Origin of the sequence: Streptomyces malaysiense, from assembly GCF_000980885.2 — a bacterium.
Taxonomy (GTDB): Bacteria; Actinomycetota; Actinomycetes; order Streptomycetales; family Streptomycetaceae; genus Streptomyces; species Streptomyces malaysiense.
Window position 1 is genome coordinate 1 of sequence record NZ_LBDA02000042.1, and the last position, 48,482, is coordinate 48,482.

Sequence of the window (48,482 nt, forward strand, 5' to 3'; positions counted from 1 at the left end):
GTGTGGGAGTGGGGGGTGTGGAGGGGGGCGGCGGTACGGCGGGCGGGGGCGGTGCCGGGTCGGCGGCCGGGGGCGGGATCCGTAAGTTCCCGGTGTCGTACGGGGAGCCGGTGTCCGGGAGGGAGCCGGTGCCGGCGGGGGTGTCCGTGACCGGCGGCGGGGCGGTGCCGGTCCTCGGGGAGCTCTTCAGCGGACCGTTCGGCCCGAAACCCGGCGGCAGGTCTGGGAGTTGGTCGAAGATCTCGATCGGCTCGTCGTCCAGGTCCGGCTCCGGCAGGAGTTCGATGACCGGGGCGAGCGACTTGCGGGCCCCCGTGGCCGAGCGGTACCGCGCCTGTGGATCGGGCTGCAGCAGCGTGGCGACGACCTCCCACAGCGGTCCGGGGATGCCCTGGGGCGCGACCGGGGTGCCGTGCTCGGTGAAGTACCGCACGAGTTCCATGGCGTCGGGTTTGGCGCCTTCGAGCAGATAGACGGCGACGAGACCCACCGCGAACAGGTCGGCGGTGAAGTCCGGTTCGGCGCCCGCCAGTTGTTCCGGGGCGAGATAACCGGGGGTGCCCACCACGAGGTTGGTCTCGGTCAGGCGCGGCTCCCCGAAACGCATGGCGATGCCGAAGTCCCCGAGCCGCAGCCGGGGCCTGCCGGTTCCGGTCGCCTCCAGAAGGATGTTGGCGGGTTTGACGTCCCGGTGCACGACGCCCTCCGCGTGCACGGCGGCGAGCCCGGACAGCAGCTGGTCGAGCAGGACGCAGACGAACGCCGGCGGCAGGGGTCCGTAGTCGTTGACGAGGCGGACGAGGGAGCCGCCCGCGACCAGGTCCATGGTGAACAGCACCTGGTCGTCGTCGGCGGCCCAGCTGGCCGGGGCGAGCACATGGGGGTGGTCGATCCGCAGTGCCTGCTCGCGCACGAAGCGCAGGAGGGAGTGGGCGTCGCGCTGCTGGAGCACCTTGGCGGCCACATAGCGCCGCCGCCGGTGGTCCCAGACGCGCCATACGTCGCCCGCGCCGCCGCGCCCGATCGGGTCGGCCAGTTCGTACCGGCCGTTGAACACCTCACCCATGACTGCCGCAGCTCCTCCCCCTCGGGCTCCCGCCCCTGCCGGCTTCCCCTCGCGCCGGGCGGGCGCTCAGTTCTGGTGCGACTGGTAGTGCGCGACCGCGTCGGCGGTGCGGCCGGCACCGTAGACCCGCAGGAACTCGGCGAGTTCGGGCTGGGTCGGGGCGAGCGCGTCCGCGGCCTCGATGATGTCGCTCGCGGCGGCCACCGAGCGCAGCAGCGACTGGATCTCGCGGACGACCCGCTTGACGGTGGGCGCGCCCGAACCGTTCGTGGTGTGCGTGGTGTTGCTCAGCACCGAGCCTCCCTGGGACTTCTTGATCTCGTCCATCCGCTCGGTCGCCTCGGCGGCGCTGACGCTGCCGTCCGCCACCTGCGCCGCCAGCTCCTGGAGCAGCTGTACCCGCTGGACCACCGCGGGATTGCCGATCTTGGCGCGCTGTCCGCTCATCAGCTGCGAGAGCATCGGAGCGGACAGCCCCAGAACCGCCGCGAGACGGGCCTGGTTGAGCCCGAGATCGTCGATCAGCTTACGGAAGAGCGCCCCCAGCGGCTCCCCGTACCAGTTCCGCTGAAGCTCTCTCGCTCTCGTGGTGGCTTCCTGCTGTGCGGCGTCCATTGCGTCTCCCCATCGCTTCCCCTGAAAACCGTGGTTCGCTGTAGCGAACCACGGTTGAGCATCTTACGGAGCGTGGTCATCCGTGGGGACCCCCAATCTTTTTGCGGGATACGGGGGGTGACCCGGTAGTCTGGTCCCCGGCACCGGCCGGGACACCCCCTTCCGGGCGCCACCCCCTTCCCGGGGCCTTAGCTCAGTTGGTAGAGCGCCGTCTTTGCATGGCGGATGTCAGGGGTTCGACTCCCCTAGGCTCCACTCTTCGAGAGGCCCCCTGACCTGCGAAAACGCAGGTCAGGGGGCCTCTCCGTGCGCATGGCGGCGACACCGTGTCAACCCGACGAGTACCCCACCGAGCCGGCGCGCCGGCTCAGGAAACCCGGAGGGACCCCGTGCGCGAGCGCCGGGGATCCCTCAGCCGGTGGGGGGCGGCGAGTAGCCGTAGCCCTGTTGCGGACGGGGCGCCGGGGGGTACTGCCCTGGTGGCCCGTAGGGGCCGTGCGGGCTGCTGTACGGGCCGGGCTGCGCGGGGGTGCCGTACGGGGAGGGGACGGGGGGCTGGTTCTCGCTGCCGCCGGTCCATGGACGCTGCGCCTGCCGGGCGCGCGCGAAGTCCTCGGCGACCATCGCCGACAGGTTGAAGTACGCCTCGCGGGTCTTGGGGCGCATCCTGTCGAGGTCGACCTCCGCACCGGCCGCCAGATGCTCGTCGAACGGCACCACCTGCACCCCGCGGCAGCGGGTGCGGAAGTGGGCCACGATGTCGTCGACCTTGACCGCCTTGCCGGTCTCGCGCACTCCGGAGACGACGGTGACGCTGCGCGCGACCAGCTCGGCGTAGCCGTGCGCGGACAGCCAGTCCATGGTGGTGCTCGCGCTGGAGGCACCGTCCACCGACGGCGTCGAGACGATGATGAGCTGGTCGGCCAGGTCCAGCACGCCGCGCATGGCGCTGTACAGCAGACCCGTTCCGGAGTCGGTGAGGATCACCGGGTACTGGCGGCCCAGCACGTCGATGGCCCGCCGGTAGTCGTCGTCGTTGAACGTGGTGGACACCGCGGGGTCCACGTCGTTGGCGATGATCTCCAGGCCCGAGGGGGCCCGCGAGGTGAACCGCTGGATGTCCAGATAGCTGTTGATGTACGGGATCGCCTGGACCAGGTCGCGGATCGTCGCGCCCGTCTCCCGGCGCACCCGGCGGCCGAGCGTGCCGGCGTCCGGGTTGGCGTCGATCGCCAGGATCTTGTCCTGTCGCTCGCTGGCCAGCGTCGCGCCCAGGGCGGTGGTCGTGGTGGTCTTGCCCACCCCGCCCTTGAGGCTGATCACCCCGATCCGGTAGCACGAGAGGACCGGAGTGCGGATCAGCTCCAGCTTGCGCCGCCGCTCCGCCTCCTCCTTCTTGCCGCCGATCCTGAACCGGGACGACTGGGCGTTGGCACCCGGCTTCCTCTGCTTCGGCTGGTTGCGCAGCAGCCGGTCCGAGGACAGCTCCACCGCGGCGGTGTACCCCAGGGGCATGCCGCCCTGCCCGGGATGCGCGCGCTGGTCCGCGGTGGCGTCGGGCCAACCGCCCGCGGGCGGGACGACCGGGCCGAAGCCCTGCGGCGCCGCGGGCTGCTGGGCCCGGGGGTCGCCGGGGACGCCGTCCGGCTTCGGGCCGTCCGCCGGCGGCACCGGCTGGGCGGGGGGCGCGGGGTGGCCGTGTACGGCCTGCGCGGGCAGTGCCCGCGTCGCTCCCGTGGCGTCGGACCGGCCCTGTTCACTCGGCAGGTGGCCGGAACCGTCCTGGCCGCCCTGGTGCCGGGCCGGTGTATTTGGCGCCGGAGCCCGCGGTACGGCCTCGGGCATCGACTGCACCGGCCCGAACACTCCGGCCGGACCCGCTTCCCCGGCCGGGACGTCCGGCACCGCTTTTTCCGGTTCGGCGCTCTCCGGTTCGGCGCTCTCCGGTTCGGCGCTCTCCGGCTCGGCCGAAGAGCCCGGCGCCCGGTACCCGGGCGGCACCGCGTCCTCGGGCTCCGCGCTCTCCGGCTCGTCGGCGTCCGGTGCGCTCACCGTGTACCAGGATTGCAGCCGCAGGCCGAACCGGAGTTCACGGGTGCTGAACTCACTGGTGTACTCGGACTCCGACTCGTCATCGACGGGACCGGCTCCGCCCGCGCGGCTGTTGTCCCGGTCGTTGCTCAAAACTCCTCCTGGTCCGCTGTCCCCGACGCCGGCGCCGCCTCAGCGGCGGTTGCGCTGCCGAGGGGCCCGGCGCGGTGTGGCGCCCTCGGCGCCGCCCCTGGTCATGGTGTAGACCATGCTGCTGAGCATGCCGCCGACGACGATCACGACGAACCCGACGGTGGTGTTGACGAGGAAGCCGACGAGGATGGCCGCGGCGTACACGACCGGGGTGATGCGGCGCAGGTTCTGGTTCAAGGCGGGGTCCTTCCTGAGGGTGGATTCTGCGAGGGCGTCACGAGGGGGCGGTCTGGACCGGTCAGGGAACCGCGATGCTCCTGCGGTCTCCCTGTTCCGGTGTGCACTGGTTGTCGAGGCGCATGTTGACATCGTGCAGGGGGCGTCCGCTGCCGTGCCAGACCGAGAGAGAGTATGCGCTGAACGGGTAACGGCTCCTGGACTCGGGAACCTCGATCCGGACATGCACCAGATCTTCACCGGAGGCGGCCACCGGAGCTCCGACGGGGACGTCACCGTACGTCCTCAGGAGTTCGAACTGAGCCTTCGGCAGCGCGAGTTCGTGGCGCTCGACCTTCCCGTGGATACCGGCGCGGAACACCGCCGCCGCCGCCAGGTCCAGGTCCCTGACCATGTCGAGTTCGGCACGGTCCGGCAGCGTGCGCCCCTCGGACGTGAGCGCTTCGTACAGGAAGTCCACGGCGGCCCGGGTGTAGCGCGCGGCGCGCTCCTCATCGCCGACGATGCGCCGCAGGATCGCCTGGTAGTGCACTTCCTCGTGGATGACGGGGCGCCCGATGTACCCGTACAGCCGGGCCCGGTCGAAGCTCTCGGGCTCGCGCCAGGACCGGGCGTAGTCGGCCATCAGGAAGGAGAGCAGGGGATCCTCCCCGCCGCCCTCGTGGAGGAACGAGCCGAGCAGCTCCACCAGGTCCACCGTGCGCACCCCGGAGGTCTCCGCGAGCACCCGCAGCGTCGACCGGAGCAGGCACTTGTGGAAGAGCGTCAGCGGGATGCGGAACGCCATCCCGCTCAGCCAGTCCTCGAACGACATCTGGGAGTGCTCGATCACGACGTCGGCGAGCAGGTCCGTGTTGCCGGGGTCGCAGGGCACGTGTCTGGTGCGCAGCCCGTGGACATCGCGGAAGCGGTCGTGGGTGTAGTCGGTGTTGTTGAGCAGCAGCAGGGGGTAGACGACGGGTGCGCCACCCGAGGCGATCGCCTCCTCGATCCCGGCCATGTGGGTGGCGAGGGACTCGCCGGGCAGGCCCCAGATGAGGTCCGTGTACGTCGGGATGTTCTCGGCCCGGAACTGGGTCTGCATGCGGCGGTAGTTGTCGACCCGGATGTTGCGCCGGTTGGCGATCTGGAGCACGTCGGCGTCGAAGGACTGCGCCGACAGGGTGATGGCCCCGGTCAGTCCGGCCCGGTACAGGAGCCCCGCGATCTCCACGACCCGGCCATTGGTGTTCTTCGCCCAGTTCGTCATCACCAGCAGCCGCTTTCCGTGGCGCCGGCACAGTTCCACGATGTGGCGGGCGATGTCCACATCACGCGCGACGATGCCGAAGTTGGCGTCGGCGATGAACAGTTGGGTGCCGTCGGCGGCGACCCGGACGATGCGCTCCAGTTCGTCCCGGATGCGGTCCATGGGGAACTGGCGGACCTTGGAGTTGGTGGCACCGCCCCAGTAGCAGAAGGCGCAGGAGTAGGGGCACCCTCGGTTGGTCTCGTACACCAGCATCCGGGAGCGCGCGATGTCCTCGTCGCTCCAGGTTGTGCCGAGCAGCGGCGAGGGCAACTCGCCGAGGTCCGCGATCCGGGGGGCGTCGGCGGTGGTGACGACCTCGCCGCCGGCGGAGCGGTAGCTGATGCCGGGCACGGCCGCCATCTCGGCGTCGGCGGTGGCCGGGTCCTCGTGGCGCAGGAACACCCGCAGCAGGTCCCGGAAGCGCAGCTCCCCCTCGCCGTGGACGAGGACGTCGACCCAGGGGGCCTCGGTGAACAGCACCTGCTGCTGGTGCGTCACGTCGTTTCCGCCGACCACGATGCGGCAGCGGGGCCAGCGCTCCTTGATCCGGCGGGCCAGTTCGAGCGTGCTGGGCCGGTTCCAGAAGTAGACGGTGAAGGCGACCACCAGAGGATCCCGCAGCGCGCCCAACACCTTGGCACACGTGGCTTCGAAGGCGTTCGCGCCCTGCATGTGCACGTGTTTGGTGAAGGAGCATGCCTCGGCGATCTCCGGGTCGGCCTCGGCGGCGGCCTGAAGGTAGCCCAGCACGGAGCTGTAGCGGACGCCGGGCATCACGGTCAGCTCCACCAGGTGCGCCTGGCGCCGTCCCGCCACGGCAGGGGGCTGCCCGAGTCCGGCCGGCAGGTCGGCTGACGTCATTCCTCGAACCCTTCTCGATCTCAGTTGCGTTGGCCGGTCCGCCGGAACCGCCGGCCGTGACGGACGAGCTCTCCGTCCGTCACGGCCGGCGGGTTCCGCGGTGCCGGATCAGGTGCAGGTGCAGCACGGCGAGCAGCAGCAGCAGTAGCTGTCGCCGCCTGCCACGGCCTCCAGGTCGGCCTCGGACAGCTCACGGTCCTCGATCTGCGGCGAGCTGGGCACCCGCAGTTCGTAGACACCGCTCGCCTTGCCGGCGGCCCAGAGGGCCACCTGGGACTCCAGGTCGGGGTCGCCCCCTATCTCCCGCACGATGCGCACGGTGGCGTTCGCCGGCAGCTCCAGGCCCTGCTCGGCCAGCGCGGTGCGCGGGTTCTGCTCCAGCTTCGTGACGTAGTCGTCGTCCGACCACGCGGCCGTCAGCACCTTGGTGTAAGCGCTGACGAACGCCGACCTCTCTCGGGGTTCCATGGTTCTCCTTGTCGCTCGATGGTTTGCCGGGCGTCGCGGTCGACTCCCGGATGGTCCGGCCCGAAGGGCCGGGAGTCTGGGACACGGGCCACACGGCGGGGCCCGTCAGCGGACTTTCTTGGCCCGCTCCCACTTGAAGGCCACCAGGCTCAGCAGCAGCCCGGCCACGCACCAGGCGCCGAGGATCAGAGCCGTACGCCCGTGTTCCCAGCTGCCGGCCGGCTCGGCCTGCTGGAAGGAGTCGGACAGGAACGCCGAACGCAGGCCCTGGGCCATCCACTTGAGCGGGAAGCAGCTCGCCACCACCTGCATGGGTTTGGGGAGCTGGGTGAAGACGAAGAACACTCCTGAGATGAGCTGGAGTGCCAGGTAGGGCAGTTGGACCACGGGCGCCGCGGCACGCGCGTTCGGCGCCACCCGGCTGTAGGCGATGCCGAGGAACGAGCAGGCGACGATGCCGAGGACGACCACCCAGGCGAACGTGAACCACCGCGCCCCGGTGTTCGGCAGGTGCAGCCCGAACAGGGTCACGCCGACGGTCAGCAGCACCACGGTCTCCAGCACCCCGGTGACGAAGGCCTGGGCGATCTTGCCCAGGAAGTACGACACCGGCGACATGGGGGTCGCGGCCAGCCGGCGCAGGGTGCCGTCATCGCGCTCGATGGCGATGGCGACGGCGAGGCTGGAGAAGGTGGTGCTCATGATGCCGGAGGCGATGATGCCGGCGATCAGCACCTGCTTCATGGGAGTGTGGGTGCCGGGGGCGTCGCCGCTGAAGATGCCGCCGAAGATCAGCAGCAGCACCAGCGGCAGGGCGAAGGTGAAGATCACCGCCTGCCGGTTGCGGAAGTAGCACTTCACCTCGATGCCGGCGCGGGCGGCCGCCACTCGCACGACCGAGGGCATCCGCCGCTCGCGCGCGGGGGGCTCGGCCCGGTTCCCCGCAGCCGTGGTTTCGAATCCGCCAGTCATGCGATGTACTCCAGTCCGGGCGCGGGTGCGGGCGCCGGGGTCGCGGCGTCGGCCGATGCGATCATCCGGAGGTAGACGTCCTCCAGAGTGGGCCTGGTGACGGTCAGTCCCGGAAGGTCGTAACTGCCCACCTGGACGGCCCAGTCGAGCAGGACGCGCAGTACCGCGGCCGGCGTGGCGGTGCTGATCCGGACCTGGCCGTCGGGTCCTGCGGCCAGCGGTGTTCCGGCGTTGTGGAGGGCCGGCAGCTGCGCGTCGCGCAGGGGGCCATCGGCGTGGAACTCGATCACCGCCTCGCCGTGGGCGCGGCCGCCGATGTCTCCGGGCGCGCCCAGGGCGGCGACCTTTCCCTTCAGCAGGATGGCGACCCGCTCGCAGAGCGCCTCGACCTCGTCGAGGTAGTGGGTGGTGAGCATCACCGTGGTGCCGTCCGAGGCCAGCTCCCGGATCAGCTCCCAGGTGACGCGCCGGGCCTCCGGGTCCAGCCCCGTGGTGGGTTCGTCGAGGAAGACGAGTTCGGGGCGGCCGACGATGCCGAGCGCGATGTCCAGGCGGCGCTGCTGGCCGCCGGAGAGCCGGCCGGTGCGCTCGTTCGCCTTCTCGCCGAGTCCCGTCCGCTGGATCACGGTGTCGACGGGGAAGGGGTCGGGGTACAAGGAGGCGAAGTGCGCGACGACCTCCTTGACGCTGAGTTCGTCGAAGGAGCCCATGTCCTGGGGGACGATGCCGAGGCGGGCCCGCCACTCGGGGCCGGCGCCGGCGGGGTCCTGGCCGAGGACGCTGACCGACCCGGCGCTACGGCTGCTGAAGCCCGTGAGGATCTCCTGCGTGGTGGTCTTCCCCGCGCCGTTGGGGCCGAGCAGAGCGAAGATCTCGCCGCGTCCCACATGCAGGTCGACCCCGTGCAGCACAGGGACCGCCCCGTAGGACTTGCGGAGTCCGGATACACCGATGATCTCCGGTCCGGGCATCTTGCTTCACCTCGAGGTTCTGAGGGTCTAGGGGGGTTGGACGGCTGAGGGCGAAGGGTGGCGCCGCGGCCTCGGACGGACGCCGCGGCGCCGTCTCCGTCAGGTGCAGGTGCAGCAAGGGCAGCAGCAGCAGCAGTACGTGTTGTCGCCGCCCGCTACGGCCTCCAGGTCGGCCTCGGACAGCTCACGGTCCTCGATCTGCGGCGAGCTGGGCACCCGCAGTTCGTAGACACCGCTCGCCTTGCCGGCGGCCCAGAGGGCCACCTGGGCCTCCAGGTCGGGGTCGCCCCCGATCGCCCGCACGATGCGCACGGTGGCGTTCGCCGGCAGCTCCAGGCCCTGCTCGGCCAGCATGACGCGCGGGTTCTGCTCCAGCTTCGTCACGTAATTGTCGTCCGACCATGCATTCGTCAGCACCTTGGTGTAAGCGCTGACGAACGCCGACCTTTCCCTGGGTTCCATGAGTCCCCTTGTTTTTTGATTGCAGTGTCGAGGGAAATCATTCAGAGAGGGCGACCGATAAGTCAACCGTGAACCCATCAATTACGGGTTGCTCGTTCTTGTGCCCTCCCCCGCAGCCGCAGAAGTCGGTACCTCGTACCGTTACGGCAGGTCACACTCGCTACAAGAGGGGGACCACTAGGTTTAACGAAGATCCCCCATATAGATAAGCGGGCCACCTGCCGGGTATAGCCGAGGGGTGCCGAAGAATTAGCGGACACGTGCCCCGGCTCCTTTGCCCTACCCTTTTCGGCGGGTATTAAGTTTCGGAGTCACGTCGATTTTTTATTTGGAGGTCGCGGTGGATCTGCCTCGCTTCAAGGCACACCTTGTCCCGCAGGTCGTCGGCTCGGATCGGGTCTTCCTCGTCGCGGAGGAAGGCCACTACCTGGTCCAGGGGAAGGCGGTCGCCGATGTGGTGCCTTTCCTGGACGGGACCCATACGATCGCGGAGATAGCCCAGAAGCTCTCCGACCGCTTCACGCTGGGCGAAGTCGTCTTCGCCATCAGCAAGTACCAGCGGTTCAACCACCTCGCCGAGGGGCCGGTCGGGACCGACCGCGCCTCGGTGGCCTTCTGGGAGGCCCAGGGAGTGGACGCCGCCGAGGCCGCCCGGCGGCTGAGCGAGGCCCGGGTGGAGATCACCTCGGTGGGCGCGGTCGACGAGGCGGAGGTGGTCGCCGCGCTGCGGACGACCGGCATCGAGGTGCGGCCGGTCACCGCCGCCGCGGTCGGCGCGGCCGGCCCGACCCTGGTCGTCGTACTCGCCGACGACTACTGCAACCCCGAACTCGCCGCCGTCGACGCCCGGCTGCGCGCGGCCGGCGTCCCCTGGCTGCTCGCCAAGCCCAACGGCGCCGATGTCTGGACCGGCCCCTACATGGTGCCGGACGCCACCGGATGCTGGCGGTGCCTGGCCCAACGGCTCGACGGCAACCGGCAGGTGGAGGCGTACCTCAAGCGCAAGCGGGGCGACGACGCTCCGCTGATCACCTCGCTGGCGGCCGCCCCCTGGTCGGGCGGGCTCTCGGCACAGATGGTCGTCGGCGCCGTGGCCGGCATCGTCGGGGCGCAGGCGTCCGACTACGAGGGTGTCCTGGTCTCGGTGCACGTCCCGACCATGCGGACCGAGCGCCACCAGCTGATCCGGCAGCCGCAGTGTCCCGGCTGCGGCGACCCCTCGGTCCTGCACACCGATCCGCGGATCGAACTGTCCGAGCAGACCGTGCGGTTCAGCGCGGACGGCGGACACCGCACGATGCGCCCCGACGACACCTACAAGCGGCTGGAGAAGCACATCAGCCGCCTGACCGGCGCCGTCAGCTCGCTGCGGTTGCTCAACGACGTCGACAACGGCGTCACCTACAGCTACTCGGCCGGCCACAACTTCGCGATGCCCGGCGACAACCTGGCCATGCTGCGCCGCAACCTGCGCGGGCAGAGCGGTGGCAAGGGCCGTACCGACATCCAGGCCCGCGTCAGCGGAGTGTGCGAGGCCATCGAGCGGTACTCGGGCGTGTGGCGCGGCGACCGCCCCACCCGCCGGGCCAGCTTCGACGCGCTCGGCCCCGACCTGGCGGTGCACGCCAACGACCTGCTCCAGTACTCCGAGGCCCAGTACGCCAACCGGGAGGAGTGGAACCACAACGGTGCCGGCCGGCTGCACATCGTGCCGGACCCGTTCGACACCGGTCGTGAGATCGACTGGACGGCCGCGTGGTCGCTGACGCACGACCGGGAGCGGCTGGTGCCCTCCGGGTACGCCTGGTTCGGCCACCCCGACCTGGTGGACAGCTTCTACTGCTTCAGCGACGGCAACGGCAACGCCGCGGGGAACACCCTCGAAGAAGCCATCCTCCAGGCGTTCTACGAGCTCTGCGAGCGCGACGCGGTCGGCCTGTGGTGGTACAACCGGGCGCTGCGTCCCGGCTTCGACCTCGACAGCCTGAACGAGCCGTACATCGACACCCTGCGCGAGTTCTACGCGGGCATGAACCGCACCCTCGAGGTGGTGGACATCACCACCGACCTGGGCATTCCCACCATGGCCGCGGTCTCGCGCCGGATCGACCACCCGGTGGAGGACGTGCTGCTGGGCTTCGGCGCGCACCTGGACGTGCGGATCGCCGTCCTGCGGGCCCTCACCGAGGTCAACCAGTTCCTGCCGGCGGTGATCAACCGCAAGCCTGACGGGTCCACGGACTACTGGGAGGACGACCCGGACACCCTCGCGTGGCTCCAGCAGGTGACGGTCGCCGGCGACCCCTGGGTCGTCCCGTCCCCGAAGCTCTCCGCCACGTCGGCCGGCGACTACTCCGGCCTGTTCTCCGGTGATCTGGCCAAGGACATCCGCAACGGTGTCGAGCGGGTCGAGAAGGCGGGGATGGAAGTGATCGTCCTCGACCAGAGCCTGCCCGACCTGGAGCTGAAGGTCGCCAAGGTCATGGTTCCCGGCATGCGCCACTTCTGGCGCCGGCTGGGTCCGGGCCGGCTCTACGACGTGCCGGTCGAGCTGGGCTGGCTGTCCGCGGCCACGCCCGAGGACCGGATGAACCCGCGCAGCGTCTTCTTCTGATCCGCCTCCTCACGCCGCCACCCGAGCCGGTCTCGCCGGGTGGCGGCGGCCTCGGCCGTCACCGCCCTGCCCCGCGGCAGGGCTTTTCCCACCGCAGTCTCTCTGGAGATGTCATGACTGGTCACGATCCCAACGGCGTCATCAGCAAACCCTCGACCGCTCCCGACCCGGCGCGTGTCGGAGAACTGCTGCGTCTTCACCCCGGCGCCCGCGTCGTCCCCGTTCCCAGCGGGGCGACCCAGATCTTCATCGGGCAGCGCGGTACGTCGCTGGGCGTTCTGTCACCCGGTCAGGCGGCGGCCGTCGAGCTGCTCGCCGCCCAGCAGGTGGACGCCGACGCGCTGCTGGACGTCGTCCGCGGCCACGAGGGCGAGATGGGCATGCTCAAGATGCCGGGGCTCCTGAAGAGGCTGCGGGCCGGCGGCTGGCTCTCCGTCACCCTGGAGGTCGCGGGGGCGCCCGTGCTGACCTTCCGCCCGCTCGGCCCCGCCGTCCCGCCCGCTCCCCAGCACGACGCCGCCCCGGCCGAGTTGCGGATGTCCCGGTTCGCCGTGCTGCGCGCCGAGGGCACGGGCATGGTGCTGGAGTCGCCGCTGGCGCACGTCGCCGCGGAACTGCACGATCCGGCGCTGGCCGGGCTGCTGGCCTCGCTGCCCGCGGCGCCGGGCGAGCGGCCGGGCCCCGGCGAGCCCGAGGACGCGCCGGCGTACCCGGTCGACTACCCCGAAGCGGTCCCGGCGCTGCTGAGTGCCCTGGCCCGGCACGGCTTCCTGGTGCCGCGGAGCGGCGCCGCCGAGGAGGACTTCCGCTTCGCGCAGTGGTCGCCGCACGAGCTGTGGTTCCACAGCCGTACCCGCGTCGGACGCCACGACCTGCCGTACGGCGGCACGTACTGGGCCAAGGACGTCGCCGAGCCGCTGCCCGCGGTCCGGCCGTCCTTCGACGGCCGCTCGGTGGAGCTCCCCGGAGTGGACCTACAGGCGCTGCGCGCGAGCGACCCGACCCTCACCGACGTGCTGGAGGACCGCAAGTCGCTGCGGCTGCACGACGGCGCGGCGCCGCTCACGACCGAGCAGCTGGGCGAGTTCCTGTACCGCAGCGCGCGCAACCGGGGCCGCTACCAGGACGGTGCGCAGCAACTGGGCGACCGGCCCTACCCGTCCGGCGGCCGGGCGTACGAGCTGGAGATCTACCCGCTGATCCACCGGGTGGACGGGGTGGCACCGGGCCTCTACCACTACGACCCCGAAGGACACCGGCTGGAACTGGTGGCCGAGCCCGGTCCGGCGCTCACCCGTCTCGCCGAGATGTCCCGCGCGACCGCGCAGATGTCCGAGCCGCCGCAGGTGACGCTGCTGATCACGGCGCGCTTCGGGCGGGTGATGTGGAAGTACTCGACGATGGGCTACGCCCTGGTGCTCAAGCACGTGGGGGTGCTCTACCAGGTGATGTACAGCGTAGCCACCGCGATGGGGCTCGCGGGCTGCGGGCTCGGCGGCGGCGACTCCGACGCCTTCGCCCTCGCCTCCGGGTTGCCGTGGGAGAGCGAGTCGACCGTCGGCGAGTTCCTGCTCGGCAGCCGCGGGAAGGAGGGCGGCGATGGAGTTCCGGCGTAAGGCACTGGAGAACCTGCGCCGGCCCGACGACCTGGACAGCCCTGTGCGCCTGGCCCGGCCGCGCGCGTGGATGGTGCTGGCTCTGGTGGCGGCGATCCTCGCCGGCGGCCTGGTGTGGTCGTACCAGGGCGAACTCGCCCGCAGCGTGGACGTGCCCGGCATCCTCACGCATCCCCAGGGGGTCTCGAAGGTCGAGAGTCCGCAGAGCGGGATGGTGTCGAACGTCTACGTCGACGTCGGGGCCGTGGTGGCCAAGGGCGCTCCGGTGCTGTCCCTGGTCGAGCCCCAGGGGGGGACCCAGGTGGTGAGGGCCCCGTTCGCCGGCCGGGCGATCGCCCTGCTGGTCGCCGACGGGCAGTACGTCTCCGCGGGCGCGACGTTCATGACGGTGGAGCGCACCGACGGCAAGAACGACCGGATGGTGGCCGTCCTGTTCGCCCCCGCGGCCAAGGCCGGCATGTTGAAGGTCGGCGACCGGGTGGACATGGACGTGGCATCGGCTCCCGCGCAGGCGTTCGGCCTGCTGCGCGGAAAGGTCACCGCCGTGGACCCGTTCCCCCAGACCGAGCAGCAGATACTGGACTTCCTGGGCGGGAACCAGCTGCTGGCCACGCAACTGCTGAGCAAGGGCGGGCCGGTGCGGATCACCGTCGACCTGGAGCCCGACGCCAAGCTCTCCAGCGGTTACCGCTGGACCACGGCCTCGGGGCCGCCGTTCCGTATCAACTCGTGGACCCAGGTCACCGGCATCGGCCGACTGCCCGGTGAGCGTCCTATCGATTGGCTGCTGCCCAAATGACGACTCGGAAATCCCCACAGCCCGCGCCGCCGGGCGGGCCCGCCCACCAGGAGGCGGCGGACGGACAGACCTTCCGCGGCGGCGGACGCGGTCGGCGCAATCGCGTGGAGCGCGCCAGGAACCGGATGCGCGTCAAGACCCCCACCGTGATCCAGCTGGAGGCGGTCGAGTGCGGCGCCGCCTCGCTGGGCATGGTGCTGGGCTTCTTCGGACGGTTCGTCCCGGTGGAGGAGCTGCGGACGGCCTGTGGTGTCTCCCGTGACGGCGCCAAGGCGGCCAACCTGCTGCGGGCGGCACGGAGTTACGGCCTGCTGGCCGGCGGCCGGCAGATGGAGGTGGAACGGCTGCGGAACCTGCGGCCGCCGACGATCCTCTTCTGGAACTTCAACCACTTCGTGGTCTACGAGGGCATGGGCAAGCGGTTCGGACGGCCCGTGGTCCACCTCAACGACCCGGCGTCCGGGAAGCGCACGATCGGCCTCGACGAGTTCGACAAGAGCTTCACCGGCGTCGTCCTCACCTTCGAGCGCGGGCCGGACTTCAAGCGCGGTGGCCGCCGCCCGCGCGTCCTCTCGGACCTGTACGCGCGATACAGCAGCAACGGCGGCGCGCTGCTGCTGGCGCTCCTGGCCAGCATCCTGCTGATCGTCCCCGGTGTGGCGGTCCCCGCCTTCACCCGGGCCTTCATCGACCGGGTGCTGAACAACGGCGACCACTCCTTCGTCACCCCGCTGCTCGGCGCGATGGGGGCGGCCGCGGTGGTGACCGTGGTACTGACCCTGCTGCAGCAGGCGCATCTGCTGCGGGTGGAGTCGTCGACGGCGATCCGGAGTTCGGCCCGCGTCGTCAAGCACCTGCTACGGCTGCCCGTGGTCTTCTTCACGCAACGCAATCCGGCGGAGATCTCCCAACGAGTCGCCTCCAACGACCGGGTCGCCGAGATCCTGTCCAGGGATGTGGCGACGGCTGCCGTCAGCGCGCTGCTCGTGGTCTTCTACGCCGTACTGCTGTGGACCTACGACACCGAGCTGACCGTGATCGGCGTCGGGGTGGCGCTGCTGAACATCGTGGTGCTGCGCCTGGTGTCCCGGCTGCGCAGCGACGCGGTGACCAAACTCCGGGCGGACCGGGCGCGGTTGACCGCGGCGTCGTTCAACGGTCTCCAGCTCATCGAGACGATGAAGGCGTCCGGTTCGGAGAACGACTACTTCGGGCGCTGGGCGGGCTTCCAGGCCAAGGTGGTGTCGGGGTCGCAGGTCCTCGGCACCCCCACCGCGCTGCTCGCCGTCGTACCCCCGCTCCTGGCGGCGGTGGACAGCGGCTGCATCCTGCTGATCGGCGGTCACAAGGCGATCAGCGGGAGCATCTCCATCGGTCTGCTGGTCGCCTTCCAGACGCTGGTCACCAACTTCACCCGTCCGGTCTCGCAGTTGACCAACCTGGGACCGCGGGTGCAGGACGTGGCCGCCGACATCAACCGGCTGAAGGACATCGAGCGGTTCCCGCTCGCCTCGGACTTCACCGACCAGGCGGACGGCGGCGGAGCGGCGCCGGAGCCGCGGCCGCAGGAACCGGCCCGGCTCGCCGCTCCCGTGAAGAACCCGGCCGCCCGCCGGCCCAGCAGCGCCGCGAGCGTGGACCTGCGCGGTGTCACCTTCGGCTACAGCCCGCTGGGGGAACCGCTGCTGCGCGACTTCGACCTGACCGTGCGGCCCGGAGAGCGCGTGGCGCTGGTGGGCGGCTCGGGCAGCGGGAAGTCCACGGTGAGCCGGCTCATCGCGGGTCTGTACGAGCCGTGGTCCGGTCAGATCCTCTTCGACGGCCGGGAACGCCGGGACTACGCCCGCGACACCCTCGGCAACTCGGTGGCCTTCGTCGACCAGGAGATCTTCCTCTTCGAGGGCACGGTCCGGGAGAACGTCACCCTGTGGGACACCTCCATCCCGGACGAGCGGATCGTCCGGGCGCTGCGCCACGCGGAGGTCTACGACGTCGTGGCCTCCCGGCCGGGCACGCTCGGCAGCTTCGTCGCCGAGGGCGGCTCGAACTTCTCGGGCGGGCAGCGCCAGCGTCTGGAGATCGCCCGCGCACTCGTCCGCGGGCCCAGCGTCATGGTGCTCGACGAGGCCACCAGCGCCCTGGACGCGGAGACCGAGAAGCGTATCGACGACAACCTCCGCCGGCTCGGCTGCGCTTGCGTGATCATCGCCCACCGGCTGTCGACGATCCGGGACAGCGACGAGATCCTCGTCCTGGACCACGGCCGGGTGGTGCAGCGCGGCACGCACGAGACGCTCGTCAAGGCCGATGGACTGTACGCCGACCTGATCCGGGAGCAGTGAAGCAGTGACCACATCCTTCTTCCCGTTCAGGTACGGCCAGGAAGCGCTGGATCTGCACGAACTCGCGATGGTCCTCACTCCGCCGCAGACGGACAGCGCCTTCGCTCTGAACGTCCCCGGGCGGATCTGGTTCGTCACCGAGGGCATGCTGGACCTCTTCGCCGCCAGCCCGGAGGAGGGCGGGCGGTGGACCTTCCTGTGCCGCGTCGGGACCGGCACCGTGCTGTGCGGCGCCCGGCCCGACGGGCCGACCCTCGTCGGCAAACCGCTGCCCGGCGGGGCCGTGCGCTCCTGCCTGCTGAGCGAGGCGCTCGCCCTCGCGCTGCCAGGCGCCGGACACGGCGGCTCCCCGGAGGGCGGCCGGCCGCCGAGCCGGCTGGCGGCCCACCTGGCGGACGGACTGGACGCCGGGTTCGTGGCACTGGCCGACGCCGTGCGGACCGAGCTGCCGCCGCGGGAGTTCGTCCCGCTGGAGACGGAGAACACCGAGGCGGGATCCGGGTCGTCGCGGCGCGCGCGGCTGGCGCCGGGGGCCATGGCACGCTCGGTCGACGGCGCGGTCTGGATCCAGGTGATACAGGGATCCGTCGGACTGGCCCTGACGGACGTGAACGAGCGGGACGCGTTCCCCGGACCCGCCGCGCCCGCCCCGCCGTCTCAGCCCGCCCCGGCCCGCCACGATCCCCCGCGGCCCGCGCCCGACGCGATGGACACCATCGGCTGGCCGGGGCGAGTCACGAAACGGATCCTGGTCACCGAGTCGGACTGGGTGGCCTCCGAAAAGGGCGCGGTGGTGGGTGTCCTGCGCACCCCGGAGATCATGGCCGACCCGGACTTCCTCGGCGAGGTCCTGTCCCACCAGCGCCTTCTCATGCGGAGGCTGGCCGACCGGATGATCATCCGGCGGGCCGCGGGCCGCCGCGAGATGAGGCAGCGCCGCAAGCTGGACGCCGAGTCGCTGCAGCGTTCCGCACGCGCTCTGGGGTCCGTGCTCGACCCGTTCAAGCTGCCGGGGGGCGGCGACCTCGACCCGTCCGACCAGGACGCCTACCTGGCGGTCGCCCGCGTCGTCGGGCACGCCTCGGGCGTCGCCGTCACCCGGGGCTCCACCTCGGAGGCGTCCGACGCCCGGCTGGGCCCCGTGGAGCGGATCGCGGTGTCCTCGCGGTTCCGCACCCGCCAGATCCGGCTGGACGGCACCTGGTGGCGGACGGACCTGGGGCCGCTCTTCGCCCACCTGGCCCCGGACGACCCCGCGGCGCCGGAGGGCTCCTCGGAGGCGTCCGGCGCCAAGCGCACCCCGGTGGCGCTGATCTGGCGCCGCGGCCGGTACGAGGCGCGGGAGTCCGGCGGCAAGTCCGTGGCGGTCGGCCAGGGTTATGCCGCGCGGCTGGAGAAGACGGCGTGGATGTTCTACCCGCCGCTGCCGGACGAAGCCCTGACCCGAGGCGATCTGATCCGCTTCGGCCTGCGCGGCAGCGGGCGGGACGCGGGGGTGATGCTCGGACTCGGGCTGGCCGCGGCCCTGCTCGGACTGCTGATCCCGGTGCTCACCGGTAAGGTCCTCGGCACCCTGGTGCCGCACGCCGACCGGGGGCCCGTGACACAGGTGTGCGTGGTCCTGTTCGCCGCCGCGCTGCTGTCGGCGGCTCTGTCGGCGGTCCAGAACCTGTCGCTGCTGCGGCTCGAAGGCCGCTTCGAGGGGCGGGCGCAGGCCGCGGTGTGGGACCGGCTCCTGCGGCTTCCCACCGGGTTCTTCACCAAGGTCTCCACCGGCGAGCTGAGCAACTCCGCGATGGGCATCAGCACCATCCGGGAGGTGCTCTCCGGCCTCACCACCCAGGTGGTACTGGGCTGTCTGACCTTCCTCACCAATATGACGCTGCTGTTCTTCTACAGCGTCCCGCTGGCTCTGATGGCGCTGGCCCTGGCACTCGGCGGCGGCGGGATCTGCCTGATCGTGGGGATCAAGCAGACCAAGTGGCAGAAGCGACTGACCGAGCACGACCACAAACTCGCCGGAATCCTCTTCCAGATGCTCGGCGGTCTGTCCAAGCTGCGCGTCGCCGTGGCGGAGGACCGGGCGTACTCCCACTGGGCCCTGGGATTCGCCCGGTCCCGGCGGCTGTCCTCCCGCGCCCGCCGCCTCCAGAACGTGGTCACCGTCTTCAACTCCGGTTACCTGCTCGTCTGTACGCTGCTGCTGTTCGCCCTCGTGGGCGGCCCGGCGCGGCACCAGATGTCCACCAGCGGCTTCCTGACGTTCAACAGCGCCTTCGGGCTGATGCTGGCGGCCTGCGTGCAGATCACCGGGAGCGTCACCATGGCGTCGGCCGTGGTACCGCTCTTCGACGGGCTGGAGCCGGTGATCTCCGCGGTGCCGGAGGTGTCGGCCGTCAAGGAGTCGCCCGGCGATCTGTACGGCGAGATCGAGGTCAGCAACGTCACCTTCCGCTATCACGAGGACCAGCCGCCGGTACTGCACGACGTCAGCTTCCAGGTCCGGCCCGGCGAGTTCGTCGCCATCGTGGGTCCCACGGGATGCGGGAAGTCGACGCTGCTCAGACTGCTCATCGGGTTCGACGAGCCCACCACCGGAGCGGTCCTCTACGACGGCCAGGACCTGTCCTCGCTCGACGTGACGGCCGTCCGCCGGCAGTGCGGCGTCGTGCTCCAGAACGGACAGCTCTTCGCCGGCAGCGTCCTGTCCAACATCTGCGGCATGGGCAACTACACGCTCGACGAGGCATGGGAGGCCGCGGAGATGGCCGGCCTCGACGAGGACCTCGGGCGGATGCCGATGGGCATGCACACCGTGCTGTCCGAAGGGGCGACGACGCTGTCGGCCGGCCAGCGGCAGCGGCTCATGATCGCCCGCGCGCTGATCGGCCGCCCCCGCATCCTCTTCTTCGACGAGGCCACCAGCGCGCTGGACAACCGCACCCAGGAGATCGTCACGCAGAGCATGCGGCGGCTGAACGCCAGCCGCATCGTGATCGCGCACCGGCTGTCGACCGTGATGCGGGCCGACCGGGTGCTGGTCCTGGACGCCGGCCGGCTCGTGCAGGCCGGCAGCCCGGACGAACTGCTCCGGGACGACGACGGCATGTTCTACCGCCTCGTCCAGCGGCAGATGTCCTGACCCCCGCAGATCTGAAGGAGACTGTCATGCCCCGCCCCTCGCTGTCCGGCGCCGCCCCGGCAGCCGGCTCCCCCGGCCGCCCTCCCGGGCCGCCGGAGGATCTGGAACTGGCCGGCATCCGCGCGGCTCCGCTCGCCTTCCTCGAGAACCTGGTCGCCGAGTACGGCGACCTGTGCAGCCATGTCACCCGCGGCGAGAGAGTGTGGTTCGCCAACTCGCCCGAACTCGCCCGGCACATCCTGAAGGACAACTACACCAACTACACGAAGGCCGGGACGCCGGACGACTTCATGCTGACCCCGCTGCTCGGCAAGGGGCTGCTCACCAGCAACGGCGCGCAGTGGGAGCGCCAGCGGCGACTGTGCGCGCCGTCCTTCCGGCGCGTGGCGGTCGAGTCGTTCGACGGGCTGATGGTCGAGGCGGCCGTCGACCTGGCCACCGCCTGGGGCGAGGCGGCCGACCGCGGCGAGACCGTCCGCGTGGACCACGACTTCACGGCACTCACCCTGCGGGTGGTGGCATCCGCGCTGCTCGGCTCCGAACTGTCGGCGGCCGGACGCGGTTTCGGGCAGGCTGTCGACGACATCAACCGCTTCATCGGGCACTTCGACGGGAACCCGCCCGCGGACGAGGACTTCCGGGCCCGGCTGCGGGCGTACTCGGGCGCGAAGACGTTCCTGGACAGGGTGGTCGGCACCATGATCGAGGCCCGGCGGCTGACCGGCTCGGACGGGCACCACGCGGACCTGCTGGACACGATGCTGGGCGCCCGCGACGAGCACGGCGACGCCCTGTCCGACGAGGAGTTGCACGACCAGGTCCTGACCATGGTCATGGCCGGTCACGAGACCACCGCGAAGGCCCTGAGCTGGACGCTCCACCTGCTTGACCGGCACCCCGAGCACGCGGCGCGGGTACGGGACGAGATCGACCGGGTCGTGGGCGACCGGCTGCCGACCGCCGCGGACCTGGCCGCACTGACCTACACCAGGCAGTGCTTCGACGAGGCCGTCCGGCTGTTCCCTCCGGTGTGGCTGATCTCCCGGATGGCGGTGGACGACGACATGCTCGGCGGGCTCCGTATCCCCGCCGGCACGCTGGTGTGCGTCAGCCCGTGGACGATGCACCGGCATCCGGAGCACTGGGAGGCGCCCGAGGAGTACCGGCCCGAGCGGTTCGCGCCGGAGCACCGGCACGGCCGGGCGGGGCACTCGTATCTGCCGTTCGGCGGTGGTCCCCGCATCTGTGTCGGGCAGGCATTCGCCACGACGGAGGCGATGCTCGTCCTCACGGTCGTCATGCAGCGGCTCCGGCTGACCCAGGCACCCGGCACCACGGTGGTCCCCGAGGCCCTGGTCACGCTGCGGCCGCGGGACGGTCTGCTGATGCGGGTGGAGCGGCGCCATGGGTGACGCGGGACGGGGCGCCCGCAGCTACCGTCCGGAGGCGGAGCTGGGCGGATTCGACAGCGAGGTTGAGCGCTTGGAGCATCAGGCGTCGCTGACCTGGGCTCATGAGTGGCGCATCCTTCAGCCGCTGGCTCCGTCCGGGGGCGGGGCGGTGCTGGACGCGGGGTGCGGCAGCGGTGCGGTGACCGCCGAATTGAGCGCCGCCCTGCCGGGGACCAGGGTCGTCGGGCTGGACGCGCACCCCGGACTCCTGGAGCGGGCGGCCGCCCGCCGGGCGGCCGGGGCCGAACCGGAGCTGCTGCTGGGCGACCTGGGCGCGACGCCGTTCGCGGACGAGACGTTCGACCTGGTGCTGTCGCGGTACGTCTTCCAGCACCTGTCGGAGCCGGTCGCGGCGGCACGGGAACTGCGCAGGGTCCTGCGGCCGGGCGGGCACCTGGCCGTGATCGACATCGATGCCGGGCTGTGGGGGATCGCGGAGCCCGACATGTCGGCGTTCTCCCAGGACGCCTTCCGCGCGCTCGGCGCGGCGCAGTCCGCGGACGGCGGGGACCGGCTGATCGCCCGGCGCCTGCCCCGCGTGCTCAGGGACGCCGGCTACACGGACGTGACCGTGCGGCCGTTCGCCTACACCAGCGACGAGGTGGGACTGGCGGCTCTGGAGCCACAGTTGTCCCCGGAGCGGCTGCTGCCACTGGTCGAACGTGGAGCCGTCAGCATGACCGCGTACGTCCGGGCGCTGACCGCCTGGCAGCGCTTCGTGGCCGGTGACGGCTTCGTCCTGCTGCTGGGATTCGCCGTGGTGGGGCGCCGGTAGCCCCGAAAGCGGCGACCCACCGCCCCGCTCCAGGGCGGGCGTGGCGGTGGGTCGCCGGGCCGTGGCACGGCCTCCGGTCGGTACCGGGGGCCCGGTGCCGGGGCGCTACGCCGAGCCCAGGGCGTCGGGCAGGGCGTTCCGTCCGGGTATGGACAATTTGCCGTAGACGCGGGTGAGATGCACCTCGACGGTGCGCGGGGTGATGTGCAGCAGCTCGGCTATGCCCTTGTTCGTCCTGCCGTCGGCCGCGTGCGCGGCGATGCGACGCTCGGTCGGGGTGAGGGCCGGGAGCCCGGACACCGGGGCGCGCCGAAGCCGTCCCCCCGCGGCGAGCAGCGAACTGTGCGCCTCCGCCGTGAGCGACCGCGCCCCCGACTCCTCGGCGAGCCGCATTCCCCTGCGCAGCGATTGCCGGGCCTGCACGAGAGAACCCTTCTGCCCGAGCGCCTTGCCCGCCGCCACGAGTGACAGCGCCAACTGGAGCCGTGCATCGGTCTGTTCGAGCAGCGACACGGACTCGGCGAGCGCGCGCTCCGCGGGCGCCCCCGAGGTCACCGCGCCCAGCGTGCGCAACGCCTGGCCCACGACCGCGGGAGCGCCCCAGCGCCGGGCCAGTTCGACCTCCTTCTCCGCGAGCCGGCGGGCCTCCGCGGCATTGCCGAGCCCCTTCCATGCCAGCGCGGCGCAGCTGCGCCACGCGCTCAGGGCGGGGTTGACGATGTCCAGGGCCTGCAACCTCTGCCCGCACTCCATCAGGTCGGTGAGCGCGCGCAGGTGGTCTCCCGACTTCAGGCGGAACATGCCGCGAATGCCGAGGGCGCTCGCGGGCAGGTCGTGGAGCCCCTGGAGCAGGCCGACGGACTCCTCGTGATGACCCATGGCACCCCGGACCCTGGCGACCGCGGTCAGCGCGACGGCATGGCAGCTCTTCACCTCGTGCTGGGTTTCGGTGAGCACCAGCGCCCGCTCGGCCTCGGTGAGCGCGACGGGCAGATCGCCCATCCGCAACGCGATGTCGGCGCGCTGGCAGCGGGCGATCACCTGAGGGAAGAGCGCGTCCTGGCGCAGCGCTCCGGCCAGCATGTGATCGGCCCAGTGCTGAGCCTCACGCAGATGTCCTGCCCACGTCAATACGGTGATACAGCGCAGCAGCAGCACGATCGAGGCGCTGCCGGCCGGCCGCTCACCCGCCAGTGCCCGCTGCACCAACTCCAGCGGGACGTCGCGGGGTTCGGACCGGCAGGCGAGATCGCCGCCGACGGATGCCAGCAGCTCCCGCTCGCCGGGAGTGATGCCGAGCGTGTCGCTCACGCCGGGCCGGCCGAGCGACTCCGGGATCGGCACGGCGTCCCGGCCAGGGACGGCGCAGGTCAGCGACCGCACACTCAGAACCAGTTCCGTGTCGCCGAGTTCGGCGAAGGCGTTCACGTCGACATGGGCGACCGCGGCGCGGGGCGGACGCAGCGTCGACTCGGTGCTGCCCTGCCGCAGGACCCGCGCGTAGGCGCGTTCCACGATCGCCTCCGCCTGGCGCGCCGGCTCGGAGAAGAGGCGTACGGCCTCGCCCAGATGGCGGTCGGCGGCCGCGGGAGCGAAGAGCACCTCGGCGCGGCCCAGCAACCAGAGGACCTCGGCGCGTACCTCTTCCGGAACCGGGTCCCGCAGCACCCGCCGCGCGTACTCGGCACACGTCTTGGGGTCTCCCGCCTCCAGCGCGTCCTGCGCGGCTTCCTTCAGGACACCGCACGCCCACGCGTCCCCGGCCACATCGGCCTGGAGCAGGTGCTGGGCGACCTGATGCAGCGGGGCGGCCAGATCGTTCAGCCGCCGGGCGGCACGCATGTGCAGGGCACGTCGCGCATCGGCGGGCATGTCCCGGCAGACGAGGCCGCGTAGCGCGGCGTTGCCGAAGCGGTAGCGCTCGGAGTCGCCCGTCGCACGGAAGATCCCCACCTGGGTCAGGCCCTCGACCAAGCCCGAGATCGTGTCCCCGTACATGTTGAGCATGTCCGCGATCATCGCGCAGCTGCCCTCCTCACCGAGGACGGCCGCGACCGCGGCGACCTCCTGGAGGTCGGCGGGCTGGCGCGGCAGCCGGCCGGCGGCGGCCTCGGCCTGCAGCCGTTCCCCGCATCGCCGCACCTGCTCGACGTGCGACGCCCGGGGAGGGACGGAGCCGGCGGTCAGGGACGCCAGCAGCCCGTCCAGGTGGGAGGGCCGGCCGAGGGTGGCAGCGGCACAGGCCTGCACGAACGCGTCGTCGCACCGCTGACCGGGAAAGGCGGTCTCGACCACGGCACGCACACTGTGCGGGGAGAGCGGACTGAGCGTCACGGTACGGCAGCGGTCACGCTTGGATATCTCGTCGATCAGCGCCCGGTCGACCGGGGTCTCGTCCGTGCGGTGGGCCAGGACCAGGAAGACCGACAGGTTGTTCAGGTGGCGCACCATCGAGCCGAACCAGCGCAGCGAGGTCTCGTCCATCCACTGGATGTGGTTGACGACGATCACCAGCGGATGCCGGCGGGCGGCCTGGGCGAAGCCTTCCCGCAGCGCTTCGAAGAGCCGGTGGTCGACCGGGACCGAGCCCTCGGCCACCTCGCGGAGCAGCTCCTCGTCCTCGATGATCTTGTCCTTGCCGGCGAACTCGAGCGAGGCGGCCACGATCTGGCGGACGACGGCGAACTCGCTGTACGTGTCCGAGGGGGAGCACGACAGGCTCAGGACCACGCAGCCGAGGCGCCGTACGCGTTCGGTCACCTCGCCGAGCAAGGCGGAGCAGCGCATCCCCGAGACGGACCGGACCATGACAGCGTTGCCGAAGCCCGCTCTGGCTCTGCGCGCGTGCGTTAACAGATCCGAGAGCTCCGATACGCGTTCAGGCTGCACGCGGCCTCCTCACTTCTTGTCCCCTCACGTGGAGTGCTCCTTCAGGCATCCACGCGCTCCTCCGGCGGCGCGGAGGGCGGCACCCTGGGCGAATCGCCATCGGCACCTTCGCCCGGCCTCCTTGGTCTGCGGGTCTCGGCGCGATGGACGCGAAGACCCAGGAGGCGGTCCAACCCCGCGGTCATTGATCTGTTCAAGTTACTTACTTAAGAAGACATTTGGTGTGCGTGATGCGACAGAAACGTAGCGAGACTGTCACAGCGCCACCGCCCCGGAACTTTTCGAGGCGTGCGCCCGCCCCGGAGTCCGCCACGGTATACCGCCGGTCAACCGCCGACGCGTCCCCGTCCGCGGCCTGTCGTTCTCCGTAGCCGCCCGGTTCACGCGGGGCCGTCGTGGGCGGCGAGCCGGGCCAGGTAGGCGTTGTAGGCGGTGAGTTCCGCGTCCTGGTCCCGCCGGGCCTGGCGGTCGGTGCGGTCGGCGGTGCGGCGGTCGCTGGCGGCCCACTGGACGAGGAGGGCGAGCAGCACCAGCACGGTGGGGATCTCGCTGAACGCCCAGGCGATACCGCCGCCGGTGTTCTGGTCGGCGAGCGGGTCGAGGTGCCAGGCGGCCGGGGGATGGGCGTAGAAGCCCACGATCAGGCCGCTGGACATCATCACGGCGATACCGAAGAAGGCGTGGAAGGGCATGCCGATGAACAGTTCCAGCATGCGCAGCACGTGAGAGGGGCGGCGGGGCGCGGGGTCGACGCCCATGATGGGCCAGAAGAACAGCAGTCCGGTCATCAGGAAGTGGGCGAGCATCCACTCATGGCCGAGCCAGCTGTGCATGAAGAAGTCGAACAGCGGGGTGAAGTACAGGCCGTACAGGCTCGCGATGAACAGCGGCAAGGTGAAGAAGGGCGAGGAGACCACCCGTGCCAGGCGGCTGTGCACCAGCCGGACGAGGATCTCCCGGGGGCCGGTGCGGCCCCGTCCGGCGGCCGGCAGCGCCCGCAGGGCCAGGGTGATGGGCGCGCCGAGCAGCAGCAGGATCGGCGACAGCATCGACAGCACCATGTGCTGGACCATGTGCGCGCTGAACATCTGCATGCCGTAGCCGTTCAGGCCGGTGCAGGTGACGGCGGCGACGGTGAGCACGCCCGCGCTCCACAGCAGGGTGCGGTGGTGCGGCCAGTGGTCGCCGCGCCGCCGCAGCCGCCACACCGCCAGGCCGTAGAGGGCCAGGCCCAGCAGGCAGACGAGGGGCTCCACCGGCAGCGGCTGCGGATGCCAGGCCAGCAGCCGTCCCAGGGTCGGGGGCGCCGTGGGCATCCACATCGGCCCCGTCATGTGTGTCATCTGCATGTGCTGCATGTCGTGCATGCCTGTCATGTCATCCCTCCAGCAGGCGCTGACCGACGTACTCGCCCGGCGCGGCCCCGCCCGGCACGGCGAAGACGGCGCTGGACTCGTGCCGGATGAAACGGGTCAGGTGGTCGGCGCCGTCGAGTTTGGTCTGCACCTTGATGAACGCCTCCGGGTCGGCTTGCCAGGTGATGAACAGCAGCCCCGCGTCCGGGGTGCCGTCGGCGCGGTAGCCGTCGTGGTAGGAGAAGCCGCGGCGCAGCATGGCCGCTCCGTCGTTCGACTCGGGTGCGGCGACGCGGATGTGGGCGTCCGCCGGGATGGCCAGGGAACCGCCGCGGGTGAACCTGTTCAGCTCCATCGGGGTCGTCTCGGACGCTCCCGCGGGCGCGGACAGGGGCGCTCCGGTGTCCTTGCGGCGCCCGATGACCTCTTCCTGCTGGGTGCGGGTGAGGTCGGCCCAGGGGCCGAGCAGCATGCGGATACGGCGTACGACGGCGTAGGAGCCGCCGTTCATCCATGCCTGGTCGGCGGGGCCGCCGCGCCGGGTGAAGATCGTGCGGGCGAAGTCCTTGCCGGTCGGCTCGGGGTTGCCGGTGCCGTCGATCTGGCCCATCAGGTTGCGGACGGTCTTGGGGCGGGCGGTGGCGCCGGGGGCCCGGTTGAAGCCGCTCATCTGCCAGCGGACCTCCGCCGTCCCCGCCGCCGCCTTCTGCAGCACGTGCAGGGCGTGGAAGCCGACGAGCGGGTCGTCGGCGCCGACCTGGATCCACAGGTCGCCGTCACTGCGCTTCGGGTCGATCGCGTCGGAGGGGAAGCGGGGGACCGGCACGAGCGCGGCCGGAGCGCGGTGGGCGAGGCCCGTTCTGCTGAAGAAGGTGCGGCCGAAGCCGAAGGTCACGGTCAGCGAGCAGGGCCCGGCGTCGAGGGCGATCTGGTCGTCGCCGGCGGGCGCGCGGCCCTGGGTCATCGCCTCGGCCGCGGCCGACCAGCGGCGCAGTAGCGCGGCGGCCTCCTTGCGGCCGGTGCCGCTCGCCAGGTCGAAGGCGGCGAGGTGGCCGATGGCCTGGGCCCGCAGCGGGGTGATGATGCCGGCCTGGTGCGCCCCGTGGAACGGAACGGCCGTGGCGCCGACCGAGGTGACGGGGGTGGGGTGGCCGGTCGTCGCGTGGGTCGCGGCACCGCCCGCCACCGCGCCGGCCATGAGGCCGGCGGCCCCGGCGGTGCCCGCGGTGCCCAGCAGCCGCCGGCGGGAGATGCCCGGTCCTGGCCCGGGGCGTCGGTCGTGGTCGTGGTGGTGCCGCGTGACGTCGTCTGACATGTCAAAGCCTTTGCAGCGGGGTGGCGCCTGTGGGGTTTCGGAAGCGGTGCCGGCGAGGGCCCGGCCGAGCGGCCTCGGGTGCGCGGCTGTCTCGGGGCGGGCCCTCGCCGGGGGTCAGTTCGCCGGCTGGTACGTCGTCGGCTTGACCGGAACCCGGAGGGTGATCGAGTCGGACTCGGCGAACCGCAGGTGCAGAGTGACCGTCTCGCCGGCCGTCGGCCTCTTCTTCAGACCCATGAACATCAGGTGGTTGCCGCCCGTGCGCAGGGTCAGCGAGCCCCCCGCGGGGACGGTGAACGCCTTCACCGGCACCATCTGGTTCTTGTCCGTGGTGCGGTGCATCGTCACCATGGAGGCGATGTCGCTGGTCACACCGGTCAGCTTGTCGGGCTGCCGGCCCGAGTTGGTGATCGTGAAGTAGCCCGCGGCCATGTCGTCGGTCACCGGCTGCCGGACATAGGCGCCGGTCACCTTCAGCACCGGCTCGTCGTACGTCGCGGACCCGGCCGACGCGGACGACGAAGGGGAGGCGGGCGCGGCGTGCGATGCCGCCGAGGACGAGGCGGAGCAGCCGGTCAGCGCGGCGCAGCCGAGCAGCAGGGCGGCGCTCGCGCGGACCCGGAGGCGGTGGTGCGGGCGGGTAAGGGTGGTCGGGCGCGTCACGGTGTCTCCCCATTGACGATCTTGGGCAGGTCGGCGGTGTACCGCTGTTCCGACGTGCCGGAGGTGTAGAGCAGGTGGGCCTTGTCGTCCTTGGGCGAGAAGACGATCACTTCGGCGCCGTGGCTGACGGTCTCGGTGCCGTCCTTGTGCTTGACCGGCGGGGACACCCCGACGCCTAGACTGCGGGCCGCGCGCTGCACCGCGGTGAAGTCGCCGGTCAGACCGACGAAGTGCGGATCCACCGCGCCGAGCCACTGCTTGATCCGCTCGGGGGTGTCGCGGTCGGGATCGGTGCTGACGAAGACCACCCGCAGCTTCTGCCGTTCGGCGGCCGGGAGTTTGCGCGCGGCCAGGGCGATGTCGGCCATCGTGGTCGGGCAGACGTCCGGACAGTGGGTGTAGCCGAAGTACAGCAGGGTCGGGTGGCCCGCGGTCTGCTCGACCAGGTCGTAGCGGTGCCCGTCCTGGTCGGTGAGGGCCAGTTCGGGTTTGGCGTCCGGCGGGTCCAGCGGGATGACGCCGGGCTCGGCCGAGGCGGTGGGACCGGAGACGACGGCGACCGGGCCGTCGCCGGACGAGCCGCCGCAGGCGGTCAGGCCGAACCCGCTCGCGGCCGCGAGGGCCACCGCCACGCCGGCCCGGCGCGCGGATGTGATCTGCATGGAGAAGCTCCTGCGTGAGGAAGAGGTGGGCGTGCGGCCCGCTCCGCGAGGGCGCGGCGCGCGGGCCGGGACAGGGGCGAGCACCGCCTCCTCCCCCGCGCACGGTTCCGCGCCGGACGACGCGAACGGTCCCTCCGGCGCGCGGGGACGGCGGCGGAGGCCCGGCCGTTCGGCGGGCACGACGCGGCACCGCCCATCGACCGGGCGGGGCACGAAGGGGAAGCGAGGGTGCGGAACCGGAAGTTCGCGCCCTTGGCACGGCGAGATGGCCGCCGGCCGTCCCGCGGGCCCGGACCGGGCGTGCGGAAGGTCTCAGGCCATCGGGGCGAGTGCGGGCGGGCCGCGGCGGGCGGCGCAGGTGCGCAGCATGGCGGACCGGAACCGCCGGGTGCCGCCTTCCTCGGTTCCGCGGTGCGCGGTGAGCAGGGCCAGGACCCGTTCCAGCAGTCCGGTCACCAGCGGCCGGCGCCGGACGGCGGCCAGCAGGTCGCTCAACCACCAGAGCAGGGTGAGACGTTTCACGTGGCGAGCCGCCACCGCGGGCAGCCGGACGGCTCGCCACAGGGCGACCTCGCAGCGGCGCAGCACCCAGCCGGTGAGCACGGCCGCGGCCACGTGCGCCGCCAGCATCGGCGGCGTGCACATCGAGCCCAGCATCGCGGTGAGACCGCCATGACCGGCCATCCCCGTCATCCCCGGCATGCCCGTCATTCCGGTCATGCCGGCCGGTCCGTGCGGCGCGGACAGGGCACCGGAGGGATCGATCCGGGCCAGCCGCAGGATGCGAGCCGCGGCGAGCGGGGTCAGGTGAGCCGCCTGCGGGTTGCACAGCAGTCGTTCGGCCATGGCCACCACAGAGGCGGAGCGGTCGACGGAGGGGGCCGTCCTCGCGGGGTTCTGTCCGAGACAGAACAGCAGGTGCAGCCCGATCTCACCCGCCAACAGGGTCAGCGCGATACCCGGCAGCGATCGCTCCCGTCCGGCCAGCAGCCCCGCCACACCGGCGATCCCGGCCCAGCCTGCCGCCAGGGACCACAGGGAGATCGTCGACCCCGAGGCCACCACGTGCCCGCTCGCGGACAGCGCCACGCACACCGCTGAGAACACCGCGGCCCTCAGCAGTCTCAGATCGGCGGCAGCCCGTATCGGGACGTTCATGGCGGCTGCCATCATTCCAGTCGCCCGCGGACGGCCGGGCACCGGGGGCTTCGTGGTGCGGCGAGGCCGGCGGAACGCGCGGGCGCCGGGCTCACGGCCCGGGGCGCGTCCCGCGGCTGCGGTCGCCGGTCCGGCGGATTGCGGTGATCCTGTCAGGGGGAGCGTAGCTGGCTTCGCACGGCCGCCGTATGTCCTCGGTCGTGCCGCACAGGAAGGCGACGCCCATGACGGTGGCATCCGACAAGACGAGGCACGGGCAACCCGGTGGCGGGCACACGGTCGACAGCGCTTCGATGGCAGCCGGGATCATGCTGATGCTCAGCGGGCCGCTCAGCATCCTCATGGGCGCGGCGGGCATCGCGAACGACAGGCTGTTCGTCACGTCGACCGGGTACGCCTACAACTTCGGCCTGACGTCCTGGGGCATCATCCACCTCATCATCGGCATCGTGCTCGTCGTCGCGGGCTTCGGCCTGCTCGCGGGCATGAGCTGGGGCCGCGGGCTGGCCATGGTGGCGGCGGGCGTCAGCCTGATCACCCAGTTCATGTTCGTGCCGTACTACCCGGGCTGGGCGATCCCCGTCATGGCCCTGGACCTGCTGATCCTGTTCGCCCTGACCAGGTCGCAGATGGAGCGAGCCCGGTAGGGCAGGGGCCGGACGCAGGAGCCGGGACGAGGACCGGATGTTTCACGTGAAACGGGCTCCTTCCGTCGGAAGGAGCCCGTTTCCGGGTGAATGATCAGGGGTGTTCCTCGCCGCTGCCGTCCACCGAGCCGAGACCACCCGGCTCGGGGACCTCCGTCGCGGCGGGCGGCTCGACCAGCCACTCGGGGTTGGCCTGGCGCTCCCACCACTTCCAGGCCGCGAAGGCGCCGCCCGCCACCAGGGCCGCCAGCGCCACCATCTTCGCGGTACGGCCGGCCCGGCACCTGCGGGCGTTGCGCCGGGCCATCTTCTGGATGTCCCGCGCGGAGACCTGGCCGCGCAGTGCGACCAGCGCGGCGGCGCCCCGGGCCGCGGCCTCGTCCGCCACCGGTGCGGCGACGGCCACCGCATGCTCGATCCGGGGGCGGGAGTACTCGGCGGCCTGCCGGGCGGCCTTGCGGGTACGGCAGGCCGCCTCCTGCGCGGCGTGGTCCACCTTCGGTGGGACATAGGTGCGCCGGGCCTGTTCCAGGCGCGGGGCCAGCTGGGCGTTGTACTGCTCGCGGGCCTGCTCCGCGGCCTGCGACACCACGGGCGCGAGCCGTACGCGTGCCTCCTGCGCGTAGAACGCGGCACGCTCCTTGGCCGTGTCGGCGTAGGGCGCCACCACTTCCGCGGCGTGCAGCACGCTGTCCTTCGCCGATCCGGTCGCGGCGCGCACGCTGTCAATGCGGGTCACGGTTTCCTCCTCCTCGGTGGCGTACGGAATTCGACTTTCCACCCTTTTACGGATCATGCCTGCCAACGGTCCTCGCGGCATGCGCGGACGGGCATATGGGTGCCGCGCGCTCCTTCGGTTGGCCGACTGGCACCGCGCGCGCCCATGCATGCGAGGATCGGAGGTCACAGGAAGACGACAGAAGACGACGGAAGGCAGATCGTGGCCGAGCAGCTTTACGCCACCCTGAAGACCAACCACGGCGACATCGAGGTCCGGCTGTTCCCGAACCAGGCGCCGAAGACGGTCAAGAACTTTGTCGAGCTGGCCAAGGGCGAGCGCGAGTGGACCCACCCGGCATCGGGCAAGACGAGCACCGACCCGCTGTACGACGGCACGATCTTCCACCGTGTCATCAGCGGCTTCATGATCCAGGGCGGTGACCCGCTGGGCTCCGGCATCGGTGGTCCGGGCTACAAGTTCGAGGACGAGTTCCACCCCGACCTCTCCTTCAACAAGCCCTACCTGCTGGCCATGGCCAACGCCGGTCCGGGCACCAACGGCTCGCAGTTCTTCATCACCGTCGCGCCGACCACCTGGCTGACCGGCAAGCACACCATCTTCGGTGAGGTCGCCGACCCCGCCGGCCAGAAGGTCGTGGACGAGATCGCGGCCGTGAAGACCGGTCGCAACGACCGTCCGGCCCAGGACGTCGTGATCGAGTCGGTCGTCGTCGAGACCCGCGAGAGCTGACGCAACGCCCCACGGGGAACCAAACGCCCCGCCCGTCCGTAAGGATGGGCGGGGCGGGGTATCTGCCGGGGGAGTGCCGGAGGAGCGAGGGGATCATGGACCACGTCGCAAGCAGCGAGCCGGGCGCCCGGAGCGTGCCCGTGTGCTATCGGCACCCGGACCGTGAGACCGGGGTGCGCTGCACCCGCTGTGAGCGCCCCATCTGCCCCGAGTGCATGGTCAGCGCCTCCGTCGGTTTCCAGTGCCCCGAGTGCGTCCGCGGCAGCGGTCCCGCGCACCCGCACACACCGGGCGGTGGCCGCGCCGGACGCGCCATGGCGGCGGCCCGCCCGCGCACCCTGGCCGGCGGCACCATGACGGCCGACCCCCGGCTGCTCACCAAGGTGCTGATCGGGATCAACATCGCCGTGTTCCTGGTGCAGCTGGCCGTCGGCGAGAGATTCACCCAGCGCTTCGAGCTGCTCGGGCAGGCGTACACGCCCCTGCTCCCGGGTGTGCAGGGCATTGCCCAGGGGCAGTACTACCGTCTGCTGACCGCGATGTTCCTGCATGGCGGGTTCACGCATCTGCTGTTCAACATGCTCAGCCTGTGGTGGATCGGCGGCCCTCTGGAGGCGGCGCTCGGCCGGGCCCGCTATCTCACGCTGTACGCCGTCTCGGGCCTCGCGGGCAGCGCGCTCACCTATCTGCTCGCCGCCCCGAACGCCCCCTCGCTCGGTGCCTCCGGAGCGATCTTCGGGCTCTTCGGCGCCACCGGTGTGCTGATGCGGCGGCTCAACTACGACATGCGGCCGCTGTTCGCCCTGCTCGTGATCAACCTGATCATCACCTTCACCCCGCACTTCAACATCGCCTGGCAGGCGCATGTCGGCGGCCTGGTGGCGGGCGTCGTCACCGGCTACGCCATGGTGCACGCCCCGCGCCGCAACCGGGCGCTCGTCCAGTACGGCACCTGTGCGGTGGTGCTCGTGGTGGTGGCCGTTCTCACCCTGGTCAGGACGACCCAGCTCACCTGATACCGAACCGTTGTCCACAGCGGGTGGCGGATCTTGTGCACACGGTGCGGGCTCAGCTGCGCCTGCTACCACTCGGATGTATTTTCGCAGGTCATCCAGGGAGCGAACGAGTGTGTGTCAACCAGTACGCCAGTCGTACCGGCGTCAACCCTCGATGAGTTATCCACAGATCGTAGTCTTTTCCCCAGGGGCTTGTGGAAATCCTCGGGCCTGTGGATAACTCAGCGGAGCCGGGCTACTTCCACTGCGTGGAGACACCGAATCCGGCGGCGATGAAGCCGAAGCCGACCACGATGTTCCAGTTGTCCAGCGCGTCGATGGGCAGCGAGCCGTCGGTCACATAGAAGACGACGATCCAGGCCAGGCCGATGACGAACATGGCCAGCATGACAGGGGCGACCCAGCCGTGGCTGTTCAGCTTGATCGCCGCGGCCTGCTTCGCCGGCGGCGGCGTGAAGTCGGCCTTCTTGCGGATACGTGACTTCGGCACGAGGGTCTCTCCTGTCGATGCGCTGCGTGGCCGCGCAGGTAACTGGTCGGGCTCGGGCAGCGTACAAGTGGCCAACATGACGACTCTGTGTGCTCCCCCGGGCGTCCGTTAGCGTAGTGCTTCCGTGGCGCCGAAGGAGAGCAAGGGTACGTTGAGCAATTCTGCCGACTCCCCCGGTACGGGAGCAATGGGTTCCGGCCCCCGTCGCGGACCGCGGGTGCGCCCGGTGCGGATGCTCACCGCCGCCGTCTTCGCGCTCGCGGGCCTGATCTTCTTCACCAGCTTCGACACGGCCAAGGGCACCGACATCCGCCAGGACGGGTCCCTGCTGAAGCTGTCCGACCTGATCCAGCAGCGCAGCCGCAAGAACAAGGACCTGGACGAGTCCAACGCCTCGCTGCGCGACGGCGTGGAGTCCCTGGCGAAGAGCGACGGCGGCAGCACCAAGGACCAGGACCGGCGGCTGACCGGCCTGGAGAAGAGCGCGGGCACCCAGGCACTCACCGGCAAGGCGGTCACCGTCACCCTGAACGACGCCCCGCCCAACGCCACCGCCAAGCTCCCCGGCTACCCCCCGCCGCAGCCCGACTACCTGGTCATCCACCAGCAGGACCTCCAGGCCGTGGTGAACGCCCTGTGGCAGGGCGGCGCCAAGGGCATCAAGGTCATGGACCAGCGGCTGATCTCCACCAGCGCGGTCCGCTGCGTCGGCAACACGCTGATCCTCCAGGGCCGCGTCTACTCCCCGCCGTACAAGATCACGGCGATCGGGGACCCGGGGCGGCTCCAGAAGTCGCTCGCGGACAGCAAGGCGATCCAGACCTACATGGTGTACGTCAACGTCTACGGTCTCGGCTGGAAAGTCACCGACGACGGCACGGTGACTCTTCCGGGTTACTCCGGCACAGTGGACCTGCACTACGCGAAGCCCGTGCAGTAGCCGCCCGCCCAGGAGCCGCCGGTGCGCCTGATCGTGAGGACCCTCAGCGAGCTGTGCATCACCGTGGGCGCACTGATCGTGCTCTTCGTCGCCTACGTCCTCTTCTGGACCGGGGTACGGGCCGACGGCGCCATGAACGACCAGATCGACCGGCTGCACCGGCAGTGGTCCACCGGCAGCGTGCCGGCCGCGGCGGCGACGGCCCCGGCGGACCCGGGCGCCGTGCCCCCGCCCCCGGCGCCGTACCACTACGGCGAACCGTTCGCGATCATGTACATCCCCCGGCTCGGTTCCACGTGGGACAAGCCGGTCCTCGAAGGCACCGGCCGGGACGTCCTGGCGAAGGGACTCGGGCACTACGGCGGCACCGCCCGGCTCGGCCAGGTGGGCAATTTCGCGGTGGCCGGGCACCGGCGCACGTACGGCGATCCGCTCAAGGACTTCCCGAGGCTGCGGCCCGGGGACGCGGTGGTGCTCACCGACGGAACCACCTGGTTCACGTATCGGATCGACAAAGGGCCCTACAAAACCGTCCCGACCGACATCGGCGTCATCGACCCTGTGCCACGGAAGTCCGGATACGCGCGTCCGGGCCGCTACCTGACGCTGACCACGTGCGATCCCGAATGGGGCCACAGCCACCGGCTGATCGTCTGGGGGCATCTGGACTCCACCCAGGCCGTGGAGTCAGGCGAACCGGGCGCGCTGCGCCGCTAGTCTGGTGACGTACGGCGTGTGTCTGGTGCCTTAGGGATACGGAAGGGACGGCAAGGACGGCATGTACGGCTGGTTCTGGCGGCATCTGCCGGGAAACGTATGGGTGAAGTTGCTGGTCTCCGTCGTCCTGGTCCTGGCCGTGGTCTACGTCCTGTTCCAGTACGTCTTCCCGTGGGCCGAGCCGCTGCTGCCCTTCAACGATGTGACGGTGGACAACCAGTGAGTGCGCGCATTCTCGTCGTGGACAACTACGACAGCTTCGTCTTCAACCTCGTCCAGTACCTGTACCAGCTGGGCGCCGAGTGCGAGGTGCTGCGCAACGACGAGGTGTCGACCGCGCACGCCCAGGACGGGTTCGACGGCGTCCTGCTGTCGCCCGGACCCGGCGCCCCCGAGCAGGCCGGCGTCTGCGTGGAGATGGTCCGCCACTGCGCGGCCACCGGGGTGCCGGTCTTCGGCGTGTGCCTGGGCATGCAGTCGATGCAGGTGGCGTACGGCGGCGTGGTGGACCGGGCGCCCGAGCTGCTGCACGGCAAGACCTCCCCGGTCGAGCACGAGGGCAAGGGCGTCTTCGCCGGGCTGCCCTCCCCCTTCATCGCGACCCGCTACCACTCCCTGGCCGCCGAGCCCGCGACGGTCCCGGCCGAGCTGGAGGTCACGGCCCGTACCCACGACGGCATCATCATGGGGCTGCGTCACCGTGAACTGCCGGTCGAGGGCGTGCAGTTCCACCCGGAGTCGGTGCTGACCGAACACGGGCACCGGATGCTCGCCAACTGGCTGGCGGAGTGCGGTGACCAGGGCGCCGTGGCGAGGTCGGCGGGGCTCGCCCCGGTGGTGGGCAGGGCCACGGCGTGACCGCCCTGCGCCCCGAGCGCGAGGACTTGTACGGCGACGGGGAACCGTACGAGTCCCACGGCGGTGCGCCCTACGGAGCTCCCTTCGACGCCGAGACGATGGCCCTGCGGGTCGCCGATCCGGCGCTCACGGGGCCGCCCACAGGCTTCTCTGGGGCCCCGGCAGCCCCCTCCGGGCCCGATCCCGCCCCCGGTGGCCGTGCGGCCCGCAGAAAGGCGGCCAAGCGGCGCGGCGGGCGCCGGGACCCGGTGGCCCCGGGCGCGGCTTCCGGGGGGCTCGCGCCCCGGGTCTCCCCCGCCTCCGCCGAGGACGATCCGGACCGTCCGCTGACCCGGGTCGAGGCACGGCGGCGGGCGCGGCTGGCCAGGCCGGGACCCGGGGTGATCGCGAGCCGCGCGATCGGCGAGGTGTTCATCACCACCGGTGTGCTGATGCTGCTGTTCGTCACCTACCAGCTGTGGTGGACCAACGTCCGCGCGCACGCGCAGGCCGGCAGCGAGGCCCATCACCTCCAGGACGACTGGGCGAACGGCAAGCGCAACCCGGGTGTCTTCGCGCCCGGACAGGGCTTCGCCATCCTGCACATCCCCAAGCTGGACGTGGTGGCGCCGATCGCGGAGGGCGTCAGCACCACCAGGGTCCTCGACAAGGGCATGGTCGGGCACTACGGCGAGGCGCCGCTGAAGACGGCGATGCCGGACGCCAAGACCGGTAACTTCGGGCTCGCGGCGCACCGCAACACCCACGGCGAGCCGTTCCGTTACATCAACAGACTCACCCCCGGCGACCCCGTGGTGGTCGAGACCCAGGACACGTACTACGTCTACAAGGTGACGTCGACACTCCCGGTCACCTCGCCGTCCAACACCAGCGTGCTGGACCCGATCCCGCGGGGCTCGGGCTTCACCGAGCCCGGCCGCTACATCACCCTGACCACCTGTACACCGGAGTTCACCAGCAAGTACCGGCTGATCGTCTGGGGCAAGATGGTCGAGGTGCGCCCCCGCAGCAAGGGCAAGCCGGACGCGCTCATCGAGTAAGGGCTAGGACACCACTGTGGCAGCGACCGCCGACGAGACCGAAGAACACACTGCCGCGCCCGACCCGGAGCCCGCCGAGCCGCGGCGGCCGGGCAGGATCGCGCAGGCCGTCAGCGTCTTCGGTGAACTGCTCATCACCGTGGGCGTGTTGCTCGGCCTCTTCGTCGTCTACTCGCTGTGGTGGACGAACGTGCTGGCGGACCGCAAGGCCGACAGGCAGGCCGACAAGGTGCGCGAGCACTGGGCGCAGAGCAAGGACCCGGGGCCCGGCGCGCTGGACACCAAGGACGGTGTCGGCTTCCTGCACGTGCCCGCGATGAAGAACGGCTCGGTCCTGGTCGAGAAGGGCACCAGCACCGACGTCCTCAACAACGGCGTCGCCGGCTACTACACCGACCCGGTCGAGGCGATGCTTCCGATGACCGGCAAGAAGGGGAACTTCACCCTGGCCGCCCACCGCGACGGCCACGGCGCGAAGTTCCACAACATCGACAAGCTCAGGAAGGGCGACCCGATCGTCTTCGAGACCCGGGACGACTGGTACGTCTACAAGGTCGCCTCGATCCTCCCGGAGACCTCGAAGTACGACGTCGGCGTCGTCGACGCGGTGCCCAGGGAATCCGGCTGGAAGAAGCCCGGCCACTACATCACGCTGACCACCTGCACCCCCGTCTACACCTCGCGCTACCGCTACATCGTGTGGGGCGAACTGGTCCGGGTGCAGAAGGTCGACAGCAAGCGGACGCTCCCGCCGGAACTGCGCTGAGCGTCCCCCGCGGACACGAGTGGGCCCCTGCCGGAATCTCCCGGCAGGGGCCCACTCGCTCGTACGACCGTGTCAGCCGCCGACGCCACCGAAGAGGTGGGCGCCTCCGTTGTCACTGTTGTTGCCCTGGCCGCCACCGCCGACGGTGATCACGTCGATGGTCTGGCCCTGGTTGACCTGGGTGCCGGGCGGCGGGTTCGACGTGACGACCAGCGCGTTGTCGTCGCTCGCGCCCTGGACGTTGCCGAGCGACAGGCCCACCTGGGCGAGCATCTGCTTCACCTGGCCGAGCTTCTTGCCCTGGATGCCCGGGACCTGGACCTGGCCGCTCTGCGCCTTGCCGACGTTGACCGCGACCGGCGTGTTCTTGGCGACCTGCTGGCCCGCCGCCGGGTTGATCGACAGCACCTTGCCGTCGTCGTCCGGGTTGTCGGTCGGCTGGTCGTTGCAGGTCGGGACCAGGCCCATGCCCTGGAGCTCGGCCTTGGCGTCGTCGCAGGACTTGCCGATGACATCGCCCGGGATGGTCACCTTCTCCTCCGCCTTGGCGACGGTGAGGGTGATCGTGGTGCCCTTCTGCCGGCTGCTGCCGCCCGCCGGGTCCTGGTCGGTGACGACGCCCGGAGTCTGGGTCGACACCACGTCCTTGCGCTCGACGTTGGTGAAGCCCTTCTCCTTGAGCTGGGCCTCGGCCTTGTCGAACTGGATGCCCCGGACGTCCGGGACGGTCACCTTGGGCGCACCCGTGGAGATCATCAGGTTGACGGTGGTGTTCTTGTCGACCTTCGTGCCCTTCGCCGGGTCCTGCGAGCACACCATGCCCTTGGGCTCGTCCTCGCAGGGCTTGCGGCCGGCGACGGAGACCTTCAGGTCCACGTTCCCGGCGGTGTTGCGGGCGTCCTTCTCGGACAGGCCGACGAAGTTGGGCACCGAGGGCTTGTCGTTCATGCCGTGCCCGCTGAACGCGTACTTCCCGATCAGGATGGCGCCGATCAGCACCAGGACGCCGGCGACGATCAGCAGGATCGTGGAGGTGTTCGACTTCTTCGGCTGCTGGCGGCGCCGGTCGGGGCGGTCGTCGTAACCGAAGCCGCCGTCGTCCGCGTTCATCGGCGGGAGCATGGCCGTGGCCGCCGCCGGTGACTCCGGGCGCAGCGCGGTGGTCGCCTGGTCGTCGCCGTAGCCGGCGTAACCGACCGAGCCCATCGCGGCCGTGGCGCCGACCGGCTGGCCGTCCAGGCACGCCTCGATGTCGGCCCGCATCTCGTCGGCCGACTGGTACCGGTAGTTCGGGTCCTTGACCAGCGCCTTGAGGACGATCGCGTCCATCTCGGGGGTGATCTCGGGGTCGAAGACGGAGGGTGCCTGCGGCTCCTCGCGGACGTGCTGGTAGGCCACGGCCACCGGGGAGTCGCCGACGAAGGGCGGCCGGACGGTCAGCAGCTCGTAGAGCAGGCAGCCCGTGGAGTACAGGTCGGAGCGGGCGTCGACCTGTTCGCCCTTGGCCTGCTCCGGGGAGAGGTACTGGGCCGTGCCGATGACCGCCGCGGTCTGCGTCATCGTCATGCCGGAGTCGCCCATCGCACGGGCGATGCCGAAGTCCATGACCTTGACCTGACCGCCCCGGGTCAGCATCACGTTGGCCGGCTTGATGTCGCGGTGGACGATGCCGTTGCGGTGGGCGTACTCGAGGCCCTGGAGGATGCCGATGGTCATCTCCATGGCGCGCTCCGGCAGCAGCTTGCGGCCGGAGTGCAGCAGCTCACGCAGGGTGGAACCGTCGACGTACTCCATCACGATGTACGGGATGGAGACCCCGTCGATGTAGTCCTCACCCGTGTCGTAGACCGCGACGATCGCGGGATGGTTGAGCGAGGCGGCCGACTGGGCCTCCCGGCGGAACCGGGCCTGGAAGGACGGGTCGCGCGCGAGATCGACGCGCAGCGTCTTCACCGCCACCGTGCGGCCGAGCCGGGTGTCATGCGCGAGGTGGACCTCCGCCATGCCACCACGGCCGAGCACGTGGCCCAGCTCGTACCGGCCGCCGAGGCGACGCGGCTCTTCCATAGCTACCTACCAGCCCTCTCCGTCGGTCCCGGCCGTCACATCGCTGTGCGCCGAGGCTGCCGTCCGGGCCTACGGTACCCGGCTCGCTTTGTATGACCTGGCCAAGCCCGGATCCCGATATCGGACCGGTATCGCAACGTGCGTCGTTGTGAAGCTGATGTGATGGTCGTTACTTCTTGGACTTGATCACCGCCTCCATCACGCTCTTCGCGATCGGCGCGGCCAGGCCGCCGCCGGAGATGTCCTCACGGTTGGCCTGCTCGTCCTCGACGACCACGGCCACGGCCACCGGGGAGCTGCCGTCGGGGAGCTTGGCGTAGGAGATGAACCAGGCGTACGGGTTGGCGCTGTTGGCCACACCGTGCTGGGCGGTACCGGTCTTGCCGCCGACCTTGATGCCCGGGATGCGGGCGTTGGTACCGGTGCCCTTGTCGACCACGGTCTCCATCATCGACTGGAGGATCTGCGCGTTCTGCGGGGACAGCGGCCGGCTCATCTCCTGCGGCTTGGTCTTCTCGACCGGGTCGAGGTTGGAAGCCTCCAGCTCGTCCACCATGTAGGGCTTCATCAGCTTGCCGTCGTCGGCGACCGCCGAGGCGACCATGGCCATCTGGAGCGGGGTCGCGGCGGTGTTGTACTGACCGATGGAGGACAGCGCGGTCTGCGAGGTGTTCATGTTGTCCGAGAACACCGAGGCGTTGGAGCGGACCGGGGTGAACTGCTCCGAGTCGAAGCCGAACTTCTTCGCCTCGGCAAGCATCTTGGCGTTGCCGAGGTCGGCGCCGATCTTGCCGAAGACGGTGTTGCAGGAGTACTGGAGCGCGACCCGCATGGTGGCGTTCTTGCAGGGCAGGTTGCCCTCGTTGTGCAGCGGGGTCGTGGTGCCCGGCATGATGTACGGCAGCGGCGAGTCGGTCGGCTGGTCGGCCGAGGTGTACTTGCCGTTCTCCAGCGCCGCCGCCGCGGTGACCACCTTGAAGGTGGAGCCCGGCGGGTAGGTCTCGCGCAGCGCCCGGTTGAGCATCGGGTCGGCCGGGTCGTTCTCCTTCAGGAGCTTGTTCCTGGCCTTGGCGTCGTCGTCGGTGTTCCCCGCGAAGGTCGAGGGGTCGTACGACGGGTACGAGGCCAGCGCGAGGATCTTGCCGGTGGCCGGGTCGAGCGCGGCGACCGCGCCCTTGCCGCCCTGGGCCTTCAGACCGTCGTACGCCGCCTTCTGCGCCGCGCCGTTGAGCGTGGTGACGACGTTGCCGCCCTGCTTCGGCTTGCCCGTGATCATGTCCAGGGTGTTGCGGAAGAAGAGCCGGTCGTCGTTGCCGGTGAGGATGCCGTCGTCCAGGTTCTCCAGCTGGGTGCCGCCGAAGGCCTGGGAGGAGAAACCGGTCACCGGGGCCCACATGGGCCCGTTCTTGTAGGTGCGCTTGTACTTGAAGTCGCCGTGCTTGACCTCGGTCGAGCCGGTGACCGGGTTGCCGTCCACGATGATGTCGCCGCGCGGCGCGGAGTAGCGCTCGATGGCGACCCGTCGGTTGAGCGGGTCGGTGCGCAGGCTGTCCGCCTTGACGTACTGCAGGTAGTTGTCGCGGACGAGCAGGGCCAGCACGAGCAGGCCGCAGAAGATCGCGATCCGGCGCAGGGGCTTGTTCATGACGGGCGGACCACCTGGGTCATCTCGGCGTCGGGGTTGGCTGCTGGGGCGGGCGCCGGGCGCCGGGCGGTGTCACTGATGCGGATCAGGATGCCGATGAGCGCCCAGTTGGCGATCACCGACGAACCGCCGTACGCGAGGAACGGCATGGTCATACCGGTCAGCGGGATGAGGCCCATCACGCCGCCGGCCACGACGAAGACCTGGAGCGCGAAGGCACCCGAGAGGCCGATGGCGAGCAGCTTGCCGAACGGGTCGCGGGCGGCGAGGGCGGTGCGCACGCCGCGTTCCACGATCAGGCCGTAGATCAGCAGGATCGCCATGAGGCCGGCCAGGCCCAGCTCCTCGCCGAAGGTGGCGAGGATGAAGTCGGAGTTGGCGGCGAACTTGATCAGCTCGGAGTGGCCCTGGCCCCAGCCGGTGCCCAGGGTGCCGCCGGAGCCGAAGGCCCACAGCGCCTGCATGGCCTGCTCGGAGTGGCCGAGGACGCCCTTCTGGGAGAGCTTGTACTCCTTCAGAGGGTCGAGCCACGCCTGTACACGCATCTTCACGTGCGGCTCGAAGCTCGCCACGCCGACGGCGCCGACCGCGGACATCAGCAGACCGAAGACGATCCAGCTGGTCCGCTCCGTGGCGACGTACAGCATGATCACGAACATGCCGAAGAACAGCAGCGACGTACCGAGGTCGGTCTCGAAGACCAGGATCAGGATGGACATCGCCCAGACCACGAGGATCGGACCGAGGTCGCGGCCGCGCGGCAGGTAGAGGCCCATGACGCGGCGGCTGGCGAGGGCCAGCGCGTCGCGCTTCACCATCAGATAGCCGGCGAAGAAGATCGCCAGCACGATCTTGGCGAACTCACCGGGCTGGATGGTGAAACCGCCGACGGAGATCCAGATCTTGGCGCCGTAGACGTTCAGGCCGAGGCCCGGAACCAGCGGGAGTAGCAGCAGGAGCAGTGCGCACATCATGGAGATGTAGGTGTAGCGCTGGAACGTGCGGTGGTCCTTGAGGAAGTACAGCACCGCCACGAACAGGGCGATGCCCATCGCCGTGTACATGAGCTGGTTGGTGGCCTTGCCGCCCGCGACATGGATCTGCTGGAGCGCCTTGGACTGGTCCAGGCGCCAGATGCAGACCAGACCGAGCCCGTTGAGCAGGGTGGCCAGCGGCAGCAGCAGCGGGTCGGCGTACGGGGCGAACTTCCGCACGACGAGATGGGCCACGCCGGCCAGCAGGCCGAGGCCCAGGCCGTAGCTCAGCAGGCCGGCGGGGACCTGGTCGTCGATGGCCAGGCCCACGTTGGCGTAGGCGAACACCGGGATCAGCACCGCGAAGACCAGCAGGGCCAGCTCGGTGTTGCGGCGGCTCGGCGCGCCGATCGCGCCGATGGTGGACGTGTGATGCGTCGGCGAGTTAGTCGTACTGCTCATCGTGTGACAGGGCCTCTCACGGCTTGCCTACTGCTTACCGCACAGCGAGACGACCTTCTGCTCATCCTCCGAGAGGGTGGGGCCGGGGCTGGGGGTCGCGGACGGGGTCGTGGACGGAGACTTCGAGGATCCCGGCGTGCCCGGGGACGGAGACGTCTTCGGGTTCGCGGTCGTGGTCGTCCGGGTGAAGGCGGCGGTGCTCGCGGTGCCCGTGGCGCTCGCGCCGGACTTGGTGCCGCTGGTCTTGCCGGTCTGCGGCTTGTCCGGCTGGGTGCGCTCGGCGTCCTGACGCGCCGTCTCCTTCTTGCAGGCGGAGGCCTGCACGGCCAGTTCCTGGATCTTCGACTGGGCGTCCTTCAGGCCGCCCTCGGCGATCGTGGCCTTGACCTGCTTCTGCTGGTACGACGGCAGGTACTTGAGTTCGATCTCCGGATGGTCCTGCTGCATCTTCGACAGCGACACCCAGGCCAGGTCCTGGCTGATCCCGCGGTACAGCGCGACGTGCTCCTCGTTGGCGCCGACGTAGTACTGCGTCTGCGTCCAGCGGTAGCCGCCGTAGAGGCCGCCGCCGATGACCGCGAGGGCGAGGGCGCTGTAGAGCGACGCCTTCAGCCATCTGCGGCCCTTGCGCTTGGTGAAGTCGCCGTCGGCGTAGTCGTCGAAGCTGCCCGCCGGGACGTAGCCGGTGTCGCCGGAGCCGGGCGGGCCGAACTCGCCGCCGCCGCCGTGGCCCTGGCGGCCCAGGTGGGAGGCGCGGCCGGCCGGGGTCTGCATGATCCCGTTGTCGTGCAGATGGCTCTGGTTCTCGGCGACCGCGCCGACCACGACCGGCTGGTCGGACAGCTGGCCGGCGAGTGTGTCGCCGGTGTCCAGGTCGAGGACGTCGGCCACGATGACGGTGATGTTGTCGGGGCCGCCGCCGCGCAGCGCGAGCTGGATCAGCTCCTGCACGGTCTCCTGCGGGCCCTGGTAGCTCGCGAGGGTCTCCTCCATCGTCTGGTGGGAGACGACGCCGGACAGGCCGTCGGAGCAGATCAGGTACCGGTCGCCGACCCGGACCTCGCGGATGGACAGGTCGGGCTCGACGTGGTCACCGCTGCCGAGGGCACGCATCAGCAGCGAGCGCTGCGGATGGGTGGTGGCCTCCTCCTCGGTGATCCGGCCCTCGTCCACGAGCCGCTGCACCCAGGTGTGGTCCTGGGTGATCTGGGTGAGTACCCCGTCCCGCAGCAGATAGGCGCGCGAGTCGCCGACGTGCACCATGCCGAGCCGCTGCCCGGTCCACAGCAGCGCGGTCAGCGTGGTGCCCATGCCTTCGAGCTGGGGGTCCTCCTCGACCATGGAGCGCAGCTGGTCGTTGGCGCGCTGCACGGCCACGCCGAGGGAGGTGAGGATGTCGGAGCCGGGCACGTCGTCGTCGAGCGTGACCAGGGTGGAGATCACCTCGGAGGAGGCGACCTCGCCGGCCGCCTGGCCGCCCATGCCGTCGGCGATCGCGAGCAGGCGGGGGCCGGCGTAACCGGAGTCCTCGTTGCCCTCGCGGATCATGCCCTTGTGCGAACCGGCGGCAAAGCGCAGTGACAGACTCATGCGCACCTCGCCCGTCGGCTCCGAATGCAGCCGGTCGTGTCGAGCCACACTGCCCACCCTCCGGTCGGGAGCGCGCCGGGGACCGGAAGGCGGTCCGCCGCCGCGTGCTCGCTCCGCTCGCGCTCACTCATGATGTAGCACTACTTCCGCAGCTCGATGACGGTCTTGCCGATGCGGATCGGCGCGCCCAGCGAGATCGGCGTGGGGGTCGTCAGCCGGGACCGGTCCAGATAGGTGCCGTTGGTCGACCCCAGGTCCTCGACGATCCACTGGCCGTCGCGGTCGGGGTAGATCCTGGCATGGCGGCTGGAGGCGTAGTCGTCGTCCAGCACGATCGTCGAGTCGTGCGCCCGGCCCAGGGTGATGGTCTGGCCCTGGAGCGCGACGGTGGTGCCGGTCAGGGTGCCTTCGGTCACGACCAGCTTGCTGGGGGCGTTGCGCCCGCGCCGGCCGCCGCCACCGCTCTGCTGGCCGCGCTGCTGCGGGGGCGCGGCCTGCTGCCGGGCGGCCTGGCGGCCGCTCGCGGGCTGGGCCCGTCCGGCCTCCCTGCGCGAGCCGCGCTGGGTGACGCGCGTACCGAACAGGTCGCTGCGGATGACCTGCACGGCCACGATCACGAACAGCCACAGTACGGCCAGGAAACCCAGCCGCATGACCGTGAGGGTCAGCTCTGACATTGCCCCCGCTTCACCCTTCGGCTTGCCTATAGATAACGGTGGTGCTGCCCACGACGATCCGCGAGCCGTCGCGGAGCGTAGCGCGGGTGGTGTGCTGCCCGTCCACCACGATGCCGTTGGTGGAGCCGAGATCCTGGATCGTCGAGGGCGTTCCGGTCCGGATCTCGCAGTGCCGGCGGGAGACGCCGGGGTCGTCGATCCGCACGTCGGCCTCGGTGCTGCGGCCCATCACCAGGGTCGCGCGGGAGATCTGGTGGCGGGTGCCGTTGATCTCGATCCAGTAGCGGGTGCGTCCGCCGCCCGTCGGGGCGGCCGCGGGGCGCTGGGTGGCGGGCTGCGGGTAGCCGTAGCCGCCGGGGCGGGCGCCGGGCGGCGGGGCGGCCGGCATGGGGGGCGCGCCGGCGGGCGGGTAGCCGTACCCGCCCTGGCCCTGTGCGCCCTGCCCGGAGCGGCCGGGGGCCGCCGAGGGGTCCTGTCCCGGCGAAGCCTGGGGTCCTTGCCCCGAGGGTCCCGCCTGCTGGCTGCTGGAGGAGGCGAGGGTGCGCGAGCGCACCCGGTAGAGCCCGGTGTCCAGGTCCTCGGCCTTCTCCAGGTTCACCTTGATCGGGCCCATGAAGGTGTAGCGCTGCTGCTTCGCGTAGTCGCGCACCATGCCGGCCAGCTCGTCGCCGAGCTGCCCGGAGTAGGGGCTGAGGCGCTCGTGGTCGGGCGCGCTGAGCTCCACGATGAAGTCGTTGGGTACGACGGTGCGGTCGCGGTTCCAGATGGTCGCGTTGTTGTCGCACTCCCGCTGGAGCGCGCCCGCGATCTCCACGGGCTGGACCTCGGACTTGAAGACCTTGGCGAAGGTGCCGTTCACCAGACCTTCGAGACGCTGCTCGAACTTCTTCAGGACTCCCATGGGGCACCTCCTCCGTCCCTTGTCGGTTCCTTGCCCTGCTCTGTGTGGTGCTCTGTGCGTTGCCTTGCCCGGTACCGGCGGTACTGCTTACTGATCGTATCCACGCCCCCGGTAAACAGCCGGTTCCCCCAGCCGCTCCGCTTGGAACTCCTCTTCGGCATGGATCGTAGAGCCGGTCGAAGACCAGTGTCCCGCACCCGGCCCCGCCCCCGCCCCTCTCCTGGGGAGATGACCGGGACCGGTACGAGGTTGATACGTGAACCGGGACTCCTTGATACGCGGTGGGACGGCCGGGCGCTGTGCGGATGGTCACGGGTGTGGGGACAGTCACGGTGCGGCGACGCGAACGGCGGGGCGGGGAGGTCCGGGACGGGAGCCCGGCGGAACGGGGTGCGGGTGGGGCGCGGAGGGGGCGCGGAGGGGACCTGGCGTGGGGTCGGTCCGGGTGGCGGCGTGCGGCCGGCTTGCGGGCGGGGCGTGCGAACGGCGCCCGGCCGGCGTCCGGTCGGGCGGCCCGGCGTCCCGCCCGACGGTGCGGGCCCGGCTCGGCCGGTGCCGGGGCCGGCCGCGGACGGGCTGGTCAGGGGCCCTGGGAAAGGGATGTGAACCCACCCCGTACGACGTGCTAATGTTCTGCATGTCGGAAGGGGCCAGCCCGAAAGGGCGGAACCGGAAGACACACCCAATGCGCGGGTGGCGGAATAGGCAGACGCGCTGGATTCAGGTTCCAGTGCCCGCAAGGGCGTGGGGGTTCAACTCCCCCCTCGCGCACAGAGGGGACACCGACGAAAGTGTCCTGGCAGCACCGACGAAACGGGCTGATCGTGAAAACGATCAGCCCGTTTCTGCATGCCTGGGCAACTGGGCTGTGGTGTGACGGTTCTTACACGCGCGACTGCCCGGCGGCTGATGGGCCGCCGGGCAGTCGCGTTGTGGATCGTCGCCTGGGTTTCGGGGGTGTGGGTTACCTCACTGATCCGGCTTGGTCCCGGTTTTGTTGTCTCTCTTGGTGAGATAGCCCTTCGGGGTCCAGTCGCCGAGCGGCCTGGTCTTGCGGCGTCGGGTGGGGCGGCGTCGGGGGCGGTCGCCGCCCAGAGCGATGGCGTCGGCCCAGGCGGTGAGCTTCCGGCGGTTGGCGTGGCCGAGTTGGAAGGCGAGCAGGAGGGTCTGGGCGGCGATGCCGCGGATGCGGCGGGTGCCGCCGGACTCGAAGTGTTCGTAGAGGGGGTCCTTGCCGAAGCCGTTGACGCCTTCGACGGAGTTGCGAAGGCGGAAGTAGATGCGCTGCCAGTGTTCGCGTCCGTGCTGAAGGGGCTGCCAGAGCTGGGCGCCGGCTTCGGGCGGGAAGGTCACGCTGCCGTTCTTGCATACGGCGTGCGGCTCGACCGGACTGGGTGGGACGTTGACGAGGGTGAGATGGACGCCTTTGCCCAGGGTGTGGGGTTTGAGGGGGCACTGGACGCGGCCTGCCTGGGCGGGGCACATCATGCGGCGGTGGCCTTCGGCATCGGCTGCCTGCTTGGGCAGGAACAGGTACTGGGTGCGCTGATGGGTGCGCTCGATCCACGTCTGTTCCCGACTCCCGGCATCCCGTCGATCACATGGACCGGGAGACCTTCGCCGGTCTCCTGCGCGGCACGGACCGACTGGACCAGCGATTCCAGCTCGGCGGACCGGTTGGTGAACGCCGACGTGTCGCGAGGCAGCGACCGCAGCACCAGGGCGGCGCCGGGCGGGCCCGACCCGTCGTCCGGTCGGAGCACAGGCTCAGGGTCCTGCCGCGAGGGCCGACGATCGTCCAACACAGTAAGGATTGCGGCCAGCGCGGCCGCGATCACCCCCAGTATGACGAACGACAGCCAGGGATGCCTTTGCAACCATCCGAGCCAGGACGGCCAATGAGTCTGCGCCGACACCGCGTTCGTCACCAGACCCACGAGCATCGTGGTGACCGCGCCGCCACCGGCGACGACGGCGAGTGCCGCGCCGCGCCGCATCCTCATGCCCGCAGCTCCGCTGCGCCGCTGCGCGAAGAGCGTCTCGGTGGCGGTGTATCCAGTTCCTGTGGGGCTCCTGACCGGGGCACCCTTCGTGCCGCGGTGCGGAGTGAGCAGCGAGTTGGTCTGCACGGCACGTACAGGTGCACCCACATCACGTACACACCCCCGGATCGCGCTGATCTCGACGCCACATCGGTAGTAAGCCGACCAGCCACAACGGACCCGGTCAAGGTCACCTCTGCGCCACCCAGTGTCGGGTATCGGCCATTCAGAACGGCCGAACGCCGCATCTGAGCTTGGCGTTTAACCTCGC

General features: G+C 70.8%; 40 protein-coding genes, 2 tRNA genes and 1 pseudogene. 18 read left to right on the plus strand and 25 right to left on the minus strand.

Annotation, left to right across the window (positions count from 1 at the left end):
• A partial coding sequence (locus VT52_RS18825; protein ID WP_071387471.1) for a serine/threonine-protein kinase occupies positions 1–1,066 on the minus strand: 1,066 nt, incomplete at its 3' end.
• Between the two features lie 66 nt (positions 1,067–1,132).
• The gene (locus VT52_RS18830; RefSeq protein WP_046423676.1) at positions 1,133–1,681 is read right to left on the minus strand and encodes a helix-turn-helix domain-containing protein; all 549 of its coding nucleotides are present in this window, start codon (positions 1,679–1,681) and stop codon (positions 1,133–1,135) included.
• 182 nt (positions 1,682–1,863) lie between these two features.
• Here VT52_RS18830 and VT52_RS18835 point away from each other — a divergent pair.
• Positions 1,864–1,936: transfer RNA gene (locus tag VT52_RS18835), tRNA-Ala, on the plus strand.
• A 156-nt stretch (positions 1,937–2,092) separates the two neighbouring features.
• On the opposite strand, the pseudogene VT52_RS38870 reads toward VT52_RS18835, so the two are convergent.
• From VT52_RS38870 to VT52_RS18870, 7 genes and pseudogenes are all read right to left on the minus strand, one after another.
• Positions 2,093–3,682 (minus strand): annotated as a pseudogene (locus tag VT52_RS38870) (MinD/ParA family ATP-binding protein); the annotation flags it as partial.
• Between the two features lie 222 nt (positions 3,683–3,904).
• A complete protein-coding gene (locus VT52_RS37050) occupies positions 3,905–4,102 on the minus strand; it encodes a hypothetical protein (protein WP_046423675.1) in 198 nt (65 codons plus the stop codon).
• Between the two features lie 61 nt (positions 4,103–4,163).
• Positions 4,164–6,254 (minus strand): B12-binding domain-containing radical SAM protein, encoded by a 2,091-nt coding sequence (locus VT52_RS18850; protein ID WP_053055573.1) that lies wholly within the window; start codon positions 6,252–6,254, stop codon positions 4,164–4,166.
• Positions 6,255–6,362: 108 nt separating this feature from the next.
• Positions 6,363–6,722 carry a hypothetical protein gene (locus tag VT52_RS18855; protein ID WP_046423674.1) on the minus strand — a complete coding sequence of 120 codons (360 nt, stop codon included), beginning with the start codon at positions 6,720–6,722 and terminating at the stop codon, positions 6,363–6,365.
• Positions 6,723–6,827: 105 nt separating this feature from the next.
• On the minus strand, positions 6,828–7,694 hold the full coding sequence (locus VT52_RS18860) for an ABC transporter permease (RefSeq protein WP_046423673.1): 867 nt from the start codon (positions 7,692–7,694) through the stop codon (positions 6,828–6,830).
• Positions 7,691–8,665, minus strand: a complete 975-nt coding sequence (locus VT52_RS18865) for an ABC transporter ATP-binding protein (RefSeq protein ID WP_046423672.1) — start codon at positions 8,663–8,665, stop codon at positions 7,691–7,693. The genes VT52_RS18860 and VT52_RS18865 overlap by 4 nt, the downstream gene beginning before the upstream one ends.
• A gap of 99 nt (positions 8,666–8,764) precedes the next feature.
• Positions 8,765–9,127 carry a hypothetical protein gene (locus VT52_RS18870; protein WP_079175123.1) on the minus strand — a complete coding sequence of 121 codons (363 nt, stop codon included), beginning with the start codon at positions 9,125–9,127 and terminating at the stop codon, positions 8,765–8,767.
• Positions 9,128–9,467: 340 nt separating this feature from the next.
• Here VT52_RS18870 and VT52_RS18875 point away from each other — a divergent pair, with 340 nt between their 5' ends.
• The 7 genes from VT52_RS18875 (at position 9,468) to VT52_RS18905 (ending at position 21,866) form a co-directional block, all read left to right on the plus strand.
• Entirely contained in the window at positions 9,468–11,741 is a 2,274-nt protein-coding gene (locus VT52_RS18875) for a TOMM precursor leader peptide-binding protein (RefSeq protein WP_107481374.1), read from the plus strand.
• 113 nt (positions 11,742–11,854) lie between these two features.
• On the plus strand, positions 11,855–13,357 hold the full coding sequence (locus tag VT52_RS18880; protein ID WP_053055571.1) for a SagB family peptide dehydrogenase: 1,503 nt from the start codon (positions 11,855–11,857) through the stop codon (positions 13,355–13,357).
• Positions 13,341–14,156, plus strand: coding sequence for an HlyD family efflux transporter periplasmic adaptor subunit (locus tag VT52_RS18885; RefSeq protein ID WP_046423670.1), 816 nt, complete (start codon positions 13,341–13,343; stop codon positions 14,154–14,156). The genes VT52_RS18880 and VT52_RS18885 overlap by 17 nt, the downstream gene beginning before the upstream one ends.
• Positions 14,153–16,498, plus strand: a complete 2,346-nt coding sequence (locus VT52_RS18890) for an NHLP family bacteriocin export ABC transporter peptidase/permease/ATPase subunit (RefSeq protein WP_079175125.1) — start codon at positions 14,153–14,155, stop codon at positions 16,496–16,498. The genes VT52_RS18885 and VT52_RS18890 overlap by 4 nt, the downstream gene beginning before the upstream one ends.
• Positions 16,499–16,502: 4 nt before the next feature.
• Positions 16,503–19,640 (plus strand): NHLP bacteriocin export ABC transporter permease/ATPase subunit, encoded by a 3,138-nt coding sequence (locus VT52_RS18895; protein WP_053055570.1) that lies wholly within the window; start codon positions 16,503–16,505, stop codon positions 19,638–19,640.
• Positions 19,641–19,666: 26 nt separating this feature from the next.
• Positions 19,667–21,052 (plus strand): cytochrome P450, encoded by a 1,386-nt coding sequence (locus tag VT52_RS18900; RefSeq protein WP_046423668.1) that lies wholly within the window; start codon positions 19,667–19,669, stop codon positions 21,050–21,052.
• Positions 21,045–21,866, plus strand: coding sequence for a methyltransferase domain-containing protein (locus tag VT52_RS18905; protein WP_053055569.1), 822 nt, complete (start codon positions 21,045–21,047; stop codon positions 21,864–21,866). Before VT52_RS18900 ends, VT52_RS18905 begins: the two co-directional genes overlap by 8 nt.
• 105 nt (positions 21,867–21,971) lie before the next feature.
• Here VT52_RS18905 and VT52_RS18910 read toward each other — a convergent pair whose 3' ends face one another.
• From VT52_RS18910 to VT52_RS18935, 6 genes are all read right to left on the minus strand, one after another.
• On the minus strand, positions 21,972–24,755 hold the full coding sequence (locus tag VT52_RS18910) for a helix-turn-helix transcriptional regulator (RefSeq protein ID WP_079175126.1): 2,784 nt from the start codon (positions 24,753–24,755) through the stop codon (positions 21,972–21,974).
• Between the two features lie 380 nt (positions 24,756–25,135).
• Positions 25,136–26,098 (minus strand): cytochrome c oxidase assembly protein, encoded by a 963-nt coding sequence (locus VT52_RS18915; protein WP_046423683.1) that lies wholly within the window; start codon positions 26,096–26,098, stop codon positions 25,136–25,138.
• Between the two features lie 34 nt (positions 26,099–26,132).
• On the minus strand, positions 26,133–27,425 hold the full coding sequence (gene efeB / locus VT52_RS18920; RefSeq protein ID WP_079175127.1) for an iron uptake transporter deferrochelatase/peroxidase subunit: 1,293 nt from the start codon (positions 27,423–27,425) through the stop codon (positions 26,133–26,135).
• 114 nt (positions 27,426–27,539) lie between these two features.
• Entirely contained in the window at positions 27,540–28,088 is a 549-nt protein-coding gene (locus VT52_RS18925; RefSeq protein WP_046423663.1) for a copper chaperone PCu(A)C, read from the minus strand.
• On the minus strand, positions 28,085–28,750 hold the full coding sequence (locus VT52_RS18930; RefSeq protein ID WP_046423662.1) for an SCO family protein: 666 nt from the start codon (positions 28,748–28,750) through the stop codon (positions 28,085–28,087). The genes VT52_RS18925 and VT52_RS18930 overlap by 4 nt, the downstream gene beginning before the upstream one ends.
• A gap of 312 nt (positions 28,751–29,062) precedes the next feature.
• Complete coding sequence (locus VT52_RS18935; protein ID WP_046423661.1) at positions 29,063–29,908, minus strand: hypothetical protein; 846 nt, start codon at positions 29,906–29,908, stop codon at positions 29,063–29,065.
• 224 nt (positions 29,909–30,132) lie between these two features.
• Here VT52_RS18935 and VT52_RS18940 point away from each other — a divergent pair, with 224 nt between their 5' ends.
• On the plus strand, positions 30,133–30,555 hold the full coding sequence (locus tag VT52_RS18940) for a DUF7144 family membrane protein (protein WP_206306557.1): 423 nt from the start codon (positions 30,133–30,135) through the stop codon (positions 30,553–30,555).
• A 94-nt stretch (positions 30,556–30,649) separates the two neighbouring features.
• Here the strand turns inward: VT52_RS18940 and VT52_RS18945 are convergent, their stop codons facing one another.
• Positions 30,650–31,294 (minus strand): DUF5324 family protein, encoded by a 645-nt coding sequence (locus VT52_RS18945; RefSeq protein WP_046423660.1) that lies wholly within the window; start codon positions 31,292–31,294, stop codon positions 30,650–30,652.
• 201 nt (positions 31,295–31,495) lie between these two features.
• Between VT52_RS18945 and VT52_RS18950 the strand changes: the two genes are divergently transcribed.
• The gene (locus VT52_RS18950) at positions 31,496–32,026 is read left to right on the plus strand and encodes a peptidylprolyl isomerase (RefSeq protein ID WP_046423659.1); all 531 of its coding nucleotides are present in this window, start codon (positions 31,496–31,498) and stop codon (positions 32,024–32,026) included.
• A 95-nt stretch (positions 32,027–32,121) separates the two neighbouring features.
• Complete coding sequence (locus tag VT52_RS18955) at positions 32,122–33,042, plus strand: rhomboid family intramembrane serine protease (RefSeq protein ID WP_046423657.1); 921 nt, start codon at positions 32,122–32,124, stop codon at positions 33,040–33,042.
• 235 nt (positions 33,043–33,277) lie between these two features.
• Here VT52_RS18955 and crgA read toward each other — a convergent pair whose 3' ends face one another.
• A complete protein-coding gene (gene crgA / locus VT52_RS18960) occupies positions 33,278–33,532 on the minus strand; it encodes a cell division protein CrgA (protein ID WP_046423655.1) in 255 nt (84 codons plus the stop codon).
• A gap of 151 nt (positions 33,533–33,683) precedes the next feature.
• On the opposite strand from crgA, the gene VT52_RS18965 reads away from it, so the two are divergent.
• The 6 genes from VT52_RS18965 (at position 33,684) to VT52_RS18985 (ending at position 37,853) form a co-directional block, all read left to right on the plus strand.
• Positions 33,684–34,472: a DUF881 domain-containing protein gene (locus VT52_RS18965; RefSeq protein ID WP_046423653.1), complete on the plus strand. Its 789-nt coding sequence runs from the start codon at positions 33,684–33,686 to the stop codon at positions 34,470–34,472.
• Between the two features lie 21 nt (positions 34,473–34,493).
• Complete coding sequence (locus VT52_RS18970; RefSeq protein WP_046423652.1) at positions 34,494–35,189, plus strand: class E sortase; 696 nt, start codon at positions 34,494–34,496, stop codon at positions 35,187–35,189.
• Between the two features lie 61 nt (positions 35,190–35,250).
• A complete protein-coding gene (locus VT52_RS37055; protein WP_046423650.1) occupies positions 35,251–35,412 on the plus strand; it encodes a hypothetical protein in 162 nt (53 codons plus the stop codon).
• The gene (locus VT52_RS18975; RefSeq protein ID WP_046423648.1) at positions 35,409–36,047 is read left to right on the plus strand and encodes an aminodeoxychorismate/anthranilate synthase component II; all 639 of its coding nucleotides are present in this window, start codon (positions 35,409–35,411) and stop codon (positions 36,045–36,047) included. Before VT52_RS37055 ends, VT52_RS18975 begins: the two co-directional genes overlap by 4 nt.
• Positions 36,044–37,087, plus strand: coding sequence for a class E sortase (locus VT52_RS18980; protein WP_046423646.1), 1,044 nt, complete (start codon positions 36,044–36,046; stop codon positions 37,085–37,087). Before VT52_RS18975 ends, VT52_RS18980 begins: the two co-directional genes overlap by 4 nt.
• Positions 37,088–37,103: 16 nt before the next feature.
• Entirely contained in the window at positions 37,104–37,853 is a 750-nt protein-coding gene (locus VT52_RS18985; RefSeq protein ID WP_046423644.1) for a class E sortase, read from the plus strand.
• Positions 37,854–37,925: 72 nt separating this feature from the next.
• Here the strand turns inward: VT52_RS18985 and pknB are convergent, their stop codons facing one another.
• The 6 genes from pknB to VT52_RS19015 form a co-directional block, all read right to left on the minus strand.
• The gene (gene pknB, locus VT52_RS18990) at positions 37,926–39,920 is read right to left on the minus strand and encodes a Stk1 family PASTA domain-containing Ser/Thr kinase (protein ID WP_046423643.1); all 1,995 of its coding nucleotides are present in this window, start codon (positions 39,918–39,920) and stop codon (positions 37,926–37,928) included.
• Between the two features lie 169 nt (positions 39,921–40,089).
• On the minus strand, positions 40,090–41,565 hold the full coding sequence (locus tag VT52_RS18995; RefSeq protein WP_046423642.1) for a peptidoglycan D,D-transpeptidase FtsI family protein: 1,476 nt from the start codon (positions 41,563–41,565) through the stop codon (positions 40,090–40,092).
• The gene (locus VT52_RS19000) at positions 41,562–43,001 is read right to left on the minus strand and encodes an FtsW/RodA/SpoVE family cell cycle protein (protein WP_046423641.1); all 1,440 of its coding nucleotides are present in this window, start codon (positions 42,999–43,001) and stop codon (positions 41,562–41,564) included. Before VT52_RS19000 ends, VT52_RS18995 begins: the two co-directional genes overlap by 4 nt.
• 27 nt (positions 43,002–43,028) lie before the next feature.
• The gene (locus VT52_RS19005; protein ID WP_206306558.1) at positions 43,029–44,591 is read right to left on the minus strand and encodes a Stp1/IreP family PP2C-type Ser/Thr phosphatase; all 1,563 of its coding nucleotides are present in this window, start codon (positions 44,589–44,591) and stop codon (positions 43,029–43,031) included.
• A gap of 140 nt (positions 44,592–44,731) precedes the next feature.
• Positions 44,732–45,268 carry an FHA domain-containing protein FhaB/FipA gene (locus VT52_RS19010; RefSeq protein ID WP_046423638.1) on the minus strand — a complete coding sequence of 179 codons (537 nt, stop codon included), beginning with the start codon at positions 45,266–45,268 and terminating at the stop codon, positions 44,732–44,734.
• Positions 45,269–45,278: 10 nt separating this feature from the next.
• A complete protein-coding gene (locus VT52_RS19015; protein ID WP_046423637.1) occupies positions 45,279–46,169 on the minus strand; it encodes an FhaA domain-containing protein in 891 nt (296 codons plus the stop codon).
• A gap of 687 nt (positions 46,170–46,856) precedes the next feature.
• Between VT52_RS19015 and VT52_RS19020 the strand changes: the two genes are divergently transcribed.
• Positions 46,857–46,940: transfer RNA gene (locus VT52_RS19020), tRNA-Leu, on the plus strand.
• A 198-nt stretch (positions 46,941–47,138) separates the two neighbouring features.
• On the opposite strand, the gene VT52_RS19025 is transcribed toward VT52_RS19020, so the two are convergent.
• Complete coding sequence (locus VT52_RS19025) at positions 47,139–47,522, minus strand: hypothetical protein (protein WP_143070886.1); 384 nt, start codon at positions 47,520–47,522, stop codon at positions 47,139–47,141.
• Positions 47,523–47,653: 131 nt separating this feature from the next.
• Complete coding sequence (locus VT52_RS19030; RefSeq protein WP_046423635.1) at positions 47,654–48,172, minus strand: hypothetical protein; 519 nt, start codon at positions 48,170–48,172, stop codon at positions 47,654–47,656.
• Positions 48,173–48,482: the final 310 nt, after the last annotated feature.

Coding starts and splice junctions, on each gene's coding strand:
- VT52_RS18995 (WP_046423642.1), bottom strand. CDS start 41,565: ATGAACAAGCCCCTGCGCCGGATCGCGATCTTCTGCGGCCTGCTCGTG.
- VT52_RS18870 (WP_079175123.1), bottom strand. CDS start 9,127: ATGGAACCCAGGGAAAGGTCGGCGTTCGTCAGCGCTTACACCAAGGTG.
- VT52_RS18930 (WP_046423662.1), bottom strand. CDS start 28,750: ATGCAGATCACATCCGCGCGCCGGGCCGGCGTGGCGGTGGCCCTCGCG.
- VT52_RS18865 (WP_046423672.1), bottom strand. CDS start 8,665: ATGCCCGGACCGGAGATCATCGGTGTATCCGGACTCCGCAAGTCCTAC.
- VT52_RS19010 (WP_046423638.1), bottom strand. CDS start 45,268: ATGTCAGAGCTGACCCTCACGGTCATGCGGCTGGGTTTCCTGGCCGTA.
- VT52_RS18880 (WP_053055571.1), top strand. CDS start 11,855: ATGACTGGTCACGATCCCAACGGCGTCATCAGCAAACCCTCGACCGCT.
- VT52_RS18860 (WP_046423673.1), bottom strand. CDS start 7,694: ATGACTGGCGGATTCGAAACCACGGCTGCGGGGAACCGGGCCGAGCCC.
- VT52_RS18905 (WP_053055569.1), top strand. CDS start 21,045: ATGGGTGACGCGGGACGGGGCGCCCGCAGCTACCGTCCGGAGGCGGAG.
- VT52_RS19000 (WP_046423641.1), bottom strand. CDS start 43,001: ATGAGCAGTACGACTAACTCGCCGACGCATCACACGTCCACCATCGGC.
- VT52_RS18915 (WP_046423683.1), bottom strand. CDS start 26,098: ATGACACACATGACGGGGCCGATGTGGATGCCCACGGCGCCCCCGACC.
- VT52_RS19030 (WP_046423635.1), bottom strand. CDS start 48,172: ATGAGGATGCGGCGCGGCGCGGCACTCGCCGTCGTCGCCGGTGGCGGC.
- VT52_RS18900 (WP_046423668.1), top strand. CDS start 19,667: ATGCCCCGCCCCTCGCTGTCCGGCGCCGCCCCGGCAGCCGGCTCCCCC.
- VT52_RS18940 (WP_206306557.1), top strand. CDS start 30,133: ATGACGGTGGCATCCGACAAGACGAGGCACGGGCAACCCGGTGGCGGG.
- efeB (WP_079175127.1), bottom strand. CDS start 27,425: ATGTCAGACGACGTCACGCGGCACCACCACGACCACGACCGACGCCCC.
- VT52_RS19005 (WP_206306558.1), bottom strand. CDS start 44,591: ATGAGTCTGTCACTGCGCTTTGCCGCCGGTTCGCACAAGGGCATGATC.
- VT52_RS18885 (WP_046423670.1), top strand. CDS start 13,341: ATGGAGTTCCGGCGTAAGGCACTGGAGAACCTGCGCCGGCCCGACGAC.
- VT52_RS37055 (WP_046423650.1), top strand. CDS start 35,251: ATGTACGGCTGGTTCTGGCGGCATCTGCCGGGAAACGTATGGGTGAAG.
- VT52_RS18850 (WP_053055573.1), bottom strand. CDS start 6,254: ATGACGTCAGCCGACCTGCCGGCCGGACTCGGGCAGCCCCCTGCCGTG.
- VT52_RS18890 (WP_079175125.1), top strand. CDS start 14,153: ATGACGACTCGGAAATCCCCACAGCCCGCGCCGCCGGGCGGGCCCGCC.
- VT52_RS19015 (WP_046423637.1), bottom strand. CDS start 46,169: ATGGGAGTCCTGAAGAAGTTCGAGCAGCGTCTCGAAGGTCTGGTGAAC.
- VT52_RS18935 (WP_046423661.1), bottom strand. CDS start 29,908: ATGAACGTCCCGATACGGGCTGCCGCCGATCTGAGACTGCTGAGGGCC.
- VT52_RS18955 (WP_046423657.1), top strand. CDS start 32,122: ATGGACCACGTCGCAAGCAGCGAGCCGGGCGCCCGGAGCGTGCCCGTG.
- pknB (WP_046423643.1), bottom strand. CDS start 39,920: ATGGAAGAGCCGCGTCGCCTCGGCGGCCGGTACGAGCTGGGCCACGTG.
- VT52_RS18855 (WP_046423674.1), bottom strand. CDS start 6,722: ATGGAACCCCGAGAGAGGTCGGCGTTCGTCAGCGCTTACACCAAGGTG.
- VT52_RS18830 (WP_046423676.1), bottom strand. CDS start 1,681: ATGGACGCCGCACAGCAGGAAGCCACCACGAGAGCGAGAGAGCTTCAG.